Origin of the sequence: Burkholderia sp. Ac-20353 (assembly GCF_017104785.1) — a bacterium.
In the GTDB taxonomy this organism is placed as follows: Bacteria; Pseudomonadota; Gammaproteobacteria; order Burkholderiales; family Burkholderiaceae; genus Burkholderia.
Genome location: NZ_JAAGPL010000002.1, coordinates 1 through 56,734, shown reverse-complemented (window position 1 = coordinate 56,734; position 56,734 = coordinate 1). Strand labels below are relative to the sequence as shown.

Annotated in this window: 59 protein-coding genes and 1 pseudogene (1 of these 60 cut by a window edge); 47 read left to right on the top strand and 13 right to left on the bottom strand. The window is 62.1% G+C overall.

Translation table 11 applies throughout. From position 1 onward, the window contains the following. From G3N94_RS00300 to G3N94_RS00290, 3 genes are all read right to left on the bottom strand, one after another. On the bottom strand, positions 1-16 hold the beginning of the coding sequence (locus G3N94_RS00300) for an SDR family oxidoreductase (RefSeq protein WP_205789628.1). Its footprint begins 734 nt before the window's first position; the window shows 16 of its 750 coding nt (coding positions 1-16); its start codon is at positions 14-16; its stop codon lies beyond the left edge, outside the window. Between the two features lie 108 nt (positions 17-124). Continuing rightward, positions 125-772, bottom strand: a complete 648-nt coding sequence (locus tag G3N94_RS00295) for a J domain-containing protein (RefSeq protein WP_205789627.1) — start codon at positions 770-772, stop codon at positions 125-127. An 813-nt stretch (positions 773-1,585) separates the two neighbouring features. Next, positions 1,586-3,007 (bottom strand): aldehyde dehydrogenase family protein, encoded by a 1,422-nt coding sequence (locus G3N94_RS00290; protein WP_205789626.1) that lies wholly within the window; start codon positions 3,005-3,007, stop codon positions 1,586-1,588. A 100-nt stretch (positions 3,008-3,107) separates the two neighbouring features. On the opposite strand from G3N94_RS00290, the gene G3N94_RS00285 reads away from it, so the two are divergent. Next, entirely contained in the window at positions 3,108-4,064 is a 957-nt protein-coding gene (locus G3N94_RS00285; protein WP_205789625.1) for a LysR family transcriptional regulator, read from the top strand. Between the two features lie 24 nt (positions 4,065-4,088). Here the strand turns inward: G3N94_RS00285 and gcvA are convergent, their stop codons facing one another. Then, complete coding sequence (gene gcvA / locus G3N94_RS00280) at positions 4,089-4,997, bottom strand: transcriptional regulator GcvA (RefSeq protein ID WP_205789624.1); 909 nt, start codon at positions 4,995-4,997, stop codon at positions 4,089-4,091. Between the two features lie 53 nt (positions 4,998-5,050). Further along, positions 5,051-5,230, bottom strand: coding sequence for a hypothetical protein (locus tag G3N94_RS00275; RefSeq protein ID WP_205789623.1), 180 nt, complete (start codon positions 5,228-5,230; stop codon positions 5,051-5,053). Between G3N94_RS00275 and G3N94_RS00270 the strand changes: the two genes are divergently transcribed. Beyond that, a complete protein-coding gene (locus tag G3N94_RS00270; RefSeq protein ID WP_205789622.1) occupies positions 5,229-6,005 on the top strand; it encodes a hypothetical protein in 777 nt (258 codons plus the stop codon). The two genes, G3N94_RS00275 and G3N94_RS00270, sit on opposite strands and share 2 nt — an antisense overlap. Before the next feature lie 122 nt (positions 6,006-6,127). Here G3N94_RS00270 and G3N94_RS00265 read toward each other — a convergent pair whose 3' ends face one another. Together G3N94_RS00265 and G3N94_RS00260 are read right to left on the bottom strand one after the other, a co-directional pair. Beyond that, positions 6,128-7,846: an AMP-binding protein gene (locus G3N94_RS00265; RefSeq protein ID WP_205789621.1), complete on the bottom strand. Its 1,719-nt coding sequence runs from the start codon at positions 7,844-7,846 to the stop codon at positions 6,128-6,130. Positions 7,847-8,021: 175 nt separating this feature from the next. Further along, a complete protein-coding gene (locus tag G3N94_RS00260) occupies positions 8,022-8,696 on the bottom strand; it encodes a dienelactone hydrolase family protein (protein ID WP_205789620.1) in 675 nt (224 codons plus the stop codon). 419 nt (positions 8,697-9,115) lie between these two features. Between G3N94_RS00260 and G3N94_RS00255 the strand changes: the two genes are divergently transcribed. The 28 genes and pseudogenes from G3N94_RS00255 (at position 9,116) to G3N94_RS00120 (ending at position 35,860) form a co-directional block, all read left to right on the top strand. Continuing rightward, positions 9,116-9,874 (top strand): glucose 1-dehydrogenase, encoded by a 759-nt coding sequence (locus G3N94_RS00255; protein ID WP_205789619.1) that lies wholly within the window; start codon positions 9,116-9,118, stop codon positions 9,872-9,874. A gap of 52 nt (positions 9,875-9,926) precedes the next feature. Beyond that, positions 9,927-11,411 (top strand): aldehyde dehydrogenase family protein, encoded by a 1,485-nt coding sequence (locus tag G3N94_RS00250; RefSeq protein WP_205789618.1) that lies wholly within the window; start codon positions 9,927-9,929, stop codon positions 11,409-11,411. Between the two features lie 84 nt (positions 11,412-11,495). Continuing rightward, positions 11,496-12,590, top strand: coding sequence for an alkane 1-monooxygenase (locus G3N94_RS00245; RefSeq protein WP_346778619.1), 1,095 nt, complete (start codon positions 11,496-11,498; stop codon positions 12,588-12,590). Between the two features lie 24 nt (positions 12,591-12,614). After that, positions 12,615-13,121 (top strand): styrene-oxide isomerase StyC, encoded by a 507-nt coding sequence (styC, locus tag G3N94_RS00240; RefSeq protein ID WP_205789616.1) that lies wholly within the window; start codon positions 12,615-12,617, stop codon positions 13,119-13,121. Between the two features lie 28 nt (positions 13,122-13,149). Continuing rightward, positions 13,150-14,199 (top strand): 2Fe-2S iron-sulfur cluster-binding protein, encoded by a 1,050-nt coding sequence (locus G3N94_RS00235; protein WP_205789615.1) that lies wholly within the window; start codon positions 13,150-13,152, stop codon positions 14,197-14,199. A 140-nt stretch (positions 14,200-14,339) separates the two neighbouring features. Beyond that, positions 14,340-15,722, top strand: a complete 1,383-nt coding sequence (locus G3N94_RS00230; RefSeq protein WP_205789614.1) for an outer membrane protein transport protein — start codon at positions 14,340-14,342, stop codon at positions 15,720-15,722. Positions 15,723-15,764: 42 nt separating this feature from the next. Beyond that, positions 15,765-17,120 carry an FAD-dependent oxidoreductase gene (locus tag G3N94_RS00225; protein WP_205789613.1) on the top strand — a complete coding sequence of 452 codons (1,356 nt, stop codon included), beginning with the start codon at positions 15,765-15,767 and terminating at the stop codon, positions 17,118-17,120. A gap of 57 nt (positions 17,121-17,177) precedes the next feature. Next, positions 17,178-17,291: pseudogene (locus G3N94_RS43115) on the top strand (FAD-dependent oxidoreductase); the annotation flags it as partial. Between the two features lie 16 nt (positions 17,292-17,307). Continuing rightward, positions 17,308-18,480 (top strand): FAD-dependent oxidoreductase, encoded by a 1,173-nt coding sequence (locus G3N94_RS00215; protein ID WP_346778618.1) that lies wholly within the window; start codon positions 17,308-17,310, stop codon positions 18,478-18,480. A gap of 84 nt (positions 18,481-18,564) precedes the next feature. Beyond that, positions 18,565-19,359, top strand: coding sequence for a hypothetical protein (locus tag G3N94_RS00210; protein ID WP_205789610.1), 795 nt, complete (start codon positions 18,565-18,567; stop codon positions 19,357-19,359). Positions 19,360-19,468: 109 nt separating this feature from the next. Beyond that, positions 19,469-20,002: a cytochrome c oxidase subunit 3 gene (locus G3N94_RS00205; protein ID WP_205789609.1), complete on the top strand. Its 534-nt coding sequence runs from the start codon at positions 19,469-19,471 to the stop codon at positions 20,000-20,002. Then, positions 20,002-20,283 (top strand): cytochrome C oxidase subunit IV family protein, encoded by a 282-nt coding sequence (locus G3N94_RS00200; RefSeq protein ID WP_205789608.1) that lies wholly within the window; start codon positions 20,002-20,004, stop codon positions 20,281-20,283. The genes G3N94_RS00205 and G3N94_RS00200 overlap by 1 nt, the downstream gene beginning before the upstream one ends. A 155-nt stretch (positions 20,284-20,438) precedes the next feature. Further along, positions 20,439-21,647 (top strand): FAD-dependent oxidoreductase, encoded by a 1,209-nt coding sequence (locus tag G3N94_RS00195; RefSeq protein WP_205789607.1) that lies wholly within the window; start codon positions 20,439-20,441, stop codon positions 21,645-21,647. A gap of 32 nt (positions 21,648-21,679) precedes the next feature. Then, a complete protein-coding gene (locus G3N94_RS00190; RefSeq protein ID WP_205789606.1) occupies positions 21,680-22,984 on the top strand; it encodes an aromatic ring-hydroxylating dioxygenase subunit alpha in 1,305 nt (434 codons plus the stop codon). Between the two features lie 10 nt (positions 22,985-22,994). Further along, positions 22,995-23,537: an aromatic-ring-hydroxylating dioxygenase subunit beta gene (locus G3N94_RS00185; protein WP_205789605.1), complete on the top strand. Its 543-nt coding sequence runs from the start codon at positions 22,995-22,997 to the stop codon at positions 23,535-23,537. A gap of 12 nt (positions 23,538-23,549) precedes the next feature. After that, positions 23,550-24,491 (top strand): VOC family protein, encoded by a 942-nt coding sequence (locus tag G3N94_RS00180; protein ID WP_205789604.1) that lies wholly within the window; start codon positions 23,550-23,552, stop codon positions 24,489-24,491. After that, a complete protein-coding gene (locus tag G3N94_RS00175) occupies positions 24,395-25,267 on the top strand; it encodes an SDR family oxidoreductase (RefSeq protein ID WP_346778617.1) in 873 nt (290 codons plus the stop codon). Before G3N94_RS00180 ends, G3N94_RS00175 begins: the two co-directional genes overlap by 97 nt. Further along, positions 25,264-25,614, top strand: coding sequence for a non-heme iron oxygenase ferredoxin subunit (locus tag G3N94_RS00170; RefSeq protein ID WP_205789602.1), 351 nt, complete (start codon positions 25,264-25,266; stop codon positions 25,612-25,614). Before G3N94_RS00175 ends, G3N94_RS00170 begins: the two co-directional genes overlap by 4 nt. After that, positions 25,611-26,345 carry a class II aldolase/adducin family protein gene (locus tag G3N94_RS00165; protein ID WP_205789601.1) on the top strand — a complete coding sequence of 245 codons (735 nt, stop codon included), beginning with the start codon at positions 25,611-25,613 and terminating at the stop codon, positions 26,343-26,345. Before G3N94_RS00170 ends, G3N94_RS00165 begins: the two co-directional genes overlap by 4 nt. A gap of 117 nt (positions 26,346-26,462) precedes the next feature. Next, the gene (locus tag G3N94_RS00160) at positions 26,463-27,095 is read left to right on the top strand and encodes a TetR/AcrR family transcriptional regulator (protein ID WP_205789600.1); all 633 of its coding nucleotides are present in this window, start codon (positions 26,463-26,465) and stop codon (positions 27,093-27,095) included. A 136-nt stretch (positions 27,096-27,231) separates the two neighbouring features. Continuing rightward, positions 27,232-28,080 carry an alpha/beta fold hydrolase gene (locus G3N94_RS00155; RefSeq protein WP_241021453.1) on the top strand — a complete coding sequence of 283 codons (849 nt, stop codon included), beginning with the start codon at positions 27,232-27,234 and terminating at the stop codon, positions 28,078-28,080. 10 nt (positions 28,081-28,090) lie between these two features. Continuing rightward, on the top strand, positions 28,091-28,879 hold the full coding sequence (locus G3N94_RS00150) for a fumarylacetoacetate hydrolase family protein (protein WP_205789944.1): 789 nt from the start codon (positions 28,091-28,093) through the stop codon (positions 28,877-28,879). 13 nt (positions 28,880-28,892) lie between these two features. Beyond that, entirely contained in the window at positions 28,893-29,834 is a 942-nt protein-coding gene (locus G3N94_RS00145; protein WP_205789598.1) for an acetaldehyde dehydrogenase (acetylating), read from the top strand. Between the two features lie 13 nt (positions 29,835-29,847). Next, entirely contained in the window at positions 29,848-30,861 is a 1,014-nt protein-coding gene (gene dmpG, locus G3N94_RS00140; protein ID WP_205789597.1) for a 4-hydroxy-2-oxovalerate aldolase, read from the top strand. 80 nt (positions 30,862-30,941) lie between these two features. Next, on the top strand, positions 30,942-32,060 hold the full coding sequence (locus tag G3N94_RS00135; protein ID WP_205789596.1) for a porin: 1,119 nt from the start codon (positions 30,942-30,944) through the stop codon (positions 32,058-32,060). A 263-nt stretch (positions 32,061-32,323) separates the two neighbouring features. Then, positions 32,324-33,487, top strand: coding sequence for a CoA transferase (locus tag G3N94_RS00130; RefSeq protein WP_205789595.1), 1,164 nt, complete (start codon positions 32,324-32,326; stop codon positions 33,485-33,487). Between the two features lie 117 nt (positions 33,488-33,604). Then, positions 33,605-34,684 carry an acyl-CoA dehydrogenase gene (locus G3N94_RS00125; protein WP_205789594.1) on the top strand — a complete coding sequence of 360 codons (1,080 nt, stop codon included), beginning with the start codon at positions 33,605-33,607 and terminating at the stop codon, positions 34,682-34,684. 21 nt (positions 34,685-34,705) lie between these two features. Further along, entirely contained in the window at positions 34,706-35,860 is a 1,155-nt protein-coding gene (locus tag G3N94_RS00120; RefSeq protein WP_205789593.1) for an acyl-CoA dehydrogenase, read from the top strand. Between the two features lie 55 nt (positions 35,861-35,915). On the opposite strand, the gene G3N94_RS00115 is transcribed toward G3N94_RS00120, so the two are convergent. Continuing rightward, the gene (locus tag G3N94_RS00115; RefSeq protein WP_205789592.1) at positions 35,916-36,827 is read right to left on the bottom strand and encodes a LysR family transcriptional regulator; all 912 of its coding nucleotides are present in this window, start codon (positions 36,825-36,827) and stop codon (positions 35,916-35,918) included. A gap of 104 nt (positions 36,828-36,931) precedes the next feature. Here G3N94_RS00115 and G3N94_RS00110 point away from each other — a divergent pair, with 104 nt between their 5' ends. Next, a complete protein-coding gene (locus G3N94_RS00110; RefSeq protein WP_205789591.1) occupies positions 36,932-37,666 on the top strand; it encodes an SDR family oxidoreductase in 735 nt (244 codons plus the stop codon). A gap of 18 nt (positions 37,667-37,684) precedes the next feature. Here the strand turns inward: G3N94_RS00110 and G3N94_RS00105 are convergent, their stop codons facing one another. Next, positions 37,685-38,392, bottom strand: a complete 708-nt coding sequence (locus tag G3N94_RS00105; protein WP_205789590.1) for a TetR/AcrR family transcriptional regulator — start codon at positions 38,390-38,392, stop codon at positions 37,685-37,687. 154 nt (positions 38,393-38,546) lie between these two features. On the opposite strand from G3N94_RS00105, the gene G3N94_RS00100 reads away from it, so the two are divergent. From G3N94_RS00100 to G3N94_RS00065, 8 genes are all read left to right on the top strand, one after another. Continuing rightward, entirely contained in the window at positions 38,547-39,410 is an 864-nt protein-coding gene (locus G3N94_RS00100) for an alpha/beta fold hydrolase (RefSeq protein WP_205789589.1), read from the top strand. Between the two features lie 16 nt (positions 39,411-39,426). After that, positions 39,427-40,437, top strand: a complete 1,011-nt coding sequence (locus tag G3N94_RS00095; protein WP_205789588.1) for a VOC family protein — start codon at positions 39,427-39,429, stop codon at positions 40,435-40,437. Further along, positions 40,434-42,200 carry a bifunctional 3-(3-hydroxy-phenyl)propionate/3-hydroxycinnamic acid hydroxylase gene (locus tag G3N94_RS00090; protein WP_205789587.1) on the top strand — a complete coding sequence of 589 codons (1,767 nt, stop codon included), beginning with the start codon at positions 40,434-40,436 and terminating at the stop codon, positions 42,198-42,200. Before G3N94_RS00095 ends, G3N94_RS00090 begins: the two co-directional genes overlap by 4 nt. Positions 42,201-42,224: 24 nt before the next feature. Further along, complete coding sequence (locus tag G3N94_RS00085; protein ID WP_205789586.1) at positions 42,225-43,019, top strand: fumarylacetoacetate hydrolase family protein; 795 nt, start codon at positions 42,225-42,227, stop codon at positions 43,017-43,019. An 11-nt stretch (positions 43,020-43,030) separates the two neighbouring features. Further along, on the top strand, positions 43,031-43,978 hold the full coding sequence (locus tag G3N94_RS00080; protein WP_205789932.1) for an acetaldehyde dehydrogenase (acetylating): 948 nt from the start codon (positions 43,031-43,033) through the stop codon (positions 43,976-43,978). An 11-nt stretch (positions 43,979-43,989) separates the two neighbouring features. Beyond that, positions 43,990-45,021, top strand: a complete 1,032-nt coding sequence (dmpG, locus tag G3N94_RS00075; protein ID WP_205789937.1) for a 4-hydroxy-2-oxovalerate aldolase — start codon at positions 43,990-43,992, stop codon at positions 45,019-45,021. A 113-nt stretch (positions 45,022-45,134) separates the two neighbouring features. Continuing rightward, a complete protein-coding gene (locus tag G3N94_RS00070) occupies positions 45,135-46,190 on the top strand; it encodes an amidohydrolase family protein (RefSeq protein ID WP_205789585.1) in 1,056 nt (351 codons plus the stop codon). Between the two features lie 118 nt (positions 46,191-46,308). Then, complete coding sequence (locus tag G3N94_RS00065) at positions 46,309-47,034, top strand: OmpW family outer membrane protein (RefSeq protein WP_205789930.1); 726 nt, start codon at positions 46,309-46,311, stop codon at positions 47,032-47,034. A gap of 190 nt (positions 47,035-47,224) precedes the next feature. On the opposite strand, the gene G3N94_RS00060 is transcribed toward G3N94_RS00065, so the two are convergent. Then, positions 47,225-47,983, bottom strand: coding sequence for a carbon-nitrogen hydrolase family protein (locus tag G3N94_RS00060; RefSeq protein WP_205789584.1), 759 nt, complete (start codon positions 47,981-47,983; stop codon positions 47,225-47,227). Positions 47,984-48,284: 301 nt separating this feature from the next. On the opposite strand from G3N94_RS00060, the gene G3N94_RS00055 reads away from it, so the two are divergent. Then, positions 48,285-48,821, top strand: coding sequence for a cupin domain-containing protein (locus tag G3N94_RS00055; RefSeq protein WP_205789583.1), 537 nt, complete (start codon positions 48,285-48,287; stop codon positions 48,819-48,821). 319 nt (positions 48,822-49,140) lie between these two features. Here G3N94_RS00055 and G3N94_RS00050 read toward each other — a convergent pair whose 3' ends face one another. Next, on the bottom strand, positions 49,141-49,602 hold the full coding sequence (locus tag G3N94_RS00050) for a hypothetical protein (protein WP_205789582.1): 462 nt from the start codon (positions 49,600-49,602) through the stop codon (positions 49,141-49,143). Beyond that, entirely contained in the window at positions 49,565-50,170 is a 606-nt protein-coding gene (locus G3N94_RS00045) for a nucleotidyltransferase domain-containing protein (RefSeq protein ID WP_205789581.1), read from the bottom strand. The genes G3N94_RS00050 and G3N94_RS00045 overlap by 38 nt, the downstream gene beginning before the upstream one ends. A gap of 240 nt (positions 50,171-50,410) precedes the next feature. Between G3N94_RS00045 and G3N94_RS00040 the strand changes: the two genes are divergently transcribed. The 4 genes from G3N94_RS00040 (at position 50,411) to G3N94_RS00025 (ending at position 52,564) form a co-directional block, all read left to right on the top strand. Continuing rightward, the gene (locus G3N94_RS00040) at positions 50,411-50,686 is read left to right on the top strand and encodes a hypothetical protein (protein WP_205789580.1); all 276 of its coding nucleotides are present in this window, start codon (positions 50,411-50,413) and stop codon (positions 50,684-50,686) included. A gap of 354 nt (positions 50,687-51,040) precedes the next feature. Further along, entirely contained in the window at positions 51,041-51,430 is a 390-nt protein-coding gene (gspI, locus tag G3N94_RS00035; RefSeq protein WP_346778616.1) for a type II secretion system minor pseudopilin GspI, read from the top strand. Continuing rightward, on the top strand, positions 51,414-52,076 hold the full coding sequence (locus tag G3N94_RS00030; protein ID WP_205789579.1) for a prepilin-type N-terminal cleavage/methylation domain-containing protein: 663 nt from the start codon (positions 51,414-51,416) through the stop codon (positions 52,074-52,076). The genes gspI and G3N94_RS00030 overlap by 17 nt, the downstream gene beginning before the upstream one ends. Before the next feature lie 119 nt (positions 52,077-52,195). Further along, positions 52,196-52,564, top strand: coding sequence for a hypothetical protein (locus tag G3N94_RS00025; RefSeq protein WP_205789578.1), 369 nt, complete (start codon positions 52,196-52,198; stop codon positions 52,562-52,564). A 390-nt stretch (positions 52,565-52,954) separates the two neighbouring features. On the opposite strand, the gene G3N94_RS00020 is transcribed toward G3N94_RS00025, so the two are convergent. Beyond that, positions 52,955-53,974, bottom strand: coding sequence for an IS110 family transposase (locus G3N94_RS00020; protein WP_205789920.1), 1,020 nt, complete (start codon positions 53,972-53,974; stop codon positions 52,955-52,957). 207 nt (positions 53,975-54,181) lie between these two features. Between G3N94_RS00020 and G3N94_RS00015 the strand changes: the two genes are divergently transcribed. The 3 genes from G3N94_RS00015 (at position 54,182) to G3N94_RS00005 (ending at position 56,676) form a co-directional block, all read left to right on the top strand. After that, the gene (locus G3N94_RS00015; protein WP_205789577.1) at positions 54,182-55,234 is read left to right on the top strand and encodes an RNA-guided endonuclease TnpB family protein; all 1,053 of its coding nucleotides are present in this window, start codon (positions 54,182-54,184) and stop codon (positions 55,232-55,234) included. Positions 55,235-55,512: 278 nt separating this feature from the next. After that, complete coding sequence (locus G3N94_RS00010; RefSeq protein WP_205789576.1) at positions 55,513-56,124, top strand: secretin and TonB N terminus short domain protein; 612 nt, start codon at positions 55,513-55,515, stop codon at positions 56,122-56,124. A 3-nt stretch (positions 56,125-56,127) separates the two neighbouring features. Then, complete coding sequence (locus G3N94_RS00005) at positions 56,128-56,676, top strand: RNA polymerase sigma factor (protein WP_205789575.1); 549 nt, start codon at positions 56,128-56,130, stop codon at positions 56,674-56,676. Positions 56,677-56,734 lie beyond the last annotated feature (58 nt).

Genomic DNA, 56,734 nt, shown 5'->3' with positions numbered 1-56,734 from the left:
CTTCGAGTACGGTCATTTGTCACATTTCCTTTTTGTCAGGTTAGTGACGGCAATGTATGTGACCGTACCCGATCGGACACTCCGTTTCTTGCTCTCAGAGTACGCAACGCAGCAATTTCTTGCTTCACTGACGCAGCCCGAACACGCTGTGCCACAGCACGCTGAAAAAGTCCGCGTGCGAGCGTTCACCGGTCGTCCGGGTGTCATCTTTCGATGCGTGCGCCGGTGACGGTTGCGACATCTCGTCCGATTTTTGTGCGTCCCGAGTCGATGCGGACTGTTCTGTCGTCTCGTCATCTTGCGGCATCGGCGCGTCACTGTCCGCGTTCCGGGACGCGCCCGGCCGGCGCGACGCATGCAGCTCGACCACGCCGCCAGCAATGCGTTCGGCGAGTTGCTCATCGCAATCTCGGCCGAGCAGCACGCCGAACACGACGTCGCGATTGTGCCCTTGTTCCGCGAAGCGCATCGCCAATGCGACGAGCCGCGCATATTCGGCGTCGCGCTCCGCCTGCAAGCGCTCTTCTTCTTCGCGCAGGCGCGCGTGACGGAGCATCTCCTCGGCATAGACGGTGTCGTAGACGCGACGTTGCGCGGGGTCGGAGAGTATCGCGTAAGCCTCCTTGATCTCCTGAAACCGCGCATGAGCGGACGCTTCGCCGCCAACGTTGCGGTCGGGATGCGCTTTCATCGCGGCTCTGCGGTAGCCGCGCTTGATTTCCTCGTCGGTGGCGTCGTCGCGCACACCAAGCAATTCGTACAACGTCATCATGGCGCACCGGGCGAAAGTCGGGTCGTGCCGATCGTAGCATGTCGCCGTGGCGGCGATGTATCGCGCGTGACGTGCGTCGCCTGTCCGCCGACAGCCGGCGGTTGGCCCTCGACGCATCGGCATTGTCGGAATAGATCTTGCCGGCTGCCAGAAGCACCAGCAGAACCGCGATCAGGGATTTCCGCTTCTTGTACCAGCCCGGCGCGTTGGCAGCCAACGCATCGTGCTCGTTCGTCGACTTTCGCTCGATCCGCCGATGCAGCCACCATGAAAGCACCGCCGACGGCACGATCGCGCCCGGTATCGTCATCAAGTAGATGCCCGCCGGCGAAGCTTCGCCCAGCAACCAGTAGTTCGTCAGCAACGCATAACCGGCCGTCAGCGAAACCCCGACCGCGATACCGCACGATACCGTCTGCCAACGGCTCAATCGCAGCCCCAGCCAGCCAATGACGATTCCGGTCAGGCCGGCGGGAAGGCCGTAACCCATGAAAAAGACGCCAACGGAAAGCAGTGGCAACATCCGGAAGTAAAACCCGGACGAGCCGCTCGTCAGCATGCCGCTCACAAGAAATATCGCGTACATCAGCGCTGTCACGCATGCTGCGCCGATCACCGGCGCTGCCAGGAAAAAGACGCCGCCTCCGACTGCCGCGTTTCGCATGGCGCTGGTCGATTTGTTCCCGTTACCGGCCGAATCAGTCATCAAGTTCTTTGGATCGCACGTTGCCCCGGAAACGAATCATCCCATCGGGCACGTCGATTGTCGACAATCCTCGCCCATCCGGTGCACACCTGATCGCGCCGCGCCGATCACACCGCGCGAAGCAGCGCCTTCGGTTCGAGAAACGCGTCGATCCCGAACGTACCGTATTCGCGGCCGATACCCGATTGCTTGAACCCGCCGAACGGCGCCGCCGGTTCATGCGCGAGCGTGTTGACGAGCACGCGTCCCGCTTCGATCTGTGCCGCGACTTCCGTTGCGCGCGCGGCATCGGATCCGCAGACATAGGCCTGCAGGCCGTAGCGCGTGTCGTTGGCAATCGCGATCGCGTCCTCGGTATCGCGGTACGGAATGATCGACAGCACCGGACCGAAGATCTCGTCGCGCGCGATCGTCATGTCGTTGCGCACATCGCTGAAGAGGGTCGGCCGCACGAACCAGCCCGCGTCGACGCCATGCGGGCGCCCCGCGCCACCCGCAACCACGCGCGCGCCTTCGTCGATTCCGACGCGGATATAGTGCTGCACCCGGTCCCATTGCTTTCGGCTCACCATCGGGCCGATGCGCGTGTGCGGGTCACGCGGGTCGCCGGAGTGGAATTCCGCGACGGCGTGCGCGATCTTCTCCTCGAATTCGGCCAGCCTTGCGCGCGGCACCAGGATGCGCGAGCCGGCGATGCACGCCTGCCCGCTGTTCATGAAGCCCGCTTCGAGCGCGAGCGGCACGGCTTCGTCGAAGTTCGCGTCGTCGAGCACGATCATCGGGGACTTGCCGCCCAGTTCCAGCGTCACGCGCTTCAGCGTGTCTGCCGCCGTGCGCAAGATCGTCTTGCCGACTGCCGTCGATCCCGTGAACGAAAGCTTGGCGACGTCGGGATGCGAGCAGATCTCCGCGCCAACGGTTTCGCCGCGCCCCGTGACGATATTGAACACGCCCGGCGGCAGCCCCGCTTCATGCAGCGCCTCGGTGACGACGCGCGTCTGGGTCGCGCTCATTTCGCTCGGCTTGATCACGGCCGTGCAGCCCGCGGCGAGCGCCGCAGCGAGCTTGCCGCAGATGAAGCCTGCGTTGCTGTTCCACGGCGTAATCAGCCCGGCAACGCCGAGCGGATGCATCACCACGTCGGCCGATCCGGCGCGACGGACGAACGGATAATTCTCGAGCGTCCGCGCCGCATGAAGCAGCACGTCGCTCGCGTGGCGGGCCATCCAGCGGCCGCGCGACACCGGGGCCCCATATTCGTCGACGATCGCGTCGAACAGTTCGTCCTCCTTCGCGGCGACGGCCGCATGCAGGCGGCGCAGCATCTCGACGCGCTCGGCCTTGTCGGTGCGCGAGAATGCCGGGAATGCCCGCCTGGCCGCCGCGATCGCGTCGCGTGCGTCGTCGGCATCGGCAAGGCGGACCTGCCCGATCACCTGCTCGGTCGATGGATTGAAGAGATCGAAGCGCTCGTCGCCGTGCGGTGTGACGAAGGCGCCGTCGATGTAGATGTGGTCGATGATCTGCATGGTCGGTCCGAAAGTGTGGTGTCGTGCATGCAAGATAGGCCGTCATCATTGAACTGACTAGCCGTACAATCGGGGATGACTTGTTGAGCAAAACGGGACAATGAAAACATCCGGACTTGCCGAGCTGGAAGCCGTGCTGGCCGTCGCGCGTCATCGCAGCTTCCGCGCGGCCGCGAGCGAACTGAGCGTGTCGACCTCCGCGCTGAGCCATGCGGTCGCGGCGCTCGAAGCACGCATCGGTGTGCGGCTGTTCAATCGCACGACCCGCAGCGTGTCGCTGTCGGAAGCGGGCGCCCAGTTCGTGCGTACGGTTGCGCCGGCCCTGTCGACCATTCAGGAAGCATTCGAGCAGGCCGGCAGCTTCCGCGACACGCCGTCAGGCACGTTGCGCATCAACACGTCGTTGGGCGCGGCGAATCAGGTGATGCCGGTCCTCATCGCATTTCTGGAGCGCTATCCGGAGATGAAGCTCGACATCGTCACCGAAGGGCGGCTGATCGACATCGTCGTCGAGGGGTTCGACGCGGGCATCCGTCTGATCGAAACCGTGCCGCAGGACATGATCGCCGTGCCGTTCGGCGACAGGCAGCGCTTTGCCGTCGTCGGCAGCCCCGCGTACTTTGCGCGGCACAAGCGTCCGCGCACCCCGTCGGATCTCGTCGCACATCGGTGCATCCGCAGCCGGATGCCGAGCGGGTCAATCTACCAGTGGGAATTCGAACGGCACGGCGAGACGTTGCGCGTCGACGGCGACGGTGCGCTGACGCTGGACGATGCAGGCCTGATGCTGGCCGCGGCGCGCGCCGGCCTCGGCCTCGCGTACCTGACCGAATGGAACGTCAACGCGGACCTGGAGGCCGGCACGCTGGTGCGCGTGCTTGAAGACTGGACGCCGGCGCTGGATGGGTTGTGCCTGTACTACCCGGGCCGGCGCCATGCTCCCGCGGGGCTGCGTGCACTGATCGACACGATCCGCGAATATGCGGACGCCAATGCGGCGCGGGTGGCGGGGCAGCGGAAACGTCGCACGCCGTCGGCGCAACGCGCGCAGAGCTGACGGCCATGCTACTCGCGCCGGCGATCAACCTGCCTGTGCAAGAAACAATTCGATTTCCTCAGCAAGCCAGTCGCGCAGCGCGCATACCTTGGGGTCGTCCCGGCTTCCGATGCGATAGACGAGATCATGTCCGCGCTCGGCCTCGAGACGGAACTGCGGGAACGGTGCAACCAGACGTCCGGCCGCAATGTCGTCCGCGACGATCACGCTGCGCCCCAACGCCACGCCTTCGCCGCGGATCGCCGCCTCGATGGCCAGGCTCCCGTGACTGTAGGCCATGCCGCGATCGCTGCGCACGCCTTTCACGCCGGCCAGCGCGAACCATTGTTCCCAGTTGGCCAGCATGCCGTCCTCATGCAGCAACGTACAGCCGGCAAGGCTCGCGGCGGAAGACATGCCCGCCATCTTCTCGCGATAGGCAGGACTGCAAACCGGTGTCACGGTCTCCTCCAGGATCCGCTCGGCGAGGACACGCGGATAACGGCCGCTGCCGTAGCGTATCGCCACGTCCACGTCTCGGTCGTTCAGATCGACGTACGTGTCGGTTACGTCGAGATGGATGTCGAGTTCGGGATGGAGCGCCTTCAGCCGATGCAGCCGCGGCGCGAGCCACTTGTTCGCAAACGAAACGCTCACGTTGATCTTCAGGCGCGCGACGTTGTCGTTCGCACGCAGGCGTTCGGATTCCTTCGTCAGGTCGGCGAGCACGCGGGTGACGGCCAGCAGGAACTCGGCGCCGGCTTCGGTCAGGGCGATGCGCCGCGTCAGGCGCTGGAACAGCGCAACGCCGAGATCGGTTTCGAGCGTCTTGATGTGCCGGCTCACCGCGCCATGCGTGACGTGCAGTTCCTCGGCCGCCAGCGTCATGCTCAACAAGCGCCCGGTTGCTTCGAAGGCGCGCAGCGTCTGCAGTGGGGGAAGCCGGTCGAACACGGTCGAGCTACGTGTGAGTTGTACTCACGCATTATATGACGACAAATGGTTTGTCAGTGCGGGTGGCTGCGATCAATATCGTCTTGCCGCCACGCGGGCGCCGTTGACCGGGATGCGTGGCGCGGCGCTTCGATCGCGTCGGCGGTGGCATTGCGTTTGCGCTTCGTGCCGGAAGCAGCGATGCCCCGTGTGTCTTTCACCGTTCCCGGTTGGCATGTTGTCGTATCGATCATGGATCTTCTCGTTTTCAAACTCGTTGCCACGCCGCTGTTGCTGTTGGCGGCCACGATGGCCGCTCGCCGCTGGGGCGAAGCGATTGGCGGTTTTCTGGTGGGATTGCCGCTCACGTCGGGACCGGTCTCGGTGTTCCTCGCATTGGAGCACGGACCCGCTTTCGCGGCGCAGGCGACGGCCGGGTCGCTGGTCGCGACAGCAGCGCAAGCGGCGTTTTGCGTCGCCTATTGCCGGCTCGCGACGCTGGGATGGCCGGCGGCCCTGGCGGGCGCCAGTGCGACGTTTGCCGTCGTTGCCGGCTTTCTGCAATGGAGCGCGCTGCCGGAAAATGGCCTGTTCATCGTCGCGATTCTGGCCGTCGCGCTCGCGCTGACCCGGCTTCCCAATCACGTCGCCAGGGCCGGCCGGCTCGATCCGCCGGGGTGGGATCTGCCGTTGCGGATGGCGTTGATCGCCGGGCTCGTGATCAGCGTGACGCTGATCGCGCCTTACGTCGGGCCCGAAGCAAGCGGCGTGCTCGCGTCGTTCCCGTTCATGGCGATCATTCTCGCGGTGTTCGCGCACCGCATGGCCGGCCACGCAGCCGCGCAGCAATTGATGCGCGGGATGGCGGCGGCGCTCCCGGGCTTTGCGTCGTTCTTTTTCGTGCTGAGCCAGACGCTGACGCGGATGAGCCTGGTTGCGGCGTACGGTTGCGCGATTCTCTGCACGCTCGCGATACAGGCGGTTTCGTTGTACCGGATGCGTGTTCCGGTTGCGTTGCCGGTGAAGTAAGTCCACGGCGATCCGTCAGCAACGCTGCAGCCATTTTCCTCGCCCGTCAGGCGCATGCAGTTGCGTCTCTCGTGAGATATGCGAGAGACGCGAGTTTGCTCTGCATTCACCTTCGATGCAATTCAGCGCAATTCCGGGAAATCTTCTTCCCAGTACTCGTCCTGCAGCCGCGTGAGCCCGGCCGCACGCTCCATTTCGCGACGACGCAGCTCGACGCGACGAATCTTGCCGGAGATCGTCTTTGGCAGCTCGCTGAACTGAAGGCGACGAATTCGCTTGTAAGGCGCGAGCTTTTCGCGCGAGAAGCGGAACACGGCCCGTGCGAGCTCTGGACCGATCTCGTAACCGTGCCGCACGGTGACAAATGCCTTCGGCACGGACAGGCGCAGAGGATCCGCGCTCGGCACGACGGCTGCTTCGGCGATCGCCTCGTGTTCGATCAGCACGCTCTCCAACTCGAATGGACTCAGCCGGTAGTCGGACGACTTGAATACATCGTCTGCGCGGCCGACATAGACGAAGTACCCGTCGTCGCGGCGCAGTGCGACGTCGGACGTGTGATAGAAATCACTTCGCATCGCCTCGGCCGTGGCTTTCGCGTTGTTCGCGTATCCGGTCATCAGACCGAGTGGACGCTGGGCGAGCGGTAACGCGATCTCGCCTTCGGCGACGACATGGTCATCCGCATCGACAAGTTCGACGCGGTAGCCCGGCATCGGTCTCCCCATCGATCCGGCAACGACCGGCTGGCCCGGAGAGTTACCGATCTGGCAAGTGGTCTCGGTTTGGCCATAACCATCGCGTATCGTGATGCCCCACGCATGACGAACGCGTTCGATGACCTCTGGATTCAATGGTTCCCCCGCACCGACGATCTCGCGCAGCTTCACGGGATACGTTGCGAGCGGCTCCTGCACGAGCATCCGCCAGACGGTGGGCGGCGCGCATAGCGTTGTGACGCCACACTGAACGAGCACGAGCAGCGCATCCTTTGGCACGAAGCGCGCATAGTCGTAGACGAACACGCACGCCTGCGCATTCCACGGCGCGAAGAAGCAACTCCACGCATGCTTCGCCCACCCCGGTGAACTGATGTTCCAGTGAATGTCGCCCGGTTGCAGGCCAATCCAGTACATCGTCGACAAATGGCCGACGGGGTAGCTCTGATGCGTATGCTCGACGAGCTTTGGCTTCGACGTGGTTCCGGACGTGAAGTACAACAGCAGCGGATCAGTCGCTCGCGTTGGACCGTCCGGCTCGAATATGGCGCTCGAGTCGTATGCACGCTCAAGAGCGATCCAGCCTTCGGCGCAATGCTGTGACGCGCCCACTGCGAAGCGCTTCACGCCTGCAGTGAGTGCGTCGAACTTCGTCAACTGCTCTTCGTCGACAACGACAAAGCGTACGCCGCCTGCTTCGATACGCTCGCGCACGTCGTCCGGTGACAACTGCGTCGTCGCGGGCAGTACCACGGCGCCGAGCTTCATCGCGGCGAGCATGACGTCCCACAGTTCGACACGGTTCGGCAGCATCAACAGGAGCCGGTCGCCGCGCTCGACGCCTTGGGCGCGCAGGAAATTCGCCATCCGCGACGATCGTTCGGACATCTGGGCGAATGAGAAGTGTGTTCCACTGCTTTCGGGACCATCGACAATCCACAGCGCCCGATTGTCGTTGTCGCGCGCCATCACGTCGAAGTAGTCGAGCGCCCAGTTAAACGTGTCGAGCTGAGGCCACTCGAACTCATGATACGCACGCTCGTAGTCGGTGCGGTGACGCAGCAACAGGTCGCGTGCGTCGAGGAAAGCCTGTGTGGAACGGGTGTACTGGGTCGTTGTCATCTCACGCCTATGTATATAGCCGGACTAATGGAAAGAAACCTGGTTCGCCGCCACTACCGTGTCGGTGCCACTCTTGTCATCGGCGGACGGCACCGACTTGATGCATGACGGTTTGGTTGTCGGTTGCGGAAAACTGGCCACTGCGTTGCCGATCGAGCAGGTGATCGCGTCTTGGTCAGTCGCATACGCCATGGACGTGTTCACGGAGAAAGATGCGGGTCCGGTCGAAGGCCCTCGACGCACTTTCAGGGTGGTAGTGCAGCGGATCGCCTTCCCGATGGAATGCGTGCCCCGCAGGATAGGAGCGCACGAGCGATCCCGGTGAGTCGCGTTCGAACGTCCGCCATTCCTCGGAAGAGAATTGCGGGTCGAACTCACTGCAGTGAACCAGCGTCGGTATTTTCACTGCCTCGGCGAGCCGGGACGGATCGCATGCGCCGCAGTAAATGACGCAGGGCGTCGACAATGTCTGGGCGGCGTGCAGCGCGATTTTTCCTCCCCAACCGTAGCCGATGATCGCGATATCGCCAGCATGACCAATCGCGTCGGCAGCCGTTGCGACAAGCTCGGTGGCGGTTTCGAATCCGAGTTGCAATGTCAGTTCGTTGCCGAGCTGATGATCGCCAGGCGCATAGTCGAGTTCGACCTCACGCCGAATGTTGTCGAACAGCGCGGGAACGACCGTCAGATATCCGTCGGCCGCATATCTGTCGGCGAATCGACACATGTCAGTGTTAACGCCGAACATCTCGTGAACGACAACGATGCCACCGACCGGTCTATCGTCCGGTTGTGCCAACCAACCGTTCATCGGGCCATGCGTGGTCGCCATCGTAATCCAGTGACTCATCTGTACCTCATCGAACAATAAGAACGCGAACCTCGCATTCGACCCTCGCACCAGGCCGTGCGTGTTGGCTGACCGCAAGTCGATACGGAACCGGATCGACCGCGCGACTCTGGACTCAACTTCCGGCAACGCTTGCGCAGAGCAACCCGAATCGTTGTTCTGGACCCACCGTGCTCCAGCCCAGACATACGAGGAGAGGCGTGTTTTTGCTGCTCTGCAGCAGTCTGGAATCGAGTCGAATTCGAGCGCCGGAAACCAGAATCTTCGTTCGCAGCATGGTGCGGTGCGCAATATGCAGGCAAGCAAAGTTGTTGACGAGGCACATCTTAGAGGTTCAAGATCTGATCCGCAACATACAAACAGACGGGATTGTCTGTTTGTTGTGAGATACGACAAACGAACATCAATGGAGTGAGGAGATGAGGCTTAAAGGAAAGGTGGCGATCATCACCGGTGCGGCAACCGGTATCGGCAATGCGATTGCCAACGCATATGTGGCGGAAGGCGCAAAAGTCGTGATCGCCGACGTGAAGGGAGCAGAATCTGCAGCAGCCGAATTCGGTTCGGACGTTGCGCTGGGCGTCCACGCCAACGTGGCAGATCCGGACAGCACCAAGGGGATGGCCGCCGCAACGTTGGAGCATTTCGGCAAGATCGACGTGCTGGTCAACAACGCGGGCATTTTCACGGGACTCAACGGCGTCCCGATGGAGGCCATCTCGGTCGACGACTGGGACAGGCTCTATGCCGTCAACGTCAAGGGACCGTGGCTGTGCACGAACGCCGTATCGGGCGCGATGCGCGAAGGCGGTGGCGGAAAGGTCATCAATATCGCGTCGGTGATCGCCCACCTCGGCATTCCATTCATGCTGCACTACGTGTCGAGCAAGGGTGCTGTCGCTGCGATGACCCGGGCGATGGCGCGCGAATTCGCGGCGACCAACGCACGGATCACGGTCAATGCCATCTCACCTGGCTACACCCACTCCGCGAACGCAGTTGCGAATACCCAGCAGCACGAACAGTTCGAAGGTGTGTCTGCGCAGATGCGCACGATCGAACGTTCGCAGGTCCCGGCTGATATTGCCGGTGCGGCGCTCTGGCTCGCGAGCGACGAAGCGTCTTACGTGAACGGGCAGAACATCATCGTGGACGGCGGCATCTTCATGAGCCTCTGACCTCTTTGTCCAACGATATCTGTCCATCGCAAGGTACCGCGGAGTCGCACCCATGAACGCAAATCCTGAACATGTAGCAAACCCGACCGGGTTCCAGAACCGGAACCTGATCGGCGGCCAGTGGAAAGAGGCGGCCTCCGGCAAGTCGATTGCCGTCGAGAATCCGGCGAACGAAGAGATCATCGCGGAAGTCCCGCAAGGTGGCCACGAGGATATCGACGAGGCCGTGAAGGTCGCGCGCGCGACCTTCGAGTCTCCCGGCTGGCGAAAAATCCGGCCGATCGATCGTGGTCGGATCCTGGAGAACATTGCCCGCAAGGTGGAGGAGCACGCCGACGAGTTGGCCTATCTTGAGTCGCTGGACACCGGCAAGGCCATCTCGTTTGCCAAGCTCATCGATCTGCCGTCGACCGTCGACGTGTTTCGGTACATGGGCGGGTGGTGCTCCAAGCTGGCCGGCACGACGCCGCCGATCTCGTTCGACGGGAAGGAGTACCACGCGTACACGCGCCGCGAACCGGTGGGGGTGGTTGGTGCGATCACGCCCTGGAATTACCCGCTCGCGCTGGGCTCCTGGAAGATTGCCTCGGCACTGGCAGCGGGCTGCACGATGGTGCTGAAACCCACCGAGATGACACCACTCAGCACGCTCCGCCTGGCCGAACTGTGCCTGGAGGCAGGGCTGCCGGAAGGTGCGCTGAACATCGTCAACGGCTATGGCCATGAGGCCGGCGAGGCGCTGGCGCGTCATCCCGACGTCGACAAGATCACGTTCACGGGATCGACGGTGGTCGGCAAGAAGATCGTCGAATACTCGCTGGGCAACATGAAGCGCGTCACGCTGGAGTTGGGCGGCAAGTCGCCGAGCATCGTCTTCGCTGACGCGGATCTGGATCAGGTCGGTCTGGGTGCGGCGCTTGCGGTCTTCTTCAATTCCGGGCAGATCTGCTTCGCGGCCAGCCGACTGTTCGTCCAGGAAAGCGTCTATGACCGTGTCGTCGAAGCCGTCGCTGCGATGGCATCGCAGTTCAAGGTGGGCAACGGGCTGGAAGCCGACACGATGCTCGGGCCGCTCGTGTCCCGCAAGCAACAGGAGCGGGTGCTCGGCTACGTGCAGTCGGGCATCGAGCAGGGTGCCCGGCTCGTCTGCGGTGGCCAGAGGATCGGCGAGAAAGGCTACTTCATGCAGCCGACCGTGTTCGCCGATGCGGACCAGTCGATGAGGATCGCGCAAGAGGAGATCTTTGGTCCGGTCGTGAGCGTGATCCGCTTCAAGGACGAGGCGGAAGCCATTCGCCTTGCCAACGATACGACGTATGGCCTTGCCGCCAATATCTGGACGCGTGACATCAAGAAGGCGCATCGCGTGGCTCACCGTTTGCAGGCCGGATCGGTATGGATCAACTGTCATGGCGTGATCGACGCGGCAGCGCCATTCGGCGGGTTCAAGCAGTCGGGCTGGGGCCGTGAGGTGTCGGAAGAGGGATTGTCCGCGTACACCGAAACCAAGACGGTCTGCGCGTTGCTCGACGATTGAGCGCATATCGGACTCGAGGTTTGTACGTTCAGGAGGAGACTGATCATCATGTGGGAATACATCAAGTACTACTTTGCCCCGCTCGTGCAGGTGCTGGCGGTCTGGGGGTTTTACCGGGGCGCGGATTTCACGTGGATCGCAATTGCCGCGTTCCCGACGATCGCGATCCTCGACGCGCTGCTTCCGCTCGATCTGTCAGCGCGCAGGATGAAGAGTCATTTCTGGGCCTATCTGCCGGTCTGGATTTCGACGCTTCTGCTGCCGGTCATGTACGGCGTCTTTGCCTGGTCGGTCGGCCATCACAATTTGACCGCGTTGCAGATGGCGGCCGGCGTGGCGGGGATGGCCTGGCTGTCGGTCGTACCCGGCGTGCCCGCGACCCATGAGCTGTATCACTCGCGTGGGCGCCTTGCGCGCTTCGTCGGACGCTACGGGCAGATCGCATTCCTCGACACCATGCGCATGGAGGTTCATGTGGTCGGTCATCACCGCGATGTCGGGACTGCTGACGATTGCGACACGGCGCGTCGGGGCACCAATCTGTACCGGTTCGTTGCCCAATCCATGTGGGAGTCGACCCGTCTCGAGTTGAAGCTGGATTCGGACACGCTGGAAAAGCGGGGCCATTCGCGCTGGTCGATTCGCCACTCGCTCTGGCGTGCGATCCTTGCAGTCGCCGTGTTCCTGGCAATCCTGTATGTGATTGGCGGCTGGAAGGCAGCCGGCCTGTCTCTGATCGCGATGGTGATCGCGCGTTTCTGGGTCGAGGCATTCAATTACTACCAGCACTTCGGACAGATTCGTGTGGTGGGCACGCCGATCGAGAAGCGACACGTCTGGAACCACTACGGGACGCTTTCCCGCCTGTATGCGTTCGAGATCACCAATCACGCCGACCACCACCTGAATTCCTATATCCCGTACTACAAGCTGGTGCCGGACAGGCAGGCGATCATCATGCCGAGCATTATCGTCTGCTTTCTTTCGGGCTTCATTCCCCCGCTTTGGTACAGCCGAATCATCAAGCCGGCGCTGCGACGCTGGGACAACGAGTTTGCTACGCCGGCGGAGCGCCGACTGGCGATGGAGCAAAACCAGAGCGCCGGGTGGGACGACTGGTTCGACGAGCCGCCCGGCAGCCCGAGGCGACCGGGCGCGGGTTCGTTGGCAAACGGCTGAACGGCGGACTGAACGGAGAGCGATGTGACTGTTACCTCAAGTTTCGGGCCAAACCCGACCAGGGACCGCCAGCGACGCATGATCGGCCACGGCATGCTGATCCTCCTGATCGGCCTGCTGGCGGGGATCGGATTGTTGGTCAGCCTGATCGGCGGTCTGGAAGCATGGCCCGGCAAGCTGTTCGCTTTCGACCTGCCCGGCAGCAGCAGTGCGTGGGTTCGCTTCCATATCGGGCAGTTGCTCAATGCGTTCTTGATCGTGCTGGTGGCGCTGGTGCTGCCCGTGCTCGAATTCGAGCACGGAAGTGAGCGACGCATCGGGTGGTTGACCGTGGGAGTTGGCTGGGCCAATACGTTTTTTTATGCGGCGGCTCTGTTCGCGCCGAACCGCGCGCTGACGTTCGGTAACAACCGGTTGGGCGACGCCAATTTTGCGTCCCTGATCGGATTGGCGCCTGCGCTGGTGTTCGCCGTCGTTTCTGTAGTCATCGTGGTCGCGTTGACTCGGCAGGCGTTTCGACGCCTGGCGTAACCGGCTACTCCAAATTTTTCGTGGTGTGATGCGAGACCTTCTGAAATCTGTCTTCGGTAAAGCAAAGCCGAAGCAACTGCGAATCCTTCCGCAAGACGTGACGGTCGAACTCGTGCCGGGTCAGACGCTGCTGGAGGCCGCGCTGGCCAATGGCATCGCCTATCCGCACGATTGCACGGTCGGCACCTGTGCGTCGTGCAAGAGCCGCCTGAAGCAAGGGCGGGTTCGAGAAGCGACGCCGTTCGGATACACGCTGTCCAAGGATGAACTGGACGCCGGCTATATCCTCGCGTGCCAGGCGTTTCCTCGCGACGAACTGACCGTCGTGGAGATCGAGCCGGCTGCTGCCGATCTCCTGCCGCCCGAGAAATATGCTGCGAACATCATGGCGACGGAGCTGCTCACACATGACATCCTGAAGGTGACGGTGCAGACGGACCGTCCCGTCAGTTATTCGGCCGGTCAATATGCGAATTTGCGCAAGACCGGTGCCGGTCGCGCCCGATCCTACTCTTTTGCGAACGCGCCGCAACGCAAAGGCAGGACGACGCTGGAGTTCTATATCCGCAAGGTTCCGGGCGGTGAGTTCACCGAGGCGCTGTTCAGCGGGCAATTGAATGGGGCGCCGCTGGAAATGGAGGGACCTTTGGGAACCTTCCATTTGCGGGGCGGCGATGCTCCGATGGTGTGCGTTGCCGGCGGCAGCGGCCTGGCGCCGCTGATGAGCGTTCTTGAACATGCAAGGGTCAACCGCATCAAGCGCAACTGCACGCTGTTGTTCGGCGCGCGGACGCAGGCTGATCTGTACCAGCTGGGCGCTATCCAGAATATTGCCACCCACTGGCAAGGCGACTTTCGGTTCATTCCGGTACTGTCGCACGAACCGATCGACAGCGACTGGCGTGGTGCGCGAGGGCTGGTCACCGACCACATCGACGCCGGGTTCTGCACCGGGGCCGAGGGGTATCTGTGTGGCCCGCCGCTCATGATCGACGCGGCGATAACCACGCTTGGCCGACATGGCATTCCGGTCGACAAAGTGTTCTACGACAAGTTCACCGATAGCGGAGCCCGTTAAGCGCCAGTCAGTCCGGTAGCAGCATAGCCAATACGATATGGAGTCCATATCAATAGACCGTTCATTGACATGGACACCGGTTGGGAGCGGCGATCACGCCGCACAACGAGACAACAGATATAAAAGATCGGAGACAAAGCATGAAGGGAGCACATGCTGCCTTGGCAGCAGGGTGTCTGGTCGCCCAATTTTCGAGTGAACCGGTCTGGGCGCAAGACGCATTCAATATCAGTGCCTACGGGGCGAGCTCGCTCGCGATGGGTGGGGTAGCCGCGGCCAGTAATGTCGGCCTGGCGGGCATGATGGTGAATCCTGCCACGCTTGGACTCACGAGCGAGGGAAGCTATGCCGAGCTCGGTGCCGGGGTTATCTCGGCTAACGTCAAGACAAAAAATGAAGCGACCGGGGAGATCGCCGATTCCCATACACGGGGCAGGAACAACGGGCCCTATTATGCGCCTGAGCTGGCCTACTTGTGGCGATATCGGCGTTATGCGCTGGGAATTGGCGTGTTTGCGTCGTCTGGCGTCGGGACGGAGTATGGCACCAGCAGCTTTATTTCTCGAACGACGACAAATAACGTAGACACGGGACTGGACAATTTCTCCCGTCTCATGGCCTTGAAGATCCCCTTTTCAATCGCGTATCAAGCGACCGACAAGCTTACCGTCGGCGGGGCTGTGGAAGCTGTCTTGATCGCGGCGAATATGGGGCTGCTGTTCGACGCTTCCCAACTCGGCATGCTTGGGGCTCAGGGGAGGCTTTCGGGCGGATTGTTGTCGTCGTTAATGAGTGTTCCCGGTCTTTCAGGCGCTCAACTGCAATTCAGCAACAACAAGATCGCTGGTGGCGCGGCCGATGGCTGGGGCGTGAGTGGCAAGCTTGGGTTGACCTATCAGGCCACGCCGAGGACGAGGCTGGGGCTCGCGTACCAATTCAAGACTCACGTAAGCGATTTGACCGGGCGTGCTCAGGTTACCGCCGTCAGTGCTTCCGCTGGCAATATTCCGATCGGCGGCATGGTACATATCGTCGATTTTCAGTTGCCTGCTTCGTTTACGGTCGGTATCAGCCAGGACCTAACGGATCGGTTCACGGTCGCGGCAGACTATCAGCGCGTATTCTGGCGCGATGTGATGAGTAGTTTGCGCGTCGTGTTCACCCAGGATGGATCAGGCAAGGGAATTTCCTTGGCACTCCCTCTGAACTACAGGGACGTCAACGTATTCTCCATTGGCGCGCAATACAGATATAACCCGAACTGGACATTCCGTGGCGGCTTTCACTATGCGCAGGAGGCGGCGCCTGGTTCGGGATTGCTTGCCATCATCCCTTCGACACCGACCACGAGCATCACGGCAGGTGGCGCATATACGTTTGATCGAGGCGGGACGATCGACTTCGCGCTCGGCTATTCGCTTCCGAAGCGCGTGGCCAGTAGCGGGAGCACCGGTAGTAGCGTGCCGATTTCGGTTACCGACTCGATGTTTCACGTGGCGGTCTCCTATACAAAACGGTTCTAGTGTGATGTCGCATGTTCTTTGATTCGATTGCGGGAGCAATGTATGCAAGCTGAACCTTCGAGTTTCGATGCCGTCGTGATTGGCGCCGGTGCGGGCGGCATATGTGCGGCTGCCCGACTCGCCTATCTGGGTTATCGAACGCTGCTTGTCGAAGCGCTCGACCGCGTGGGTGGACGGGCATCGACGAGAGAAGTCGATGGCTTCCTGTGCAATACGGGCGCGTTGATCATCGAAGTGGATGGCGCCGTTGCGAAGACCTGCGAGGATCTGGGGCTTCCTCTTGATCTCTATGTTCCCCAGCGTGCGTCGACCGTTCTGCGAGTGAACGGGAAAGACGTCAACGTATCGGAAGGAATCGGAGGATGGCTTCGAAATACTGGACCCAAGGCAATTGCCGCGATTACGGGTCTCGTCCCGTGGCTTGCTCCAAAGAAGGGGCAGTCGCTCTTCGCTTGGTTGAGCAGATTTACGTGTAGCACGTTGGTCCACGGGCTTATCGACAACGCGGTGGGCGCGATGTTTGCGGCAAATAGCAAGATCTTTCACGCGGATGTTTTTCTGCACTACTTCACAAAGGACACGGCATTCAAGAAGTTCGGACTTCCGCCCGGCGGAACGATAGAAGTGTGGAAGCCGCTGGTCGATCTGATTGCGTCGAAGGGCGGAGAGGTCTGGCTCGAGGCTCCCGTGAAGGAGCTCCGGTTCTCCGCCGAGGGCTTGGTCAATGCCGTTGTGATCGAGAAGGGCGGAATACTGACGACTGTTCCCTGCAACATCGTCGTAAGCAACATTGGCCCGCTGCAGACAACCCTGTTGGCCGAGGAGAAGCAGTTGCCACGCGGCTACGTGCAGTCGGTTCGCGATGCGACCAATCCCGCTGCAATCATCACGGTCCACTTCGCCAGCCAGCAACCGCTTGCGCATTTTCCCGGGCTGGCGCTGTTCGCAAAGACAAGACGCATGGTGTATGCGGCGAATTTCAGCGCACCGGAGCTCAAGCGCGCGCCTCCCGGATGGCACCTGTATTGCGGTGCGTCGGTACCGCAACCACCCTGCGGACAGTTCGATGTGGAGAAGGAAACGGCACTGCTGATTGAGGATCTCCGCGAGCATTTTCCCGGCTTCGACAACGCCAGGATCGTTGCCATCGACGTCACCGCGCATGAATGGCCCGCTCAGCGTGCCGTTACCGGATACGACCTGCCGAGTCAGACACCTGTCGGCAATCTTTGGAACGTTGGTGACGGAGTAAAACCATGGGCATCGGGGGGAACGGCCGCATGCGCGGAAGTCGCGAGAATGGTTGTCGAGGACATCTTGGCGCGCTTCCCATTGAGCTTGCCGACCGTACATGTGCGTGCGAGCGCAAGCGATGAATATGCAACTGGTCGAATGTAAGCCCGGCAGTCCCGTTTCAATAGCTTCGGGGCGTCGTAGTGACTTGGAGGAAAGATCGTGAAGGTTGCTGTCATTGGCGCCGGCCCGGCCGGATGTACCGCTGCATATACCCTGCGAAAGCACGGGCATGAGGTCTCGTTGTTCGAAAGCCAGGATCATGTAGGCGGGCGAACGAGCCAGGTCCATCGTGACGGATTCAATCTCGGCTCCGGTGCGTTGTTCCTCATGGGGGGGAATCTATCCGCGAACGCAGGCGATTCTCAAGGAGATGGGCCATCACGGCGATCTGGTTGCATGGGATGCCAAGACGCATGTCGTCGATTGGGACAGACAGCGCTACACCGTGGACTTTGATCAGGTGCTGAGTTTCCTGAAGTTACCTGTCTTCAGTACGCTCGATAAGCTCAGAATCGGTCTGGGTGTTCTGGGACAACTGTTTTCCTCTGGTCCGAAAACCTGTTTTGATGGTGCGGAACTCGCGAAGCATGACAACGGCGAGCACCTGGAGAATTGGTCCATGCGAGTTCTCGGGAAGAAGGGGCATAACTACATTACGGTTCCGTACATGGGTTTCCTGTATGCGGTACCGATGAACTGGCTTTCGACACCGCTCTATCAGGCCATCATTCAGCAGTTCTACAAACTCTCAATGCAAGTTCCTCCCAAGGGCATGGGCCAGATCTGTGACTGGCTCATTGAAGCAGCGTCGGGTCTCGATCTCCATCTGTCGAGCCCGGTGAAGGGCGTCTACAAGAACGATCGAAACTTCACGATTGCGTCGAACAACGAGCTTCACACCGCAGATGCGGTCATTCTCGCGTCAGAGCCCGGTGTTTCAGCCGATCTGCTTGCGGGCGTTGTGTCGGAGCAGTCGACCGAAAAGCTTAGAAAATGTCTGTATTCCGAGTATGCACACGTTCAAGTCTGCTACGCCAGGAATCCATGGCCGAACTTCCCGGTGAGCGTTGCGTTGCCCGCTAACGATCTTCGAAACTGGGGAGCCTGCGTCCTGCAGAGCAAAAGACATCCGAATGCGGTTCCGCCTGGAGGCGAAGCGGTGGGCGTCTACTTCTATACCCCGCCACTGAAACAGATGACGGACGACGACATCAAGCGCGAGGCGCTTGCTGCGGTAACGGAAGTCTTTGGCGCGGCACCGGAACCGACCTTCGTTCACCTGTTTCGCTACAAGCGCGGTCTCTCGATCGCAGGCCCTGGACACTATGCAATGCTGAACTCGCTGCATCGCGAAATGCCGAAGGGCATTTATCTGGCCGGGGACTATTTCGCACACGCGGGCGTCGAAGCGGCCGTGTTCAGTGGAGAGCTGGCTGCAAACCGTCTGATGGGGCGCGCATAAGCTCATCGATAAGCAAGAAGATCCAGAAAAAGTGAACGGCAGTTCTACGTTGTCAGAGACACACCACCAACGCGAAGGAGAGAAATGATGGATTCAACGATGAGCAACCGCGCATATTTCAGGTACTGGCGGCTTTGTGCACTTTGCGGGCCGATTTTTCTTGCCGCTTTCCTGCTTTGTTGGGGGATGCTCGGATACAACATTCCACCGATCCCCGCTGATCGCACGCCGGAACAGATGGCCGATTTCTTCCGCCATCACTACAACGAAGTCCGTGCCGGTATGGCTGGAGCGATGCTCTTTGGCGTGCTGTATTTGCCTTGGACCTTGTCGATCACCAAGGTGATGGAATGGATCAATCCCGAGGAAAACAATGTCCTTTCGATCTTGCAGATGTGGGGCGGTGGCTTGACGGTCGTGCCGTTGGTGACATCGTCCGTCTTCTGGTTGACGGGGGCATATCGTCCTGACGTACTTTCGCCGGTCACGCTGCAGATGCTCTACGACATGGGCTGGCTGTTGATCGATATGTTCTATGCGATCACGACCATCCCCATGGTTGCGATCGGGATGGCAGGCCTGACGGACCCGCGCAAGAAGCCGCTGTTTCCCCGTTGGGCCTGCTGGTATTCGATTTGGGCCGGCCTGAGCTTTCTTTTCGAGTTGATGATGCCTGTCTTCAAGACGGGACTATTCGCCCGCCAGGGTTGGCTGAATTTCTGGGTCGAGTTCCTCGTTTGGTTCGGATACATCCTTCTGATCACGTTTTACGTCTTCAAGGCGGTGCCACGGCTTGAGCAGGAGCGTGCGGACCGGTTGAAGCTGGCAGGGAAAGTAGCGCCGCACCAATCGGTCGGTGCCCGTCTGTCGAACGCGTGATCTCATCGCTTGGCGAGCCTCTATGACTAATTTTGGTTCCCCGGCTTCGGCAGGCGGGAGGGTCGAAGCTTCGCGGCAAGGTGCCCGGGCCGCGTCGGTGCCCGGGATCTTGTTCTTCATCATCGCCGATATCGCAATCTTCGGCGCGTTTTTCGTAGCGTTCATGACGGAGAGAAGGGGCCAGCTCAAACTGTTCGACGTCTCGTCTCACAGTCTGAACATCGAGCTCGGATTGCTCAATACGTTGATTTTGATGACGAGCGGCATGTTCGTGGCATGTGCGGTCGATGCCGCACGGCGCGCACGGGTAGGTCAGGTTCGACGTTGGTTGCTGTTGGCGATGTTGATCGGTGCCGGCTTCGGGGTGACGAAGCTGACTGAGTACTTCGACAAGTTCTCTCACGGCATCAGTATGCTCACCAACGATTTCTTCATGTTTTATTTCGTGCTGACCGGCGCGCATTTCATTCACTTTGTCGCTGGAATGATCATTCTTGGGACGCTCTGGTTCAGGGCTGGTCGCGAGCCCGTGCATGAGGGACCGTTGTTTGAGTGGATCCAGTCGGGTGCGCTGTACTGGCATATGGTCGACTTGCTCTGGATCGTCATTTTTCCGATGCTTTACTTGGTAGGAGCGCAGTGATGGAAACGGCTCATACGACTTCGGCCCGGGCGTTTTTCGTGTGGTTGTTTTTGATGCTGGCCACGCTGTGTAGCGGCTTTCTCGCAGAGCATCATGGTTTGGCCGGCGGATTGACGGCGGTTGCGGCCATCATGTTTATCGCGGCAGTCAAGGGGCGCGCAGTGATATTGCACTTCATGGAGATCAAGGCTGCGCCGCTACCGTGGCGTATCGCTTTCGAGGTCTGGATGTGGGGCGTGTGCGGCGTGATCGTCGCGATCCGGGCCTTCAGCGACGCATGACGGTAGCGTGTGTTGCTGCTGCATCGCAGCAGCGAAATATAAGCACCTTGAGTTGACACGAACACGTAACAGCACAACAATTGCAAAAAACAGACGGGCCAGTCTGTTTGTATTGTGTGAGTTGAGGGAACCGGAAGCAATCAGGCGGAATCGTGATGAACGAAAGTATCAAGAGGATTGTGATCGTTGGAGCAGGCCAGGCCGGTGCGACGGTTGCATTCGGGCTGCGCCGCGGTGGTTTCGACGGTGAGATCGCGTTGATTGGTGAGGAGCCGCATCTTCCTTACGAGCGGCCACAACTGTCGAAGGAAATGCTGCGGCCGGAGTCGGCGGAACTCAGGCTGATCAAGACGCATGCGGAGTTTGAGAGCCATGGCATTGAGCTGAACCTCGGTCGCAAGGTCGTCCGGACAGACGCGAGCCTGCGCCAGGTCTTGCTGGACGACGGGCGCTCGATCACGTTCGACCGGTTGGTGATCGCGACGGGAGTGAATCCTCGGCAGTTGCCGGCGGCGGTCGCCGACCCTGCCCGGGTGCGCTACCTGCGTACGGTTGGAGACGCCCAAAAGCTTCGGGTGGACCTGGAAGGCGGTGCGCCCATCGCAATCGTGGGAGGCGGCGTAATCGGGCTGGAAGTTGCCGCGGCTGCGCGCGCGCTGGGATGCCAGGTGACCGTGATAGAGAGCGCGGATCGGCTGATGTCTCGAAGCGTGGACGAGGTGGTATCCCGTTACCTCGACAGCGCGCATGTACGTAACGGTGTGGATGTCCGCTATCGGGTCCACGTGACGGGACCACTCGAGGATGGCTATCTGACGCTGTCCGACGGCAGCGCGGTCGCGGCGCGCAACCTGGTGGTCGGAATCGGCGTAACGCCGAACGTTGGCGGATTCGACGACCTTGGCATTACCGATGCTGCCGGTGTGCGGGTGGATGCATATGGTCAGACCGCGATAGAGGGAATCTTCGCCGTGGGCGATATCGCTTCGCAATCGACAGGCGACGGGTTTGGGCGGATCGAGACGTGGGCCAACGCTCAGGATCATTCGCTGAATGTGGTCAGGAACCTACTGGGCGAGTCCGTGCGTTACGAATCGCCGGTGTGGTTCTGGTCCGATCAGGGGCGGACAAACCTTCAGGTTGTCGGGAATGCGACACGCGGGACGCGAATCATCCGGGGTGACGAGAACGGAGACGCGTTCAGTATTTTCTGGCTGGACGAAGGGGGGCATGTCACCGGCTGCTCGTCCGTCAATTCGCCGAAGGACATGGCGGTCGCACGCCGTTGGGTAAAACAGGGAAATCGGGTGGACCCTCGGCAACTCGCCGATTCGGGCATCCCGTTACGTAATTGCGTGCTCTGAGCGCGCACGATCCAGATCGCGAGGATAAGACCATGGCGAGTGAGACGAAGTTGGTAGAGATTGACGAGAAGAATCTACAGTTCCGGGTGTCCCGGGAGGCGTTTGTCAGCGAGCAGATTCTGTTTGACGAATACGAGAAGATCTTCGACAAATGCTGGCTCTATGTCGGGCATGTCTCGGAGTTCAGGAAGCCGGGCGACTTCGTCACCCGCACGATTGCGCGTCGTAACCTGCTGGTCACGATGGGAACGGACAACCGGATCAATGCGTTTTTCAATACGTGCCCGCACCGTGGCGCGACCGTCTGCCGGGATCGGGCCGGTAACTCGAAAAACTTCCAGTGCTTCTATCACGGTTGGGTTTTCGGCTGCGATGGCAACTTGAAGAGCCAGCCGGGCAAGGAACGGTATTGCGCCGACTTCATCGCGAGCGGCGCGGGCAACCTGGTGCCGGTGCCTCAGTTCGACATTTACGCGGGCTTCTGCTTCGTCAGCTTCAATGCGGAGGTGGAACCGCTGCCCGACTATCTGGCAGGCGCTAAGGAATACCTCGATCTGGTGTCGAAGTATTCGGAGAGCGGCATGGCGATCTCCAGCGGCTCGCAGGAATACGCCATTCGCGCGAACTGGAAGTTGCTGGTGGAAAACAGCGTGGACGGCTATCACGCGGTCAGTACGCACGCGACCTACCTGGACTATCTGAAGAACACCAACGGCGGCTTGTCGAGCACGAAGCTCGAAGGCACGAGCTACGATCTGGGTAACGGCCACGCGGTGCTCGAATACACCGCGCCGTGGGGCCGTCCGATTGCGTCGTGGATACCGCTCTGGGGCGAGGAAGGACAGAAGGAGATCGACCAGATCTACGCGCGCCTCGTCGAGCTGCACGGCGAGAAGCTGGCCGATCGTATGGCGCACAAGAACCGGAACCTCCTGATTTTCCCGAATCTCGTCATCAACGACATCATGGCGATCACGGTACGGACGTTCTACCCGCAGTCACCGAACTACATGCTGGTCAATGGCTGGTCGCTCGCGCCCAACGAAGAGTCTGATTGGGCGAAGAAGTTCAGGCTCAGCAACTTCCTCGAGTTCCTCGGGCCGGGCGGATTCGCGACGCCGGACGACGTCGAGGCGCTGGAATCGTGCCAGAACGGTTTCAACAATTACCGCCTGGTTCCGTGGAGCGACATCTCCAAGGGCATGGGCAAAGAGTCGCCCAACTACGACGACGAATTGCAGATGCGCGCTTTCTGGACGCAGTGGAACCAGTACATCAGCGCTTCACTGACCCCGCAGTCAAACGTCCGTCAGCTCTCGTCGGAAACTTCAGCCTGAGGATATGCGCATGAATGCCGTCACTATCGAAAAAGAATCCGTGCGTATCCCGTCTTCCAGTGAGTTCGTGGCATACGTGACGAGAACGGAAGTGGAAGATCTCCTGTACCACGAAGCGGAGCTGCTCGACACGTGGCAGCTCCACGACTGGCTGACACTGTTTACCGACGACGGCAGCTATTTCGTGCCGTCGCCCGACCTGCCGCGCACCGCAAATGCAGACGATAGCCTGTTCTACATCGCGGACGATCCTGTCAGGTTGCGCGAACGGGTGATCCGGTTGATGAAGAAGACCGCCCACTCGGAGTACCCGCGTTCTCGAACGCGCCATCTGGTCAGCAACGTCCGCATCCTCGAGGCCGGCCCGGACGAGATCAAGGTCGCCACGGCGTTCGTGACCTACCGGATGAAATTCGGTAACAACGATGCGTACGTCGGCAGCTCGCACTATCGCCTGCGCCGTGTCGACGGGCAGCTCCGGATCGTCGAAAAGCGTTGTTTCCTGGACCTTGAGGCGCTGCGCCCCCATGGGCGAGTGAGCATCATTCTCTGAGAGAGTTCGATCATGGATATCACGCTTCCTTTCCGCTACAAGAAGCTCGGCTATGCCGCCATCAACGTTACCGACCTGGCCCGGTCGGTGGCGTTCTACGAGAAGATCGTCGGCCTCGAGGTCGTACAGCAGGATGCCGACGTCGCTTACCTGCGGTGCAGCAGGGATCATCACAACATCCTGCTCTACCAGGCGGAGACGCACGGGCTCAAGCGCGTCGGTTTCGAGCTGGAGCAGGAAAGCGATGTGCGGGCCGCCTTCGAACATTTTGAGCGGCTCGGAATGGCACCGACATGGGTGCCGGAGGACGAAGCCAGGCAGATGAAGCAGGGGCCGGGTTTTCGCGTACGGGAGCAGCACAGTGGCCTGTTGTTCGAGTTGTTCGCCGGCAACATGCACCTGAGCAAACCGTTCGTGCCGACGGTCGCGAAGATCGCACGCATCGGCCATGTGGTGATCAGCGCCGAGAATTTCGACGCGAGCCGCGACGCGCTGGTGCGCGACTTCGGATTCCGGATTTCGGACCTGATCGAGGATCGCATCGTGTTCATGCGCTGTCATCCAAACCCGTTCCATCACACGTTCGCCGTTGGTCCCGCGAGCAGCAGTCAGTTCCATCACGTGAACTTCATGGTCACGGACATCGACGACATCGGCAAGGCGCTTTACCGGATCAAGAAGCACGACGTAAAGGTCGTGTTTGGTCCGGGCAGGCACCCGCCTTCGGACAGCGTGTTTTTCTATTTCCTCGATCCGGACGGCATCACCGTCGAGTACAGCTTCGGCATGGAGGAATTCGCGGAACACGGTGCGCGGCCGCCGCGCTACCTGGAACCCGTCCCGGAGTCGCTTGACGTGTGGGGCGCGGTGCCGGATGGCCAATTCGGCCGCAGCGGTCCCATCGAACGAGAGGACGTCGAGATGACGCCCAGGATTCAGAAGGTGGCGGGTTGAGCGTGATGAATAAAAAACAGACCAGTCTGGATGGGCAAGTGGCCGTCGTTAGCGGCGGAGCTCACGGCATCGGGCTCGGCATCGTCGAGCGGTTGCTGCAACTCGGTGCCAGGGTCGTGGCTTCGGACATCGACCGGGAAGGGCTATCTGCCACGCGCGATCGGCTCGCGAAGTCGTTCGGCAAATCGATCGCGGTGCATGCGGCGGACCTGTCGAAGGAGCGCGGCGCGCAATCGCTGCATCGTGCGGTCGCCAAGTACTTTGGCCCTGCGCAGATCCTGGTCAACTGCGCGGGCGGGGGCGTGATCCGGCCGTTCCTGGAGCATACGCCGGAGACACTCAAGGCGACCATCGACCGGAATCTGTGGACCGTCATCTGGTGCAGCCGGACGTTCCTGCCGGATATGGTCGCCGCGAAGTACGGCCGGATCGTCAACATCGGCGCCGACTCGGTTCGCAATGGCTTGCCCGCTCACGCGGGTTACAACGCCGCGAAGGGCGGCATGCACGGGCTGACGACGGGGTTGGCACGCGAGTTTGCCCTCAACGGCATTACCGTCAACACGGTGGCGCCGTGCGCGGTGAATACGGACGTTTGGGCGAAGGTGAAGAAAGCGAATCCCGCGCTCGCCCAGCAATTCGTGGACGTCATTCCGATGGGCCGCGTGGGCGAAATCGAGGAAGTCGCGTCGATGGTGGGGTATCTGGCATTGCCGGAGGCGGCGTTTGTCACCGGTCAGGTGATCAGCGTCAATGGCGGCAGCGCGATGCTGTGAGGATCAAGATGAGTACAACCGCTGAAATGATCGATGTGTGTGCGACCGATGACGTCGCCAACGGCGAGATCCGTCGCGGCGCGCTGCCGTCGGGGCACGCCGTGGCGATCTACTGCGTCGATGGCGAGTTCTTCGTCACCGACGACATTTGCTCGCACGGGGATGCGTCGTTGTCGGAAGACGGCTCGCTGGAAGGGTACGAAGTCGAATGTAGTTGGCACTTCGGACGGTTCGACGTTCGCAACGGCCAACCTTGCGCGATGCCCTGCGAGCATGCGCTCCGCAGCTGGCCGGTGAAGATCGAGGACGGTCGGGTCTTCGTGGACGCTGGAGCGCACTCGCTATGAGCGGCGTCGATCTGACAATCCTGGAGCGCCGCGTACGCGTTGCGGCGCGGGCGCTCGCGCGCCACGGTCTGGTGCAGGCGTGGGGGCATTGCAGTGCCCGCATCGACGAGGACAGTTTCCTGGTCTGCGCTTCCAGGCCGATGGGGCTGATCGGTGTGAACGAGCCGGGTACGGTCGTTCGCATCGACGCACCGCTTCCGCCGGGCGTATTGGGCGAGGTTCGGATCCATCAGCAGATCTACAAGCGGCGTCCGGACGTCCGCGGAGTATGCCGCGTGATGCCGCCCAACCTGGTGGCGTTGTCCACGCTCAGCATTGTGCCCAAGCCCAGGCACGGCGTTGGCGCGTTCAACGCGGCGTGCAAGTTCTGGGACGACCCGCGCCTGTTGCGCGACGACGGGCTGGCTGAGCAACTGGCCGCTCGTCTTGACGATGCCCCGTCCGTGATCATGCGCGCGAACGGCGCGGTCACGGTGGGACCGAGCATCGAACTGGCCGCGGGCTTCGCGTGGTGTCTCGAGGATGCCGCCCGCATCGAGACACTGGTGCGGTCCATGGTCAACGAACGGGAAGCCGAAGCCGCCTGCCTGACCCGGGACGAGGTCGGCTCGAGACAGGTCAGTTCCGGTGCCGTATTCGAACGCCTGTGGGATTTCCTGACGGCCGCGGATCCCGAGGCGTCGGCAAATGAAGCCGAGTTTCCCGCTCCATTGTGGGGGATTGCGCGATGAGGACGCGGAATTGTCGAATGCTGGCACGGCTCGAACTGCAGCCGAGTATCGAGACGGGTTGCCAAGTCGCCGGGTGGGGTAGTGTAATATCGCCTCCGGTAGACTCAACACGTTACGATGACAAAAAAAGTTCCAGAGCGACGTCGCACCCAGGCCGAAAGACGCGAAGAGACACGCGCGCGAATACTGGAAGCCGCCGTCAGCGAGTTGATGAACAAGGGCTACGCCGGATTCCGGGTCGAGCAGGTCGCGGCCACGGCCAATGTGTCGCGCGGTGCCCAGACACATCATTTCCCGACCAAGGAAGCGCTGGTCCTCGCGGCGCTGCAACAGCTCTACGAGGCATCGACCGAAACCAGCATGAAGCTGATCGATGGTCTGAATGCCGGGGACGACGTGCTGGATGCGCTCATGCGGGATTCGTCCAACTTCTACCTGGGGCCGAACTTCCTCATCGCGGTGTCGCTATTGAATCTTGGCGATCACGAACCCGAACTGAGAAAGAAGGTACGCGCGATCTCGCGCAAGTACCGGCTGCCTATCGAGAAGGCCTGGATGGAAGCGTTGTTGCGTTCCGGGCTGGAGGAGGAGCCGGCACGCACCGTGCTGAATATCACCCAGAGCATCTATCGCGGGATGGTGATGCGTCGGTTCCTGCGCAACGATCCGGAATACACGCGCTTCACCGTCGAGCAGTGGTCCAGGATTGCCCGCGCGTATATGAGCCTGAACACCCCACCGTCACGCTAAGGCTGCGTGCGCGTCAGCGCGCGGCCTGTTCCCACACGTCAATCTGTCGTTCAACGCCACCCCTGCGGAATCCGCAGGGGTGGCGTTGCTGTGTCCGCTCTTCCTGAAGGAAAAATCGATGAGTCTCTGGCTTGATATGCTCGGCGCGGAAATCCGCCATGTCGACACGAAGAACTTCGGCACGATCCGCATCGCCGAAGCCGGGAAAGGCAATCCCGAAACGATCATCTTCCAGCATGGCATCAACGGCCATCTCGAAGCGTACGCAAAAAACATCGTACCGCTGTCGCGGGATTTCCACGTCATCGCCTTCGACTACGTGGGCCACGGCCTGTCCAGCAAGCCGGTGCGGCAGTACAGCCCGATCATGCTGGCCGAACAGCTCGGCGAGTTGATGGATGCACTCGGAATCGAAAAGGCTCACCTTTCGGGCGAGTCGCTCGGCGGCTGGGTTTCCGGGCACTTTGCCGCGGCGAATCCCCATCGGGTGCGGCGCCTGATGCTCAACACCGCCGGTGGCATCCCCATCGTGACGGAGAAGGGCAAACAGGACCTGCAGACCTTTATCGGGTTGAACAAACGCAACATCGACAACACGCCGACCTACGAATCGGTGCAGGCACGGATGCACTGGTTGATGCATCCGAGCAACCGCCACCTCGTGGACGACGAGCTGGTCGATCTGCGATTGCGCGTCTACCTGCGTCCCGAGAGTCGCGCTGTTTTGCCGACGCTCAATGAAATTCTCGAGCATCACGACGACTGCCTGATCCCGCTGGAAAAGCTGCCGGAGGGCACGCTGTTCCTGTGGACCCACGACAACCCGATCCACGACACGGAATCGGTCAATGCCGCGCAGGCGAAGGTGCCGGGAAGCATCCTGTACTTCATGAAGGGCAATGCGGCGCACTGGCCGCAATACGAAGCGATCGACGAGTTCAACGATATCGCCACCCGATTCTTCAAGACCGGTACGGTCGAGTGAGCAACCGGAAATGAGCGAACAAAACGTCATTGCAGATCTGCTGTGGAATGCCCAACAGCGGAAGGAACCCTGTGCTCCCGTGCGCGACCGCTTCGAAGGCCGGGACGATCATGCGCAGGCCGCGCTCGCCTATGCGGTGCAGCAGGTCAACATCCAGCGTCAGGTGTCGGCCGGCAGGCGAATCGTCGGCCGGAAGATCGGCCTGACGTCGCCGGCCGTTCAGAAGCAGCTTGGCGTCGATCGTCCGGATTTCGGCACGCTCCTGGACGACATGTCCGTTGTCGACGGCGAGCCGATCGATACGACACGCTTGCTGCAGCCGAAGGCGGAGGCGGAGATCGCCCTCGTACTCGGGAAGGATCTCGACCATGAGCGGCACACCGTTGCCGATCTGATCGGTGCGACAGCCTATGCGCTGGCTGCGATCGAGGTAGTCGCCAGCCGTATCGCGGGATGGAACATCCGTTTCGTGGATACCGTCGCCGACAACGCGTCGTCGGGCCTGTTCGTTCTCGGCACGCAGCCGGTCCTGCTGTCGAAACTCGATCTGGCCGGTGCGGCGATGCGCATGACCTGCGGCGAGGAGGCGGTGTCCCAAGGTATCGGCGCGGCGTGTTTGGGTAATCCGCTGAACGCCGCGCGCTGGCTGGCCGACACGCTCGTCCAGGTCGGGACGCCGATGCGCGCTGGTGATGTGATTCTCACGGGCGCCCTTGGTCCGATGGTTGAAGTGCATGCGGGCCAGACGTACACCGCACACATCGACGGTTTTGCCCCGGTACGGGCGATCTTCCACTAACGAGGTACTGCAAATGGTCCCCAATCCACTCAAGGCGGCGATCATCGGCTCGGGCAACATCGGAACCGACCTGATGATCAAGATCATGCGCCACGGCAAGCATCTGGAGATGGCTGCGATGGTCGGCATCGACCCCGCATCGGACGGGCTTGCGCGCGCGGCGCGGCTTGGCATCGCGACGACGCACGAAGGCGTGGAAGGGCTCACGCGCCTGCCCGTGTTCGACGAGATCGACTTCGTGTTCGACGCGACGTCGGCCGGCGCGCATGTGAAGAATGATGCATTCCTGCGCACGCTGAAGCCCGGCTTGCGCATGATCGACCTCACGCCCGCCGCGATCGGCCCATATTGCGTGCCGGTCGTGAACCTCGACGCGCACCTCGATGCGCCGAACGTCAACATGGTGACCTGCGGTGGTCAGGCGACGATTCCGATGGTCGCGGCCGTCTCGCGCGTCGCGAACGTGCATTACGCGGAGATTGTCGCGTCGATCAGCAGCAAGTCGGCCGGGCCGGGCACGCGCGCGAACATCGACGAATTCACGGAAACGACGTCGAAGGCGATCGAGGTGGTTGGCGGGGCGGCGAAGGGCAAGGCGATCATTATCCTGAATCCTGCCGAGCCGCCGCTGATGATGCGCGACACGGTCTATGCGCTGTCCGAGGCCGCGAGCCGCGCCGAGATCGAGGCGTCGGTGGAGGAGATGGCCAAGGCAGTGAGCGCCTACGTGCCGGGTTATCGGCTCAAGCAGAAGGTGCAGTTCGACGAGATTCCGGCGAGCGCACCGATCAACATTCCGGGCCTGGGCAAGTTCAGCGGGCTGAAGACGTCGATCTTCATCGAAGTGGAGGGCGCGGCGCACTACCTGCCGGCCTATGCGGGCAATCTGGACATCATGACGTCTGCGGCGCTCGCCACGGGCGAGCGCATGGCGCAATCGATGCGTCGCGTCTGACAGGAGCACGAGCATGAGCAAGAAACTGTACATCTCGGACGTGACGCTGCGCGACGGCAGCCACGCGGTTCGCCATCAATACTCGATCGACAGCGTGCAGGCGATCGCCCGTGCACTCGACAACGCGAACGTCGACAGCATCGAGGTCGCGCACGGCGACGGCCTGCAAGGGTCGAGTTTCAACTACGGCTTCGGCGCGCACAGCGATCTCGAATGGATCGCGGCAGTGGCTGACGTCGTCGAGCACGCGAAGATCGCAACGCTGCTGCTGCCGGGCATCGGCACGATTCACGACCTGAAGGCCGCGTATGAAGCCGGCGCGCGCGTGGTGCGCGTCGCGACGCATTGTACCGAGGCCGATATCTCGAAGCAGCACATCGAGTATGCGCGTGAACTCGGGATGGACACGGTTGGCTTCCTGATGATGAGCCATATGACGACGCCGGAGAATCTGGCGGTCGAGGCGAAGAAGATGGAAAGCTACGGCGCGACCTGCATCTATGTCGTCGATTCGGGCGGCGCGATGAACATGAACGATATTCGCGACCGCTTCCGCGCACTGAAGGCGGTACTCGATCCGGCGACGCAAACCGGCATTCACGCGCACCACAACCTGAGCCTCGGCGTTGCAAACTCGATCGTTGCGGTCGAGGAAGGATGTGATCGCATCGACGCGAGCCTCGCGGGGATGGGCGCGGGCGCAGGCAATGCGCCGCTGGAGGTGTTTATCGCGGCTGCGGAACGGCTCGGCTGGAATCATGGCACCGACCTTTACACGCTGATGGACGCAGCGGACGACATCGTGCGGCCGCTGCAGGATCGCCCGGTGCGGGTGGACCGCGAGACGCTCGCGCTCGGCTATGCGGGCGTGTATTCGAGCTTTCTGCGGCACTCGGAAGCGGCCGCGAAGAAGTACGACCTGAAGACGGTGGACATCCTCGTCGAACTCGGCAAGCGGCGCATGGTGGGTGGTCAGGAGGACATGATCGTGGATGTCGCTCTGGATCTCTTGCGGAATATGGGGTGACGCGGCAGTCGTTCAACGAACGATGCCTGGTTCGGCAGACCGGGCATTGGGTCGATAAGAAGAATAGGTCAAGGAGACACATGAGATATCAACGAGCAGCTTTGCTTGCGGTAGCGGTGAGTGTCAGCGCGCCGGCATGTGCGCAATCGGCGATTACGTTGTACGGCGTCGTCGATACCGGAGTGGAGTTCTTTACGCACGCTTCACCGACGGGCGGCACGATGGCGCGATTCCCGATGATCAGCGGGGGCGACCTGCCGTCGCGTTGGGGGTTGCGTGGCGAGGAAGACCTGGGGGGAGGACTGAAGACGATCTTTACGCTCGAAAGTGGTTTTTCACCGGCGTCCGGGACATCGCTTCAGAATGGTCGCCTGTTCGGCCGACAGTCGTTTGTCGGGCTAAAGGGCGAGTGGGGACAGCTGACCCTGGGGCGGCAAATGAACATGACCATCTACGGTATGGCCGATGCGGACGTCATTGGTCCCGCCGCGTTCAGCATGGGGTCGTTCGATGGCTATCTTTCCGCAGCGCGTGCGGACAACAGTGTTGAATATCGCGGGAAGTTCTCGGACTTGACGTTGGGCGTCAGCTATTCATTCGGGCGCGATGGTCTGTCTGCAAGCAATTGCGGGGGGCAGTTGCCGGGCGACATGATGTCGTGCCGCGCGATCACCACGATGCTGAAATATGACCGCGCGAACTGGGGCGCGGCGCTCATCTACGACGAGCAGCGCGGCGGCGCCGGAGCAACGGCAATGACGGTCGTGCCGGGTGTGCGTGGCGTCGCTTTTACGAGTTCCGGTGATACCGACCGGCGGTACCAGGCAAACGGCTATGTTCTCGTCGGGAAAGTGAAGGTCGCGGGCGGATGGCTGCACCGGGAGATCAAGGGGGATGTCCGGACAGTGCGAACCGATCTCAGCTATCTCGGCGTATCGGTCCCGTACGTCGCGTGGATCTTCGACGCCCAGATCGCGCACGTCAGGAACCGATCGTACGAGGCGGACGGCACGATGGGCGTCGTTCGCGCCAACTACAACCTCTCCAAGCGTACGGCGGTATATGGCCTGCTTGCGTATATGAAGAACAGCGGGAGCGGTGCGGTTTATTCGGTGTCGTCAAGCAGCCTCGTTCCGGCCGTGCCCGCAGCTGGCGTTGGACAGGCGGGTGCCATGGTGGGTATCCGCCACCTGTTCTGATCGGAACAACGATGCGGTAGGCCTACGGCCGCGTCAGACGGGGGAGCCGATGTGGCTCCGGGCGGTTCGAGGCTAATGGAGGCATGTGCTTTTCGTGTCGATATCGGCGACATCGGTGGTGAAAACAGAAAAGATAATTTTGCAGTGCGAATTTAAAGGAATGTGGCCGGGCGCGGGCGAGCGAGCGGCTAACGCGGCTTGCCGTATCGGACAGTCGTTGCCGGTGCGATGCAGCGTCAGACATGAGAAAACCGGAGGCAAGGATGAGCGAGGAAGCGAAGACGAGCGGCCCATGTTCAGGGCTTCGCGTGCTGGAACTGGGTTCGATGGTGTCGGCTCCGCTGGCAGGGCAGATTCTGGCGGACATGGGAGCGGAGGTCATCAAGATCGAGCCGCCCGAAGGCGATCCGATGCGCAGAGTCGGGCCGTTCCATAAGGGAATGGGGGCGTTGTTCATGACTGTGAACCGGGGCAAGAAAAGCATGGTCCTGGATCTGAAGTCGCCCCGCGATCTCGAACTGGCCATGGAGTTGGCGTTGTCGTCGGACGTCCTGATTCACAACATGCGCCCTCGCGTGATGGATCGCCTTGGCCTCGGATACGAGGCGCTCCGGGGTGCCAATCCGAAGCTTATTTACACGTCGATATCGGGATTTGGCGAATCGGGCCCGTACGCGTCCAAGCCGGCGTACGACCATGTGCTGCAGGGCATGACGGGCGTCATGTATCTCCAGGGGCGCGGCGACACGCCGGAACCGATTCGCAATCTGATGGTGGACAAATCGACTGCAACGATTACCGCGGGGGCGATTCTCGCGGCGCTGCTGCACCGCGAACGTACCGATGGACGGGGGCAGCGAATCGATGCGTCTCTGCTGAATGCGTTCTCGTGGTTCGGGCTCACGGACAACATCGGAAATTACACGTTCCAGACGCCGGACGGACAGAAGGCGCCCCCTCTGGACATTCACCACCCACTTCGCACGAGCGACGGATGGGTCATCGGTCATATCCAGACCGATGATCAGTTTGCGGCGGCCTGTCGGTTATTTGATCGGGAAGATCTGATGGAGGACGAAACCTGGAAGTCGGCCGCCAGGAGAATCGAAAGGAACGGTGACATGTGGCGAGAGCTCGGCCGGAAGGCGACGGCGATGACGCGTGCGGAGGTCCTGGCGCGTGCCGAATCAGAGGGCGTCGCGCTCGGTCCGATCTATACGCTGGATGAGTTCTTCGCGGATCCGCAGGTCAGGAGCAGCCACGTGTATGTGGATCACGAGGATCCCGAATTTGGTGTGGTCCGGCAGATGAATTTTCCGGTGCGTTTCGAGCGTTCGACGATCGACGTCGGCGCACGGGCGCCTCTGCTTGGCGAACATACGGAGGAAATCCTCCGTCATGCGAAGCGCGAGGCAGCGGATCGTTGACGGCAGGCCGTAGTGCGAACTGTCCCGGACGCCGGCAAGACCGCATGTCGGAGACGATGCGCACGGGAACTGTAGAAAAGACTTGAACTGCATGGTGCAGGAGAACAGGAGAGAGACTTGATTACCTTCGAATTGAGCGAGGAACAGGAACTCGCGCGAGCCGCGATGAGAAGTTTCGCGGCAGGAGAATTGCGCCCGGTCGCGCAAAAACTGGACCGGGATTCGACAATACCGACGTCGACTCTGGATTTACTGTGGTCAACCGGTCTCGTCCAGATGCAGGACGCCGAGAACAACGCGCATTGCGCGGTCCTCAACGCTATCGTGCTCGAGGAGCTGGCCGCCGCCGATGCAACGTTGGCGCTCGCGCTCGCGGCACCGGTTGCGTTCGCGCAGGCCATCCTGGACCAGGGGTCGCCGCTCCAGCGCCAGACGCTGCTACCGCTATTTCACGGCAATGCGTTCCATGCAGCGGCGATTGCGCTGATGGAGCCTCACTTCGGCTCGGACATCTCCGCGTTGACGACGACAGCCGTTCGCGATGGTGACGGTTGGCGACTCGACGGACACAAGACGTTGGTCCCGCTTGCTTCCGTGGCCAGCCATTTCCTGGTCATTGCGCAAGCCGAAGGCGGGCGTGCTGCGTTCATCGTCGAGCGGTGCGCATCGGGCGTTCGTGTCGAAGCGCCGGTGCCGACGGTTGGCCTTCGGGCGCTGGGGATGAGCGATGTCCATTTCGACGACGTGTTTGTGTCGGCCGCAGCACGGCTTGGTGAAGAAGCGGGATCGGACGTTCAGCGTATCGTCGATTCGTCGCGCGCCGGGCTGGCTGCCGTGATGACGGGTTTGTCGCGCGGTGTAATGGAATACGTCATTCCTTACGCGAAGGACCGCGTGGTCCACGGGTCAGCGCTGGCGAGCAAGCAGTCCATCGCGTTCCGGATCGCGGACATGTATATCGAGGTGGCGGCCATGCGCCTGATGGCGTGGCGCGCTGCGTTCGAGTTGGGGGGCGGCCGTGACGCTACGCGCGCGGCGCAGCTCGCCTATACGTATGCCGCGCGTCAATCGATGCTGATTGCGGACGAAGGCCTGCAGATTTTTGGCGGGCATGGATTCGTGCGCGAGCATCCGATCGAAATGTGGTATCGAAATGCCCGGGCAGTCTCGATGCTCGAAGGCGTGGCAGGTGTCTGATCGTACTCTAGGAGATCGAACGTGGTTGATTTTACCCTCACACCGAAAGACGAATATCTGGTGAACATCGCTCGCGAAGACTCGGCAATTGCCCGCAAGTACGCGCGATACTACGATCAGCATCACGAAGAACTGGAACCGGTCGCGCTTCCGGAGTCCGTGGATCGCCCCGATCCCTATGCATTGCTCGACACGGATCCCGCCGGAACGAGCGGGCCGATTGTCACGCAAGCGTTGCTTCACCTGGAATACCCGGACGTTCGCATGAGACGTGACACGAACAGATTCCTGGGTACAAAAATCATCAAGTATGCAGGGACACCGGATCAGGTCGAGCGCTTTGGTGGCAAGCTGCTCTCGATCGCCATCTCGGAGCCGGGCGCCGGCTCCGATCCGCGGGCGATGGTTGGGAGCGCCCGATACGACGAAGCCACGGACGAGTGGATCCTCAACGGAGAAAAGATCTATTGCTCGGGTTTCGGCGAGGCGGCAGGCGCTGTCGTATTGCTCAAGGGCCCGCCGGACGAACGCGGTATTCGGCCGTTCAGCTCGTTCGTCGTGGAAAAGGGAACGCCGGGCCTGCAGCCTCTCGGGCAGGTCGACAAGATGGGAATGCGTGCGTGGGATACGGCGGATTTCGTGCTTCAGGATTGTCGGGTTCCGTCGAGAAACAAGCTCGACGCCGATTTCAAGCGAACGTTGATGGTGTTCAACGGCTCTCGCGCAATGGTGACGGCGTTCGGCCTCAAGACGGCACGCAATATGCTCGATGCGGTACGAGAGAATCTTCGCGACGGAGGGCAGGCGATCGACTACGGACAGGGACGCAATGCGCGCTCTGCGATGCAGGATCGCGCCATTGCCCTTGAAGCGCTGCACGACGCCACGGAGTTGACGATCCTGCACGCCAAATGGTCGGAGCAGTGCAATGGGGTGACGGACGACGGAACGATGGTCGAGGCTTCGATGGCGAAGGCACTGGGAGGGTTGGCGACGCGACGTATTACGCAGGAATGCATGGAGCTCCTGGGGCCGCTCGCGTTGACGGAAGAGCATTTGGCCGAGAAATGGTTTCGTGACGCCCGGATCTTCGATATTTTCGAAGGCGCAGGCGAGATCAATCGCCTGATCGTCGCCAGATGGCTGTTGGGATACTCGAGCAAGGAGCTGAGTTGAACGTGCCACGCGCAAGTTTCAGGCGTCGTCGATGTGGCCGGCACGCGCGTCGCCGCTACACTCCTATCACCTGAAACCCCGGAAGCGCCGGAATGCGCTCCGCCATGAATTGCAGGAATACGCGCGTTCTCAACGGCTGGTACCGGCGTGACGGCGTGACGAGATGCACCGAGTGCGGCGGCATCTCCCACTTTGGCAGCAGCCGAACCAGCCGTCCCGCGTCGATCAGATCCTGAACGAGCCATGCCGGCGCCGAGCCTGGGCCGAATGCTGCAAGAAAGCATTCGCGCAACGCCATCGAGTTGTTGACGCGATACTGGCTGCGCGTCGGCACCACGATGCGCTCGCCACCACGGGTGAATTCCAGCTCGGCGCCGACGCTGACCCGCGCGTAGCCGACGCAGCGATGCGCGAGCAGATGCTCGGGCCGGCGTATTTTCGGCATCCGCGCGACATACTCCGGAGCCGCGACCAGCACGCGCGGCGACCACGCGACTGCACGGGCCACCGCATCGGGCGGGAGCTGGTTGCCGATCCGGATCGCGACGTCGACGCCTTCCTCGACCAGATCGATCACGCGATCGGTCAGGTCCAGCTCGACGTCGATCTCGGGATACGCGCGCAGGAATTCGAGCATCAGCGCATTGAGCCGCAGCTCGCCGAGCCCCAGCGGGGCGCTGACGCTCAACGCGCCGACCGGTCGCTGCGTTTGCCCCCGCACGTCGGCGACCGCGTCGGCAACCTCTTCGAGCACCCGCTTGCAGCGCTCGTAGAACCGGCGGCCCTCGTCGGTCGGCGTCAGGCTCGTCGTCGTCCGGTCGAGCAGGCGCACGCCCAGCTCCTTCTCCAGCGCCGCGATCACCTTGCTCATCGTCGGCTGCGTGATGTGTTCCTCGCGTGCGACGGCCGAGAAGCTGCCGAGTTCGACGGTGCGCGCATACAGGCGCATCGATTGAAACGTGTCCAAGCCATTCCTCCATGGCATGAGCCTTAGTCGATTCTCGCACGTTCCATCGTGATCCGGAATGGCATAACGTTCGTCCACCTTCACAACTTTTGACGGGGAATCGCATGGAACTCACAACGCAATCCAGCCTGCGTGGCGCGCATGTCGTCGTGTTCGGCGGGAGCTCGGGGATCGGCCTTGCGGCGGCGGCCGCGGCAAAAGCGCGCGGCGCGGCAATCACGCTGGTCGGGCGAACGCGCGCGAAGCTCGAAGCGGCGGCGCGCGAGATCGGCGGCGCCGGCACGGCGGTTGCCGACATCACGGACGGGGCATCCGTCGAAGCCGTGTTCCGCGCGATGACGCGTGTCGATCATCTCGTCGTCACGGCCGGCAGCTTCGTTGCCGGCACGCTTGCGGACAGCGAGCCGGAACGGTTGCTTGCGGCCGTGCACGAGCGGATCGCGGGCGCGATCCATGCGATTCGCGCCGCATTGCCGCTGATGCCGCCGACTGCGTCGATCGTCGTGACAAGCGGGCAGCTCGCCGACCGCCCGTCGGCACATGGCACGTCAGTGCTGGCTGCGGCGGTGCGTGGCGTCGAAGCACTGGCGCAGTCGCTCGCACTCGAACTGAAGCCGATTCGCGTCAACGTCGTATCGCCGGGGCTCGTCGAGACGCCGCTGTTCGACGGGTTCGATCCGGACGTTCGCGCGGCGCTGTTCGCGCAAGCCGCCGCTACACTGCCCGGCGGCCGGGCCGGGCGTGCGGACGAGATCGGCGATGCGATCGCATTCCTGTTGGGCAACGATTACGTGAACGCGGAGGTGCTGCACGTCGATGGTGGTGGCCGGTTCGTCTGAATAAGACGAATCCTGATATCAGGAATCCTTCGCAGTGTGCATCTGGTCCTGCAGCCTTGCATGCCCTCGCTCGAGCAGAGAGTCGGCGGGCACCGCGATCTTGACCAACGCAGTCTCCACAAGCGCCTGGGCCTCCGAATGATCGACACCGAGCGCGCGCAGAATGGCGCTGACTACGGGCTCCGGTTCGACGTTTGGAGCGCCCTCATTGGTCACCCTGAGGATGGTTGCGAGCACGGTTCCCGCGATCACGTCGAGTGCCACGTCGACGGTGACATCGCGGAAACGGCCTTGCGCCAAACCTTGTTCGACGTGAACCGGCAGGTAGACGTAGATGAGACTGCCGGGTCCTGCAGAAAGTAGGCCAGACGCACAGATGAAGCGAGCCAGCAGCGGATAGATGCGCGCCGTGTGCAGGAACAGTCGCACGCCGCATGCGATGCGCCGCGCCGGATCCTCGTATCCATGCACTTCGGCTTCGATCAAGCGCAGCAACTCGTCGTTGAGCTCCTGAGTCACCGCTGCGAGCAGATCCTCGTTCGTTCGGAAGTAGTTGTAGAACGTCCCTTGCGAGACGCCCGCCGCGGCGATGACGTCCTGAATGACGCTCGCTCCCACCCCCTTCTCTGCGAACACCAGCATCGCGCTTTCGATCAGGCGAGCGCGCATGCGCTCGCGTCGCTCGGCGGCAACGCGGGTCCGATGGTCAACGGTAGTTTCACTCATGGCCGAATTATACGGCGACACAACAGGCGCTCCTGCGTGCTAGGTGAAAACGAGTATATTGTCATAATGACAAATATCTCATTATGCGACCATGCAAGTTCAATCATCTTTCTGGAGCGACAACGCCGTGAACGCCCCGTCCGTGACTCGCGCAATGAATCAACGCACCGTTCGAGTCGGTGCGCGGAACATCTTCTTTACCGAGCTGGGAGAGGGGCCCGTGGTCCTCATGCTCCACGGTGGCGGTCCGGGCGCCTCCGGGATGTCCAATTACTCCCGGAACGTCGACGCGCTCGCCTGTCACTATCGAGTCGTCGTGCCCGATATGCCCGGTTACGGCAAATCGACGAAGGGGCTGGATCGTGGCGATCCCTTCGGCGATCTGGCCGCGAACATGCTCGGGATGCTGGATGCACTGAACATCCGGCGCGCGCACGTGATCGGCAACTCGCTGGGCGGCGCATGTGCGCTTCGCATGGCGCTGGAGCGCACCGACGCTGTCGGCCGCCTCGTGCTGATGGGGCCGGGTGGGGTGGACACGACGCGTGGGTTGCCCACGCCCGGCCTCAAGCGTCTGCTGAATTACTACAAGGGTGACGGCCCCACGCTGCAAAAGCTCACGACGTTCATCCGGGGCGACCTCGTGTACGACGGCAGCCTGGTACCCGATTCGACGATCCAGGAGCGCTTTCAATTCAGCATCGATCCGGAAGTCGTGGCCAGCCCGCCGTTGCTTGGGCCCAAAGGCATCCCGCAATTCAAGAAGGTGGATTTCACACGCGATGCGCGTCTGGCGTCGGTCCAAAACCCGACGCTCGTGTTGTGGGGCACGGAAGACAAGGTCAATCGTCCCGGCGGTGCGTATTCGCTTCAACGGCGCATGCCGAACTGCGATGTGCATCTGTTCAGCAAGACCGGCCACTGGGTGCAGTGGGAGCGTGCCGACGAATTCAACGCAATGGTGTTGGCGTTCCTCGCACAGGACCGCGCCGACACGCGTGCCGCCCGTACGCGCTGAGCCGGAGCCTGTCGTCATGCCTACCATTGTGAGTTCACCGTCCGCACCGAAAAGTCTGTTCGGTCGCATCCGTATGGGCTATTTGCTGGCCGAATCCAGCCGATTGGACGAATGGAGGAAATTCGTCGCGGAAGGCCTCGGACTGCACGTGGATCGCCCTCAACCCGGCGTACTCGCGTGCCGCATCGACTCGCACCAACGACGGTTGATCATCCGCGAGGGGGCCGCCGAAGACGTCGTCGCCATCGGCTGGCAACTGGACGATGACGCGGCGCTGACACTCGCGCTCGCGCGTCTGGCCACGAACGGCATCAGCGTGCAGGAAGGCAGCGCTGAAGAGGCCGCGTTGCGAGGCGTGAAGCGATTCTGGTTCTTCGCGGGGCCGAAAATGCTGCGCACCGAGCTGTTCACCGACGCGGTGCTGAGCGATTTGCCGTTGTGGATGAAAGCGAGCGGATTCGTGACCGGCGCCTCCGGCATGGGGCACGTCGCGATTACGACCCGTCAGCCGGAAGCCATGCAGGCCTTCTGGAAAATGGTGTTCGACGCGCGGCTCTCCGACGAAATCGAGGACAGGATCGACGGCCTGAGTCTCGACTTTGCATTCCTTCGGTTGAACGAGCGCCACCATTCGCTCGCGACCGCATCGACACGCGGCATTCGTCTGAATCCGTTGCGTACGCAGATCCACCACATGAATCTTCAGTGCGCGTCGCTGGACGATGTGACCCAAGCCTATCTGCGATGCCGAGCGATGGGTTACCCGATTGCCAATGCCATCGGTCAGCACCCGAACGACCGCGAACTTTCCTTCTACGTCGAAACCCCGTCGGGGTTCGAGATCGAATTGGGCTGGAACCCGATCGTGGTGGATGAGCACGCGTGGCGCACGACGACCTACCAAGGTATCAGCCTGTGGGGGCATCGTCCCGAAAACCTGAGTCTGCGCGTCAGGCTGGGGCGCGCACGCCGCGCGCTCGCGTCGCTGATGCGCCCGGAATTCACTATACAAGGAGACCAGTCATGAACGCAGTGCATCAGGACGATGTGTGCGACGTTGCGATCGTGGGGCTCGGGCCGACCGGCCTCGTGCTGGCGCACATGCTCGGGCAGGCCGGCCATCGCGTCGTCGTGCTGGAGCGCGAGCCGGTTTTTTACGGCAACGCCCGTGCGGTGTACACCGACGATGAGTGCATGCGCATCTTCCAGCATCTCGCGGTGGCAGACGAACTGCAGTCGCGGATGATGATGGAGACGCCGGTGCAGCTCGTTCGTCCCGACGGCACGCCGATCACGCAGTACATGCCGCGCAGGCGGCCGCTCGGTTGGCCGGTCATCAACTTCTTCTATCAACCGTATCTGGAGACGACGCTGTCCGACACGCTGGTACGTTATCCGAATGTGGACATCCGGCGCGGGCGTGAAGTCGTCGATTTTTCGCAAGACGCAGACGGCGTCAGCATCGTGCATCAGGCGACGCGCGAAGCGCGATTCAGCGACAGCACCGATGCGCGGGCGAGCGTCGACACCGATCCCGACGCGCGGTCGATGCGGGCACGCTACATGATTGGTGCGGACGGCGGCCGCAGTATCGTACGCACGCGGCTCGGCATCGAAATGGCCGGCAAGAGCTTTCCGGAACCCTGGCTCGTGGTGGACATCGAGCGCAAGCCGGGTACCGACGCGCTGCGCCACCTGCCGTACTTCAATTTCGTCGTCGACCCGAAGCTGCCGGTCGTGAGCTGTGTTCAACCCGACAAGTTCCACCGCTTCGAATTCATGCTGATGCCGGGGGAAACGAAGGAGAACATGGAGCGGCCCGAGACGGTGCGCAAATACCTGTCCCGGTTCGTCGATCCGGACCAGTTCGTCGTCAAGCGCAAGCTCGTCTATACGTTCAACGCGTTGATCGCGGCCAAATGGCGGGTCGGCCGGGTGCTGCTGGCCGGCGACGCGGCGCACATGACGCCGCAGTTCATGGGGCAAGGCGCCAGTTCCGGCGTGCGTGACGCGTACAACCTCGGCTGGAAGCTCGACCTTGTGCTGCGCGGCCTCGCCGGCGACGCAATGCTGGACACTTATCAGTCGGAGCGCCACGCGCATGCAAAGGCGATGATCGACGTATCCGTGTTGCTGAAGAACGTCGTGTCGGCGAGAAATCCGTTCGCGACGCTGCTGCGCGATGCGTCCCTTGCGACCATCCGGACGATTCCGCCGCTGAAGCGCTGGTTTCAGGAGGGCGGCTTCAAGCCGGCTCCGGTCTACCGGAAGAACGCCTACCTCGGCATGCCGCGTCGCCGTCGGAACGGACCGGAGGGCGCGCTGGCACCGCAACCCGAAGTGCGCCGGTTCGACGGCTCGAGGCAGCGGATGGATGACCTGCTCGGGCGTGGGTTTTCGCTCGTCGGGCTGAAGGTCGATCCGTCTCGCTATCTGGACGAACTGTCGGCGAAGGCCTTGCAGACCTTGTCGGTGCAGTGCGTCACGCTGTACCCGTACGGCGGACGTCCGCAGGGGCTCGAGGGCGTCGATCGCGACAACCGGAACGGTGGTGTGACGGAGGTCGAGGATATCAACGGGGAAATGGTCGCCTGGTTCGTGAAGGCCGGGTTCAGCGACAAGGCCGTGGCGATCCTGCGGCCGGACCGATTCGTGTTCGCCGTCGTTCCCGTGACCGAACTCAATCGCACTGTGATGCGACTGCGCGACCAGTTGGGCATGTCGAACGGCGTGTTCGCCGATCGCGCGTCCACGTCGTCACGCGTGCCGTCCATCGCCAAAGCAGCCTGAACCTCGATTTCCATTCCATCAGTCATGTCTCCTTCGCTCGATCACATTTGCATTCAAACCGCAGCCGAAGTGCTGCGCAATGCGCGCGCGACGCGTACCCCCGTCGAACCGATCTCTGCGCGGTTCGGCATTTCCGGCCTGGAGGCCGCCTACGCCGTCGCAGCAGCGAACACGGCAGTGCGAACCGCTGCCGGGCGGCGCATCGTCGGCAAAAAAATCGGATTGACCTCGATCGCGGTACAGCAGCAACTGGGTGTCGACCAGCCCGACTTCGGCGTGTTGTTCGACGACATGGCGTATCTCGACGGCGATGAGGTTCCGATGAATCGGCTGTTGCAACCGAAGATCGAAGCGGAGATCGCATTTGTCGTCGGACGCGACCTCGACGACGAAGCGCCGGGTTATGGCCGGGTGCTGTCGTCGCTGGCCTATGCGCTGCCGGCACTCGAGATTGTGGACAGCGCAATCGCGGACTGGCGGATCACGCTCGAAGATACCGTCGCGGACAACGCATCATGCGGTCTGTATGTGCTTGGCCATCAGCCGATCGCTATCGGCCAGCTCTCGCTCGGCGAACTGGGCATGTCGATGTCGAGTCAGGGCAAGACCGTGTCGACTGGCGTCGGTGCGGCCTGTCTCGGCCATCCGTTGCGCGCGGTCTACTGGCTGGCGTGCACGATGGCGCGTCGCGGGCAAATGCTGCGGGAGGGCGACGTGATCCTGTCCGGCGCGCTGGGGCCGATGGTGCCGGTGACGGGCGGCGACGCGATTCACGCGCAGATCGGCGCACTCGGCAGCGTGCGCTGCCGCATCGTTTAAGGAGCGTATCGATGAGCAAGAAACTCAAGGTCGCCATCGTCGGCAGTGGCAACATCGGTACCGATCTGATGATCAAGATCCTGCGACACGGCGAACACATCGAGATGGGCGCGATGGTCGGCATCGACGCGGCATCGGACGGGCTGCAGCGTGCCGCCCGCCTGGGCGTTGCCACGACGCACGAGGGCGTCGAAGGACTCAGCCGGATGCCGCTGTTCGCGGACATCGACATCGTCTTCGATGCGACATCGGCGTCGGCCCACATCCGCAACGATGCGTTCCTGCGCGCGATCAAGCCAGGCATCCGCTGCGTCGATCTGACACCGGCGGCGATCGGTCCGTATTGCATTCCGGTGGTGAACGGCGAGCGCCATCTCGACGCACTCAACGTGAACATGGTTACGTGTGGCGGCCAGGCGACGATTCCAATGGTGGCCGCCGTATCCCGGGTGGCGAAAGTCCATTACGGCGAAATTGTCGCATCGATTTCCAGCAAGAGCGCCGGACCCGGCACGCGCGCCAACATCGACGAATTTACCGAGACGACGTCGCGGGCAATCGAGGTGGTCGGCGGTGCGGCCAAGGGGAAAGCCATCATCGTGCTCAATCCGGCCGAGCCACCGCTCATCATGCGCGATACCGTGTACACGCTCAGCGAATTCGCCGACGAAGGCCGAATCGAAGAATCGGTCGCTCGAATGGCGGAAGCGGTTCAGTCGTACGTACCCGGCTATCGCCTGAAACAACGCGTGCAGTTCGACCGCATCGATGCCGAGCGGCCGATCCGGATTCCAGGCGTCGGCGAGCGCATGACGGGCCTCAAGACGTCGATCTTCGTTGAAGTCGAAGGCGCAGCCCACTATCTGCCCGCGTACGCCGGCAACCTCGACATCATGACGAGCGCCGCCAAGATCACGGCGGAGAAAGTCGCCGCCCGCCTGCTGGCCAACGCAACGTGAGTTCCACCGATATGGACAAGAAGATCTACCTCTCCGACGTGACGCTGCGCGACGGCAGTCATGCGATTCGTCACCAGTACAGCGTCGCGCAAGCGCGGCAGATCGCGATGGCGCTCGACGAAGCCCGGGTCGATTCGATTGAAGTGGCACACGGCGACGGTTTGCAGGGCGGAAGCTTCAACTATGGCTTCGGCGCGCACACGGACGTCGAATGGATCGAGGCGGTCGCCAGCGTGGTGACGCACGCGAAGGTCGCCACGCTGCTGCTGCCCGGTATCGGTACCGTGCACGATCTTCGGGCGGCCTACGACGCGGGTGCGCGTATCGTGCGGGTTGCCACGCACTGCACGGAAGCCGATATCTCGCGCCAGCACATCGAGTATGCGCGTGAACTCGGCATGGAGGCGGTGGGCTTCCTGATGATGAGTCACATGCAGACGCCTCAGGGGCTGGCAGAGCAGGCGAAGCGGATGGAAAGCTATGGCGCGACCTGCTGCTATGTAGTGGATTCCGGTGGCGCAATGAACATGAACGACATACGCGACCGCGTGCGAGCGTTCAAGGACACGCTGAAACCCGAGACCCAGACGGGCATCCACGCACACCACAACCTGAGCCTCGGAGTCGCGAATTCAATCGTCGCAGTGGAGGAAGGCTGCGATCGTGTCGATGCGAGTCTTGCTGGGATGGGAGCCGGCGCGGGGAATGCGCCGCTCGAAGTGTTCGTCGCGGCGGCGGACCGCCTCGGCTGGGATCACGGCACGGATCTGTATCGGCTGATGGATGCGGCGGACGACATCGTGCGACCGCTGCAGGATCGCCCGGTGCGCGTCGACCGGGAAACGCTCGCGCTGGGTTATGCCGGCGTGTACTCGAGCTTTCTGCGCCATGCCGAGCGGGCGGCCGCGAAGTACGGGCTTGGCACGGTCGATATCCTGGTCGAACTGGGACGCCGACGAATGGTAGGAGGGCAGGAAGACATGATCGTCGACGTCGCGCTGGACCTGTCGAACGCACGCGCCGCTTCCGGTACGGCAACGTAGCCGGCGTCACGCTTTCGCCGTCCCGGTTTCGGGCCGGCGTAGCGACGATACGTGTGCAATACCCCGTATAACAATACGTACTGCTTATCAGAAATTCCGTATTGGAGCGTGCCGTGCAACGCATAGACGTCCATCACCATTTCATTCCGCCGGTCTACCGGGACACGATGTCCCGGCACGGCCTGCACAAAGTCGCGGGGGCGGCACTTCCGGCGTGGAGCGCGGATGCATCACTGGACGTGATGAACGCGAACGCGATTCAGGCGGCTTTGCTGTCGATCTCCGCGCCGGGCGTGTATTTCGGCAATCTCGAAGAAGCGCGTACGCTCGCGCGCCGTTGCAACGAATATGCGGCAGGACTGTGCGATGTGCACCGTGGCCGTTTCGGTTCGTTTGCCGTGCTTCCGATGCCGTTCACCGAGCATGCATGCGCGGAGGCCGTTCATGCGCTCGACGTGCTGAAGGCGGACGGCGTCGTGCTGCTCGGCAGTACCGACGGCAAGTTTCTCGGTGCGCCCGAGTTCGATGAACTGATGGCGGAGCTCGATCGCCGCCACGCGGTCGTTTTCGTCCATCCGAACCTGCATCGGACGAGCGAGGAGCTCGGGCTTGGCGCGCCCGGCTTCCTGATCGAATTCCTGTGCGACACGACGCGTGCGGCGCTCAACCTGATGCTGACCGGGACGCTCGAACGCTATCCGGACATACGCTGGATTCTCGCGCACGCGGGTGGCTTTCTGCCTTACGTCGCGTGGCGGCTGTCACTTGCCAACCTTATGCCGGACTACGTGTCGACGATGCCCGCAGGTGCGCTGACGTACATCCGCCGATTCCATTTCGATACGGCGCTGTCGCCCGCGGCCTATCCGCAGGCCGCGTTGCGCGAGCTGGTCGAGCCGTCGCAGATTCTCTTTGGCAGCGATTTCCCGTTCGCGCCCGCGCCGGTGACCGCGATGCAGCGCGACACCCTCGAACGATCGCCGATCTGGAATGCCAATGCGCGCGCTGGAATCGATCGCGGCAACGCGCTGCGGCTGTTCCCGCGTCTTGCAGCCGCTGGAGAACGCATTGCCGCCGTGTCGTCGCATGACGACGGCCCGCTGACGTCGTTCAAGCGTGCAGCGGCTGGCGCGAGCGTTCGGCTGATCGACAGGCTACGCGATCGCTGAATCCCGTTCCTTTCCGGAAAGCGGATGCGTGCGCGTAGCGGACGACATCTGTCCGGTGCCGCACAGCGGCATTTCCCCCAGCAGAGCAGTAACTCAAATCACTAGATTCGGAGACGACATGAAGCATACGAGCGCGGCAATTCTCTTGTCGATCGCAGCGATTCCGGCCGCCCATGCGCAATCGGCGGGCCAATGGATGGTCAATGCAGGATGGCTGCATATGGCCCCGCAGGATTCCAGCCAACCCCTGACGGTCAATGCGCTCGGGCATTCGAACACGGTCCCGGGGAGCGGTGCGAGCGTCGGCGACACCGATACGCCCGCGTTCACGGCGACCTATTTCGTCACGGATCACGTCGCGCTGGAGACGATTCTGGGCGTGCCACCCAAGCTGCACCTGAGCGGCACCGGGACGCTGGCGGGACTCGGAGAACTGGGGACGGCGCGCGCATGGAGTCCGGCCATTCTTGCGCAGTACCATTTCGGTGAGCCGTCGGCGCGCTTTCGGCCATACGTCGGCGCAGGCGTTTCGTATGTGTGGTTCAAGAACGTCGAACTCAGCAGCAAGATGGCGACCGGCGGGTTTCTTTATTCGCCCGCGTTTGGCACGCAACTGGAGGGGCCGACTTCGGTATCGTTGAGCAAGTCGTTTGCGCCGATCATCAATGCCGGCCTGACCTACAACATCGACTCGCACTGGTCTGTCGGGGTTTCCGCTGCGTACGTGTGGCTGTCGACCAAAGCCACGCTGACGACTCGGTCGGCCGTCGGCACGGTGACCAGTACGACGAAGGTGAAGATCAATCCGATTACCACCTTCGTCTCTATCGGTTACCGGTTTTGAGGTTCAGGGCAACGGATGCGGAGGGCCGATTAGCGTGCGGGCCTTGGAGAAGAAGCCGGCCGGACGGGTGGGAAAGCGGTCTATCCGTGAGTCGTTGACATCACCCGTCGCACGATCAAAAGGAAGTGGGGACCGGCATCTGACGCTGGATTGCCCGGCGGACGCTCCGATGAAGGACCAAAAAAAGTGGCTACTTGTCGCCGATTGCGATCACGGCCCCTGTCCAGCCATTCGCTCCCTTCGCACCTGTGACCAGCATTTCGCCGGGGCCGGGTGCGGCAACCACCAATTCGCCATCTTCCGACCAGATCGCACTACGGCCTGCTGTCTCCCAGCCACCGGTGGCGCCGCCGTGGTTGGCCATCAACACGGCGAATCCGTGTTCAGCCGCGTAGCCCGCCAACAGCCCGGTATCGTTTGGGTACCCGTTTTCCGTAATAAGAGCACTCGCTGCATAAACACACGCTTCCGAATCTGCTGCGCTCTTTGCGTGGGAGGAATGGGAAAAATCCGCGCAGATCGCCAACGCAATTGAATTGCCCTCGATGACCAGGTTCGGGCCGCCACTTCCGGCAGAGAACACGAGGTCTTCACCGGGATGCAAATGCTGCTTCGTGTGCACCGATATTTCCCCACTGGCTCCAAGTACGAACGCACCGATAAATGCTTCGGATCGACCTTCCTGCATCACGGGCGCACCGACAACGGCAGTGATGCCCAGGCGCTGCGCCTCGGCAACGAGAGGAAGAAGTCGCGGGTCTTCCCGCGTCATCGCGAGTTGTCGACCAAGCTGGCACTCGTATCCCGTCAGAGAAAGCTCCGGGAATATCAGGATTTTTACGGCGTGCTCCGCGGCAGTCTGAAGGAAGGTGACGTGACGCGCGACATTTGCTTCGATGTCTGCTGCTTTGGAGGTGGACTGCGCTGCGGCGATCGTGAATGCGCTCATGACGAATTGGGTCTTGGCCTGACTGGCGAAAAGGGGAGCGGAATACAAATCGAATAATGGCCTGCCTGTTGCGCTGGGTGCGCGTGGCCCTTTAAGTGTCGGGATCTCATGCAAACGTGGCTACAATCGATACTATCAGAGCACGTCATTTCACCAAACGCGGAAGACGTGACAAGACGGGTATTGGAAGACCTTTTTATTGGACATCCCGTTTCAGGACCAGATAATATTTCGCGCTGGCAAGCCCCTGTCCGCTAACCGCGGTTTCCAATCTCCTTCGAGTGCCGCGCAAGGAGCAAACATGACGCAAAAGGAAGAAACCGGGCAAGACGTTCAGCCCCTTGTCGTAAACGTTGACAGTGTCAGAGAAGTAGAGCTGTTGGAAGGACGCCATTGGGGCAGTGCGTGGAAGCCCCTGACGCCGGCACTGGACGCCACGCCTGGCCGGATTGGCGCAAATGTCTCCCGCGTTCCGCCGGGTCGTACTGCGTGTCCGGCTCACACTCACGCCCGGGAAGACGAGATCTTCTTCGTGCTCTCTGGTCGAGGCGTCTTCCGCTATGGCGATGTCGTGCAGGAAATTCGCGCGGGTGACTGCATTTCGTGCCCGGCTGGAACAGGTGTCGCACATCAACTGGCGAATCCCTTCGATGAGGATCTCATCTACCTCGCCGTGGGTCTGAACGATCCACATGAGGTCTGCACCTATCCCGACAGCGGCAAAGTGAAGATTCGTAGCTTGAACGCTGTTGGATGGCTTACGGAAGCTGCGTACATGGACGGAGAAACTGACGAGCCCAAGGTGTTCGAACTGGCACGGCGTCTCCGCGATTCGTGATTGCATGTTCGCGTGGGCCGTATGGTTCGACGTGTTCCTGAACTTGTCGTGTGCGACGTTTTCGATTCGTATAACGAAATAAACGGCTCATGAAGAGCGTTTCATGCAAAGACGCGAGCCCGGGGATTGGCGGCAAATTGGATCAGCTGCCGCGTGCCGCCTGAGTTGGCGAATCGGATATCTGTCGGCCGTCCTGGACCGAATCGCACCAGGCCACGCCGACTCCGCCTTCGCCTAAAAACACAAAACCCCATGTTCCGAAGAACATGGGGTTCGTCAGCAGTCTGACCGCCTACTAGAAGAGTCTGCATGAATGAGGTTAGTTCTTGAGCAGGTCCGGATGGTTCTGCTCCAGCCACCCAGATGTCTCGTTGAGAATCCGTTCGGCAAGGCCAAGACCCAGCTTCAAATCCGCCGACTTGACCGTAAGGAAGCCGGTGTACTTCGTATTGCGCAGGTCGAGCATCAGCTGCATCTCGTCGAGGACCGATTCACCGAGGCCCAGGGAACCTGCGAGGCCCTCGAGTGCGAGCCGGTGGTGCCCCTGATTTGATGAAATTCGGTAGCCTTGTGCGGCGAAGACCGCCAGTGCCGAGAAGAGAATTGCGTCATAGGCGGCTTCCATCTTCGTCGGGTCAGAAACACCCGGGACCGAACTGTCCTTGAACTTCTGGCCTGCGGACATCAGGAGTTCCTGCACCATCTGTTTGCTGATGGTCCGCTCTTGCCGGACAGTTGCGGGCTCAGCCTGCGCCAGTTGATGCGGCGTTCGAATTTGCATAGGCAAAAACTCCTTTCAGTGGAATGACCTTCTGGCTGACGACGTTGCGTGCAAAGTCGTTGCCGTCTGCGAGCATCTGCTCGAATTCGCTCCTTGAGAACACCGACGCGTGGATTTCCCGGCTGTGCTTGCGACCAACTGGCCGCAACCGGGCGTTGACCCTTAACTCGCTCAGGTCATCGCCGAGCACCAGCACATCGATGTCCGACGTCGCCTTCTCTTCTCCGCGGGCAACCGAGCCGAAGACCACTCCGATTTCCGCCTCGTCCGGCAGTGCTGCCGTGATATCCGTCATCACCTCATCGTTCCGGCGAAGGATGTCGGTAAGTCCTGCGAGCAAGGGGTCATTCGACGCACGGTAAGAGATGTTGCGACCGACCTGCATACGTTCTACGAGCCCAACGTCGGCCCACTTTTTGAGCCACCGCAGCGCGTTACCGGGGTCGACCTTCGCAAGCGTCGCCACCTCTGTCGCCGTGAACTCTCGCGTTGGGTTGATGTACAGCACCTGAAGCAGAGCCAATCGGTGAGCGCCGCCGAAGAGCTCGCTTAAAAGCGCGTTTTTCATGTGCCTCCTTCAGTCGAACCGGGAGCTCAGCCAAAATGTGTTTTCTACAATCAAATTGTATATTACACAATGTGATTGTACATTGCACAATGTAATTGTGTAATCTACACCTCGGCCTGTCCTGATCCAGCGATACGTCTGGAAGAACGCCTTGGGGCGTCCGGAATGAGAGGGAGGCGCGGTGCAAGACGGATTGTCGAACTCACAATCAAATTGTGCAATCGACAGTGTGATTGTGTAATGCACAATCACGACACGTATGACGAGGGATGGACCCGACGCGGACCGCCACTGTTCCATGGGCCGCTGCTGCTGGGCGGCGCGCTCGACAAGCCAAGCGCGTTCATCGACGACGACTGCGCGGACGCTGCCGTGTTCGGCGACCTGTACGTCGCGAACCCGGACCTCGTGAAGCGGTTTGCCGCGGACGCGCCGCTCAACCGCCCCGACCGCGATACGTTCCATCCGGATGGCCCGGCGGGTCATATCGACTACCCCGTGCTGGAAAACGCCTGACGCATCCGGTGCCGGCCATCGCCGAACCCGTACGCACGCATCGTGTCGGTGCCGCGCTACCGCGTGCTGCCGCGAGTCGCATGCTCAAAATGGTTCGTAGCTTTCGACACGCGTCTGCCATGCGCGTCGCTTAATTTGAATGCGCACCGGCCGCCGCCACGCCGCGCGACGCGGACCGGCGCATCGATATCCGAGACCTGACTGACGCAGTGGTGCCGCGAACGGGTGACCAACGGGGGCGCATGCGTGACGACCGATCGACAGACGTGGGCCATGTGCGGCGACCAGGCAGACCAGGCATTCCAACCAGACCAAAGTAACGTTGACGTCCACCGCATCCGTCGCGTCCGCCGCGTGCCGCACGCAACGCCGCCGCCGCAAACGGGCTTCACGCTGATCGAGGTGCTGGTCGCGCTCGCGATCGTCGCAGTCGCGCTGGGCGCGGTGATGCGTGCGATCGGTTCGCTCGCGTCCGATACCGACACGGCGCGCATGCGGCTGCTCGCACTCTGGAGCGCGGACAACGCGCTCGGCGCGATCCGCATCGCGTCGGGCTGGCCGCCCGTCGGCAGCGACACGTTCGCGTGTCCGCAGGGGCCGTACCGGTTCGTGTGCCGCCAGTCGGTGACGGCGTTGCCGAGCCCGCTGGTGCGCGAGGTGACGGTCAAAGTCTATCCGTCCGCGTCGAGCCGCACCGTGCTCGCGCAGATGACTACCGTGGTGCAGGATGAAGCGCGGCACTGAAGCGCGCGTGCCGCGGCGCGCGCGCGGCTTCACGCTGATCGAGATGCTGGTCGCGATCGCGCTGCTGGCGGTGATCGCACTGCTGTCGTGGCGCGGGCTCGACGCGACGATCCGCGGACGGGACACGATCGCGTCGACGCTGTCGCAAACGCGTCTGCTTGGCCGCTATTTCTCGCAACTGCAGTTCGACCTGCTGAACCTCGTGACGGCCGACGAGGTGTTCGGGCCGCCGCTGCGGCTGCGTCCGAACGAGCTGGTGCTGGTGCGGCACGTCGGCGTCGGCGGCGGCCCGACGCACGTGCAGGTGGTGCGCTACGCGCTGAACGGGCGCGAGCTGACGCGCAGCGCGTCGCAGCCGCTTGCGTCGCTCGCCGAGCTCGAGGACGCGCTGCATCACATGGACGCGTTCGCGAGCGTGGTCGTGAGCCGCGACGCGCGCGCGATGCAGCTGTCGGTGTGGATCGCGCCGGGCGGGTGGACGGCCAGCCAGGCCGTCGTCGAGGAGACGTACGCAAAGTTTCTCGCGCAGCACGGCATCAGCAACATCACGTCGCTCGGGATGCCGCTGCCGCGCGGCATCCGGTTCGCGGTCCAGATGGGGACGCCGCCCGTCGAATACGTGCGCACGATGCCGATCGGCCAGTGAGCGGCGGTTGCGGGTGCGGATTTGCGGATTTGCGGTTTTCGGCCGCTCGATACGTCTTGGTTAACGTGAGCCGGGCGGAGGTTCGGCGTGCAGTATTGAAGCGTTGAGGAGTCGAATTCGTGAAATCCGTTGTCGAGGGTATCTGCACGGGAGCGCACGCCGTGTTGCGGCAGCGCCCGGGTTTCGTGCTGCGATTCGTTTGCCTGCTGCTGAGCGGTGCCGTGACGGCCTGCGCGGCGGAGGGTGGCGCCGATGCCGCCGACGCGGGCGCGGGCGCCCGGCAGGTGAAGGTCGCCTGCGTGACGACCGCGCGGCGTGGCGAATCGCCGTGTGCGGAAAACGCGGTGCGCGCGTGCGGCGGCCCCGCGACGTTGCGCACGGTCACGCTCAACGCGGCCATTCCGGTGACTGAAGGTGTCGATCAGCATCCGGCACCGATGTATCAGTATTCGGCCGTCTATACCTGCGGCACGGATACCGGGAAGTAACGCGACAGGCGTTGGCGACAAGGCGGGCACCCCGCGTCGGAGCGCCGGCGCCTGTCGCCGCAGCGCAACCAGGCGCCACCCGCTGCGCCGACAAGCGGTTTGTCATCAGTTGCTATATGAACGCGTCCCGTTTGCAACAGTTTTCTTGTGTTTCGACAGACAGGATGGCTGCAGCTCTATATCCGCCTTGTTGCAGCCGGTCGTGCCGCTGCGGGCCCCTATGAATTCCGCTGACTCGCGCCTCATTCTCCGAACGAGCTTGAAGCTCTTCAACTGATTCAGGTTTTGCGAGTCCCGGTCCTACCTGGCTTGTCATCACACTCGATTGCTGCGCAACCTTTCGACGTTCACCCTGTGTTAAACGTTGATCTTCTACATCGTGTGATCCGATCAGGCCGGCTTCACGCTCACGTAGTCTTTCTGGTACGGCCGGTCATGGGCGAGCACCGCCCAGATCGTCCGTGCCATCTTGTTGGCCAGCGCGACGATCACCACATTCATGGGCCGCCGCTTCTTCATCTGCTCGACCCACGGGCCGGGTTCCTTCGCACGCGCCAATACGCTGCGTGCACCGTGAATCAGCAGCGTGCGCAGATACGTATCGCCTCTCTTGCTGATCCCGTGCAGGTTCACCTTGCCGCCCGAGCCGGTCTGTTTCGGCACCAAGCCCGCCCACGCAGCGAATTCCCGCCCCGAACTGAATGCGGTCGGATTGCCCATCGTCGCCACCGCTGCGGTGGCCGTCAGCAACCCCACGCCGGGAATCTCGCTGATCGCCTTCACGGCCCGGTCTTCCTTCTTCCATTCGTGCATCCGCCGCTCGATCTCGGCAACCTGCTCGTCGAGTCTCGTCAGACCATTCCATTGCTCGCGCAACGTATCGATCAGCGCCGCCGGCAGGCGCTCCGCGATCCGGCCAAGCGCTGCTGGTATTTCCTTGTCCAGTGCCGCTCGGCCTTGGCTCATCACCTCGCCGTATTCCGTCAGTAGTCCACGCAGCCCGTTGATTTGCATCGTGCGGAACTTCACCAACTGCTCGCGCATCCGGTGCAACGCCAGCATCGCCTGCTGCATCTCGGTCTTCACCGCCACCGGCTTGCCCGGCTGCTGCACCGCCAGCCAGATCGCCCGAGCGTCCGCCGCATCGTTCTTGTTGCGGATGTTGAACGCCTTCACAAACTCCGCCGGCATCAGCCTCACCTCGTGACCCATCTGCGTCAGTTGGCGGGCCCAGTGGTGTGCTCCGCCACACGCTTCCATCCCGATCAGGCACGGCGCACGATTCGCGAAGTGCTCGAGAAACTTCGCCCGCTTGATCGCTTTGTTCACGACCTCTCCCGTTTCCCGGTCAACGTAATGCACCTGGAAAACCTGCTTGGCGATATCTACGCCCACGGCCATACTGTTCATCGTGGATCCTCCGGTTGCCGGGAAATGCGTGCATTTTCCACCTGGGCACATCGATGCCGTTGGCCCGTGAGGATCCACCTCCTTCCTCCGCGCCTACGTTCTTGGGTGGGACGCGTTCATTTCAATTCTCCGAGAGACCTCGCCATTGATGGCGGGGAGGAAAGGAGCGCCGTCGACAGACGGCATTCCTTCGTTAGAATGACCGGCATGATTCTTGTCTACCGCTACCGGGTGAAGTCGCTCAACGGCTTGCTGAACATGCAGAGCCGAGCGGTGAACTACGTCTGGAACTTCTGCAATGACACGCAGAAGCACGCGCTCAAGTGGCGCAAGAAGTGGCCGACGGGTTTCGACCTGAACGTGCTGACGACCGGCAGCAGCAAGGAACTCGGCATTCACTCCGGCACGGTCAACGCGACATGCGAGCAATACGCGAAGTCGCGCAGCCAGCACCGTCGCCCTTACCTGCGCTATCGCGGCAGGAAATCGCTCGGCTGGGTGCCGCTGAAGGGCCGCGACCTGAAACGCGAGGGCGACGCGTTCCGCTTCGCCGGCCAGACCTTCCGCGTGTTCTGCAGTCGCCCGCTTCCCGACGGCAAGATCAAGGACGGAACCAGTTTTGCGCAGGATGCGCGGGGCAACTGGTTCCTCAACATCGTGATCGAGCTGCCCGATGTTCAGGCGCGCCCGATCCGTTCCGGCGTCGGCATCGATCTCGGCCTGAAAGACTTCGCCACACTTTCGACCGGCGAGAAGCTGCCGAACGATCAGTTCGGTCGGCGCGCGGCCGACAAGCTGGCGAAGGCGCAGCGGGCACACAAGCACAAGCGGCATATCGCGAAGCTGCACGCCAAGGTGGCGAATGCCCGCGCCGACTTTCAGCACAAGCGCGCGCTCGAGCTGGTGCGGCGCTTCGATTACATTGCGGTCGGCAACGTGTCGGCCGCGAAACTCGCCAGAACCAGGCTGGCGAAGAGCGTCTACGACGCAGCCTGGTCGTCCTTCCGGGACAAGCTCCGTTACAAGGCGATGGCGCACGGAGCCACGTTCGTGGAAGTGGACGAAAGCGGTTCGACCCAGTCCTGTTCGTCGTGCGGGTCGAAAGACAGCACGACGCGGCCGAAAGGTATCGCAGGACTGCGAGTAAGAGAGTGGACCTGCAGTAACTGTGGTGTCGTGCATGATCGTGATACCAATGCTGCGCTGAACATTCTCCGATGCGGACGTGCATCGCCAGTCGTGGGAATCCGCTCCCTTTAGGCAGCGGAGGACGTCAAGTTCGCGTCAGGTCATATCGATGTCATCGGGCGCTTTTACGATCGCGTGATCCGTTCCACGCGTGGCGCCGGTGCCGCGCGACGGGCTGATCTCATTTCCCTGTCGATCCGATGAGCCGGACCTGGGCTTCAATTGTGGTCTTGGCGGCGGCCCTTGCATCCGTCGCAGTGCCCGAAGCGGTGCGGGCCCAGGCGTCGTTGACGTCGATCGCGGCTCCCGCGAGCGGTGACGGCGGCGGCCCGGTCGAATTCGATATTCCTGTGCTGCCACTTGCCGCGGCGCTCAAACTCTTCAGCCAGAGAAGCAACTTGTCCGTGATGGCGCAAAGCAGCCTGCTGGATCAGCGCACGAGTACCGCGGTGCACGGCCTCTACACGCCGCGCGACGCGTTGCAGCGTCTGCTCGGCAACACGGGGCTGGAAGCCCGCTTCCCGTCGTCGAGCGCGGCCGCGATCGTGCCGTCGCCGGCTGTGCCGTCCGCGCCGTCCGGGGCGATCGCTGCCGATTCGCCGCTGTCGTTCGAGATCGCCGAGTCGGCGATCGACGGGATCCATCGCGGCGGCGCGGATTACGGCCCGTACGTCGCGTCGATGCAGGCGGCGCTGATCGGTGCGCTGTGCCGCTCGCCGCTGACGCGTCCCGGCGCGTACCGGTTGGCGGTGCAACTGCATATCGGCCCGGCGGGCAACGTGAGCGCGTTTCGCACGGCGGGTTCGACCGGCGATGCGTCGCGCGATGCCGCAATCGGGCGTGCGATCCGGTCGCTCGCACTCGACGCGCCGCCGCCGGGCATGCCGCAACCGGTGACGATCCTGCTGCGTCCGGCGCAGGGTGGCGTCGTGCCGGGCTGCGCGTCGCAGGACGGAGGCTAAGCGATGGCCGAAGACGCGCGAACCCGCTTGCGCTCGCTGTTCGTCGCCAAGTATGCGCACCTGCGCCGCCGGCTCGAGTTCATTGTCGGCTCGCGCGATGGCGCGGCTGACGCGATGCAGGAGACGTGGCTGCGGCTCGACACGATGAACGATCCGGCGCAGGTCGCCAATGCCGACGCGTATCTGCTGCGGATGGCCGCGAACGTCGCGATCGACCAGCATCGGCGCGAGCAGCGGCACCTGAGCGCAGGCGAGGTCGACGAGCTGTTCGAGGTGCGGGACGAACTGGCCGATCCCGACCGGATCGTCTCCGCGCGCCGCGACGTCGACACGCTGCAGCAGGTGCTCGACACGTTGCCGTCCCGGCAGCGGGGGATTCTGGTCGCCGCGCGGATCGACGGGCTGCTCAATCGCGAAATCGCCGAGCGCTTCGGCATTTCGGAGAGCCTCGTCGAAAAGGAGCTACGCTATGCGTTGCGCGCGTGCCGCGACGGCCTGCGGCAGCAGATGGCGCTGGAAGACGGCAGCACGCGCGGGCGGCGCAAATTTTGATGACTTTTTCGATGACGAACACCGAAAGCTCGCGGCAGGACGCGATCGACGAACAGGA

Coding starts and splice junctions, on each gene's coding strand:
- dmpG (WP_205789597.1), top strand. CDS start 29,848: ATGAGCAAGAAACTGTACATCTCGGACGTGACGCTGCGCGACGGCAGC.
- G3N94_RS00260 (WP_205789620.1), bottom strand. CDS start 8,696: ATGAGTCACTGGATTACGATGGCGACCACGCATGGCCCGATGAACGGT.
- dmpG (WP_205789937.1), top strand. CDS start 43,990: ATGGACAAGAAGATCTACCTCTCCGACGTGACGCTGCGCGACGGCAGT.
- G3N94_RS00085 (WP_205789586.1), top strand. CDS start 42,225: ATGTCTCCTTCGCTCGATCACATTTGCATTCAAACCGCAGCCGAAGTG.
- G3N94_RS00255 (WP_205789619.1), top strand. CDS start 9,116: ATGAGGCTTAAAGGAAAGGTGGCGATCATCACCGGTGCGGCAACCGGT.
- G3N94_RS00055 (WP_205789583.1), top strand. CDS start 48,285: ATGACGCAAAAGGAAGAAACCGGGCAAGACGTTCAGCCCCTTGTCGTA.
- G3N94_RS00185 (WP_205789605.1), top strand. CDS start 22,995: ATGAATGCCGTCACTATCGAAAAAGAATCCGTGCGTATCCCGTCTTCC.
- G3N94_RS00005 (WP_205789575.1), top strand. CDS start 56,128: ATGGCCGAAGACGCGCGAACCCGCTTGCGCTCGCTGTTCGTCGCCAAG.
- G3N94_RS00295 (WP_205789627.1), bottom strand. CDS start 772: ATGATGACGTTGTACGAATTGCTTGGTGTGCGCGACGACGCCACCGAC.
- G3N94_RS00050 (WP_205789582.1), bottom strand. CDS start 49,602: ATGCAAATTCGAACGCCGCATCAACTGGCGCAGGCTGAGCCCGCAACT.
- G3N94_RS00100 (WP_205789589.1), top strand. CDS start 38,547: ATGAATCAACGCACCGTTCGAGTCGGTGCGCGGAACATCTTCTTTACC.
- G3N94_RS00045 (WP_205789581.1), bottom strand. CDS start 50,170: ATGAAAAACGCGCTTTTAAGCGAGCTCTTCGGCGGCGCTCACCGATTG.
- G3N94_RS00080 (WP_205789932.1), top strand. CDS start 43,031: ATGAGCAAGAAACTCAAGGTCGCCATCGTCGGCAGTGGCAACATCGGT.
- G3N94_RS00190 (WP_205789606.1), top strand. CDS start 21,680: ATGGCGAGTGAGACGAAGTTGGTAGAGATTGACGAGAAGAATCTACAG.
- G3N94_RS00110 (WP_205789591.1), top strand. CDS start 36,932: ATGGAACTCACAACGCAATCCAGCCTGCGTGGCGCGCATGTCGTCGTG.
- G3N94_RS00195 (WP_205789607.1), top strand. CDS start 20,439: ATGAACGAAAGTATCAAGAGGATTGTGATCGTTGGAGCAGGCCAGGCC.
- G3N94_RS00285 (WP_205789625.1), top strand. CDS start 3,108: ATGAAAACATCCGGACTTGCCGAGCTGGAAGCCGTGCTGGCCGTCGCG.
- G3N94_RS00225 (WP_205789613.1), top strand. CDS start 15,765: ATGCAAGCTGAACCTTCGAGTTTCGATGCCGTCGTGATTGGCGCCGGT.
- G3N94_RS00270 (WP_205789622.1), top strand. CDS start 5,229: ATGGATCTTCTCGTTTTCAAACTCGTTGCCACGCCGCTGTTGCTGTTG.
- G3N94_RS00230 (WP_205789614.1), top strand. CDS start 14,340: ATGAAGGGAGCACATGCTGCCTTGGCAGCAGGGTGTCTGGTCGCCCAA.
- G3N94_RS00150 (WP_205789944.1), top strand. CDS start 28,091: ATGAGCGAACAAAACGTCATTGCAGATCTGCTGTGGAATGCCCAACAG.
- G3N94_RS00040 (WP_205789580.1), top strand. CDS start 50,411: ATGCACAATCACGACACGTATGACGAGGGATGGACCCGACGCGGACCG.
- G3N94_RS00290 (WP_205789626.1), bottom strand. CDS start 3,007: ATGCAGATCATCGACCACATCTACATCGACGGCGCCTTCGTCACACCG.
- G3N94_RS00030 (WP_205789579.1), top strand. CDS start 51,414: ATGAAGCGCGGCACTGAAGCGCGCGTGCCGCGGCGCGCGCGCGGCTTC.
- G3N94_RS00060 (WP_205789584.1), bottom strand. CDS start 47,983: ATGAGCGCATTCACGATCGCCGCAGCGCAGTCCACCTCCAAAGCAGCA.
- G3N94_RS00065 (WP_205789930.1), top strand. CDS start 46,309: ATGAAGCATACGAGCGCGGCAATTCTCTTGTCGATCGCAGCGATTCCG.
- G3N94_RS00160 (WP_205789600.1), top strand. CDS start 26,463: ATGACAAAAAAAGTTCCAGAGCGACGTCGCACCCAGGCCGAAAGACGC.
- G3N94_RS00250 (WP_205789618.1), top strand. CDS start 9,927: ATGAACGCAAATCCTGAACATGTAGCAAACCCGACCGGGTTCCAGAAC.
- G3N94_RS00265 (WP_205789621.1), bottom strand. CDS start 7,846: ATGACAACGACCCAGTACACCCGTTCCACACAGGCTTTCCTCGACGCA.
- G3N94_RS00105 (WP_205789590.1), bottom strand. CDS start 38,392: ATGAGTGAAACTACCGTTGACCATCGGACCCGCGTTGCCGCCGAGCGA.
- G3N94_RS00180 (WP_205789604.1), top strand. CDS start 23,550: ATGGATATCACGCTTCCTTTCCGCTACAAGAAGCTCGGCTATGCCGCC.
- G3N94_RS00015 (WP_205789577.1), top strand. CDS start 54,182: ATGATTCTTGTCTACCGCTACCGGGTGAAGTCGCTCAACGGCTTGCTG.
- G3N94_RS00155 (WP_241021453.1), top strand. CDS start 27,232: ATGCTCGGCGCGGAAATCCGCCATGTCGACACGAAGAACTTCGGCACG.
- G3N94_RS00145 (WP_205789598.1), top strand. CDS start 28,893: ATGGTCCCCAATCCACTCAAGGCGGCGATCATCGGCTCGGGCAACATC.
- G3N94_RS00090 (WP_205789587.1), top strand. CDS start 40,434: ATGAACGCAGTGCATCAGGACGATGTGTGCGACGTTGCGATCGTGGGG.
- G3N94_RS00020 (WP_205789920.1), bottom strand. CDS start 53,974: ATGAACAGTATGGCCGTGGGCGTAGATATCGCCAAGCAGGTTTTCCAG.
- G3N94_RS00235 (WP_205789615.1), top strand. CDS start 13,150: ATGCGAGACCTTCTGAAATCTGTCTTCGGTAAAGCAAAGCCGAAGCAA.
- G3N94_RS00275 (WP_205789623.1), bottom strand. CDS start 5,230: ATGATCGATACGACAACATGCCAACCGGGAACGGTGAAAGACACACGG.
- G3N94_RS00135 (WP_205789596.1), top strand. CDS start 30,942: ATGAGATATCAACGAGCAGCTTTGCTTGCGGTAGCGGTGAGTGTCAGC.
- G3N94_RS00200 (WP_205789608.1), top strand. CDS start 20,002: ATGGAAACGGCTCATACGACTTCGGCCCGGGCGTTTTTCGTGTGGTTG.
- G3N94_RS00095 (WP_205789588.1), top strand. CDS start 39,427: ATGCCTACCATTGTGAGTTCACCGTCCGCACCGAAAAGTCTGTTCGGT.
- G3N94_RS00130 (WP_205789595.1), top strand. CDS start 32,324: ATGAGCGAGGAAGCGAAGACGAGCGGCCCATGTTCAGGGCTTCGCGTG.
- G3N94_RS00165 (WP_205789601.1), top strand. CDS start 25,611: ATGAGCGGCGTCGATCTGACAATCCTGGAGCGCCGCGTACGCGTTGCG.
- G3N94_RS00210 (WP_205789610.1), top strand. CDS start 18,565: ATGATGGATTCAACGATGAGCAACCGCGCATATTTCAGGTACTGGCGG.